The 57048-nt window shown below is 69.0% G+C and carries 52 protein-coding genes and 1 pseudogene (2 of these 53 running past the window's edge); 28 read left to right on the top strand and 25 right to left on the bottom strand.

Annotated features, from left to right (window positions below):
- The 7 genes from O6P37_RS00545 to O6P37_RS00515 all read left to right on the top strand — a co-directional run.
- On the top strand, positions 1-757 hold the 3' portion of the coding sequence (locus tag O6P37_RS00545; protein WP_269892252.1) for an acyl-CoA dehydrogenase family protein. The gene continues 299 nt to the left of window position 1, outside the view; the window shows 757 of its 1056 coding nt (coding positions 300-1056); the start codon falls outside the window, past its left edge; it ends in the stop codon at positions 755-757.
- A gap of 32 nt (positions 758-789) precedes the next feature.
- Positions 790-1992: an acyl-CoA dehydrogenase family protein gene (locus tag O6P37_RS00540; RefSeq protein ID WP_269892251.1), complete on the top strand. Its 1203-nt coding sequence runs from the start codon at positions 790-792 to the stop codon at positions 1990-1992.
- Positions 1993-1999: 7 nt separating this feature from the next.
- Complete coding sequence (locus tag O6P37_RS00535; protein ID WP_269892250.1) at positions 2000-3211, top strand: MCE family protein; 1212 nt, start codon at positions 2000-2002, stop codon at positions 3209-3211.
- Positions 3212-3258: 47 nt separating this feature from the next.
- The gene (locus O6P37_RS00530; protein ID WP_269892249.1) at positions 3259-4494 is read left to right on the top strand and encodes a cytochrome P450; all 1236 of its coding nucleotides are present in this window, start codon (positions 3259-3261) and stop codon (positions 4492-4494) included.
- A gap of 139 nt (positions 4495-4633) precedes the next feature.
- Positions 4634-5173: a hypothetical protein gene (locus O6P37_RS00525; protein WP_269892248.1), complete on the top strand. Its 540-nt coding sequence runs from the start codon at positions 4634-4636 to the stop codon at positions 5171-5173.
- A gap of 273 nt (positions 5174-5446) precedes the next feature.
- Complete coding sequence (locus O6P37_RS00520) at positions 5447-6988, top strand: aldehyde dehydrogenase family protein (protein ID WP_269892247.1); 1542 nt, start codon at positions 5447-5449, stop codon at positions 6986-6988.
- A gap of 529 nt (positions 6989-7517) precedes the next feature.
- The gene (locus tag O6P37_RS00515; protein WP_269892246.1) at positions 7518-8276 is read left to right on the top strand and encodes a dienelactone hydrolase family protein; all 759 of its coding nucleotides are present in this window, start codon (positions 7518-7520) and stop codon (positions 8274-8276) included.
- Between the two features lie 22 nt (positions 8277-8298).
- Here O6P37_RS00515 and O6P37_RS00510 read toward each other — a convergent pair whose 3' ends face one another.
- Positions 8299-8919 carry a TetR/AcrR family transcriptional regulator gene (locus O6P37_RS00510; protein WP_269892245.1) on the bottom strand — a complete coding sequence of 207 codons (621 nt, stop codon included), beginning with the start codon at positions 8917-8919 and terminating at the stop codon, positions 8299-8301.
- A 309-nt stretch (positions 8920-9228) separates the two neighbouring features.
- Here O6P37_RS00510 and O6P37_RS00505 point away from each other — a divergent pair, with 309 nt between their 5' ends.
- The 4 genes from O6P37_RS00505 (at position 9229) to O6P37_RS00490 (ending at position 13404) form a co-directional block, all read left to right on the top strand.
- Positions 9229-10269, top strand: a complete 1041-nt coding sequence (locus tag O6P37_RS00505) for a spirocyclase AveC family protein (RefSeq protein ID WP_269892244.1) — start codon at positions 9229-9231, stop codon at positions 10267-10269.
- Between the two features lie 20 nt (positions 10270-10289).
- Positions 10290-11978: a nitric oxide reductase activation protein NorD gene (locus O6P37_RS00500; protein WP_269892243.1), complete on the top strand. Its 1689-nt coding sequence runs from the start codon at positions 10290-10292 to the stop codon at positions 11976-11978.
- Between the two features lie 48 nt (positions 11979-12026).
- Complete coding sequence (locus O6P37_RS00495; RefSeq protein ID WP_269892242.1) at positions 12027-12857, top strand: CbbQ/NirQ/NorQ/GpvN family protein; 831 nt, start codon at positions 12027-12029, stop codon at positions 12855-12857.
- A 121-nt stretch (positions 12858-12978) separates the two neighbouring features.
- On the top strand, positions 12979-13404 hold the full coding sequence (locus tag O6P37_RS00490; RefSeq protein WP_269892241.1) for a YkvA family protein: 426 nt from the start codon (positions 12979-12981) through the stop codon (positions 13402-13404).
- Positions 13405-13425: 21 nt separating this feature from the next.
- Here the strand turns inward: O6P37_RS00490 and O6P37_RS00485 are convergent, their stop codons facing one another.
- The 5 genes from O6P37_RS00485 to O6P37_RS00465 all read right to left on the bottom strand — a co-directional run bounded on the left by O6P37_RS00485 (position 13426) and on the right by O6P37_RS00465 (position 17564).
- Positions 13426-14793, bottom strand: a complete 1368-nt coding sequence (locus O6P37_RS00485; RefSeq protein ID WP_269892240.1) for an FAD-binding oxidoreductase — start codon at positions 14791-14793, stop codon at positions 13426-13428.
- A gap of 20 nt (positions 14794-14813) precedes the next feature.
- Positions 14814-16487, bottom strand: coding sequence for an L-lactate permease (locus O6P37_RS00480; protein WP_269892239.1), 1674 nt, complete (start codon positions 16485-16487; stop codon positions 14814-14816).
- Between the two features lie 72 nt (positions 16488-16559).
- Positions 16560-16949 (bottom strand): nuclear transport factor 2 family protein, encoded by a 390-nt coding sequence (locus tag O6P37_RS00475; RefSeq protein WP_269892238.1) that lies wholly within the window; start codon positions 16947-16949, stop codon positions 16560-16562.
- Positions 16946-17425, bottom strand: a complete 480-nt coding sequence (locus tag O6P37_RS00470; protein ID WP_269892237.1) for a DUF3237 domain-containing protein — start codon at positions 17423-17425, stop codon at positions 16946-16948. The genes O6P37_RS00475 and O6P37_RS00470 overlap by 4 nt, the downstream gene beginning before the upstream one ends.
- A gap of 13 nt (positions 17426-17438) precedes the next feature.
- On the bottom strand, positions 17439-17564 hold the full coding sequence (locus tag O6P37_RS00465) for a hypothetical protein (protein WP_269892236.1): 126 nt from the start codon (positions 17562-17564) through the stop codon (positions 17439-17441).
- Between the two features lie 77 nt (positions 17565-17641).
- On the opposite strand from O6P37_RS00465, the gene O6P37_RS00460 reads away from it, so the two are divergent.
- Entirely contained in the window at positions 17642-18286 is a 645-nt protein-coding gene (locus O6P37_RS00460; protein WP_269892235.1) for a winged helix-turn-helix transcriptional regulator, read from the top strand.
- Here O6P37_RS00460 and O6P37_RS00455 read toward each other — a convergent pair.
- Positions 18283-19521 carry an MFS transporter gene (locus O6P37_RS00455; RefSeq protein ID WP_269892234.1) on the bottom strand — a complete coding sequence of 413 codons (1239 nt, stop codon included), beginning with the start codon at positions 19519-19521 and terminating at the stop codon, positions 18283-18285. The genes O6P37_RS00460 and O6P37_RS00455 overlap by 4 nt on opposite strands.
- 75 nt (positions 19522-19596) lie before the next feature.
- Between O6P37_RS00455 and O6P37_RS00450 the strand changes: the two genes are divergently transcribed.
- Entirely contained in the window at positions 19597-20430 is an 834-nt protein-coding gene (locus tag O6P37_RS00450; protein WP_269892233.1) for a uracil-DNA glycosylase, read from the top strand.
- Between the two features lie 48 nt (positions 20431-20478).
- Entirely contained in the window at positions 20479-21528 is a 1050-nt protein-coding gene (locus O6P37_RS00445; protein WP_269892232.1) for an LLM class flavin-dependent oxidoreductase, read from the top strand.
- On the opposite strand, the gene O6P37_RS00440 is transcribed toward O6P37_RS00445, so the two are convergent.
- The 3 genes from O6P37_RS00440 to O6P37_RS00430 are packed head-to-tail and all read right to left on the bottom strand — an operon-like array spanning position 21525 to position 22914.
- Entirely contained in the window at positions 21525-21974 is a 450-nt protein-coding gene (locus O6P37_RS00440; protein WP_408633104.1) for a nitroreductase family deazaflavin-dependent oxidoreductase, read from the bottom strand. The two genes, O6P37_RS00445 and O6P37_RS00440, sit on opposite strands and share 4 nt — an antisense overlap.
- An 11-nt stretch (positions 21975-21985) precedes the next feature.
- Positions 21986-22423: an HIT family protein gene (locus O6P37_RS00435; RefSeq protein WP_269892230.1), complete on the bottom strand. Its 438-nt coding sequence runs from the start codon at positions 22421-22423 to the stop codon at positions 21986-21988.
- Between the two features lie 23 nt (positions 22424-22446).
- Positions 22447-22914: a VOC family protein gene (locus O6P37_RS00430; protein WP_269892229.1), complete on the bottom strand. Its 468-nt coding sequence runs from the start codon at positions 22912-22914 to the stop codon at positions 22447-22449.
- 27 nt (positions 22915-22941) lie between these two features.
- Between O6P37_RS00430 and O6P37_RS00425 the strand changes: the two genes are divergently transcribed.
- A complete protein-coding gene (locus tag O6P37_RS00425) occupies positions 22942-23769 on the top strand; it encodes a DUF6597 domain-containing transcriptional factor (RefSeq protein ID WP_269892228.1) in 828 nt (275 codons plus the stop codon).
- Positions 23770-23773: 4 nt separating this feature from the next.
- On the opposite strand, the gene O6P37_RS00420 is transcribed toward O6P37_RS00425, so the two are convergent.
- Positions 23774-24265 carry a DNA-deoxyinosine glycosylase gene (locus O6P37_RS00420; protein ID WP_269892227.1) on the bottom strand — a complete coding sequence of 164 codons (492 nt, stop codon included), beginning with the start codon at positions 24263-24265 and terminating at the stop codon, positions 23774-23776.
- A gap of 44 nt (positions 24266-24309) precedes the next feature.
- Here O6P37_RS00420 and O6P37_RS00415 point away from each other — a divergent pair, with 44 nt between their 5' ends.
- Complete coding sequence (locus tag O6P37_RS00415; RefSeq protein WP_269892226.1) at positions 24310-25434, top strand: adenylate/guanylate cyclase domain-containing protein; 1125 nt, start codon at positions 24310-24312, stop codon at positions 25432-25434.
- 4 nt (positions 25435-25438) lie between these two features.
- Here O6P37_RS00415 and O6P37_RS00410 read toward each other — a convergent pair whose 3' ends face one another.
- The 4 genes from O6P37_RS00410 to O6P37_RS00395 are packed head-to-tail and all read right to left on the bottom strand — an operon-like array spanning position 25439 to position 30341.
- Positions 25439-27634, bottom strand: a complete 2196-nt coding sequence (locus tag O6P37_RS00410; protein WP_269892225.1) for a heavy metal translocating P-type ATPase — start codon at positions 27632-27634, stop codon at positions 25439-25441.
- Complete coding sequence (locus O6P37_RS00405) at positions 27631-27834, bottom strand: cation transporter (RefSeq protein WP_269892224.1); 204 nt, start codon at positions 27832-27834, stop codon at positions 27631-27633. Before O6P37_RS00405 ends, O6P37_RS00410 begins: the two co-directional genes overlap by 4 nt.
- 39 nt (positions 27835-27873) lie before the next feature.
- Complete coding sequence (locus O6P37_RS00400) at positions 27874-29454, bottom strand: class I adenylate-forming enzyme family protein (RefSeq protein ID WP_269892223.1); 1581 nt, start codon at positions 29452-29454, stop codon at positions 27874-27876.
- On the bottom strand, positions 29451-30341 hold the full coding sequence (locus O6P37_RS00395) for an AIM24 family protein (protein WP_264014402.1): 891 nt from the start codon (positions 30339-30341) through the stop codon (positions 29451-29453). The genes O6P37_RS00400 and O6P37_RS00395 overlap by 4 nt, the downstream gene beginning before the upstream one ends.
- Before the next feature lie 28 nt (positions 30342-30369).
- Here O6P37_RS00395 and O6P37_RS00390 point away from each other — a divergent pair, with 28 nt between their 5' ends.
- A complete protein-coding gene (locus O6P37_RS00390) occupies positions 30370-30585 on the top strand; it encodes a hypothetical protein (protein ID WP_269892222.1) in 216 nt (71 codons plus the stop codon).
- A gap of 78 nt (positions 30586-30663) precedes the next feature.
- Complete coding sequence (locus O6P37_RS00385) at positions 30664-31230, top strand: hypothetical protein (protein WP_264014400.1); 567 nt, start codon at positions 30664-30666, stop codon at positions 31228-31230.
- Here O6P37_RS00385 and O6P37_RS00380 read toward each other — a convergent pair.
- From O6P37_RS00380 to O6P37_RS00370, 3 genes are read right to left on the bottom strand one after another with little or no spacing between them, the layout of a single operon-like run.
- Positions 31227-33392 carry a molybdopterin-containing oxidoreductase family protein gene (locus tag O6P37_RS00380; RefSeq protein ID WP_269892221.1) on the bottom strand — a complete coding sequence of 722 codons (2166 nt, stop codon included), beginning with the start codon at positions 33390-33392 and terminating at the stop codon, positions 31227-31229. The genes O6P37_RS00385 and O6P37_RS00380 overlap by 4 nt on opposite strands.
- 58 nt (positions 33393-33450) lie before the next feature.
- A complete protein-coding gene (locus O6P37_RS00375) occupies positions 33451-35355 on the bottom strand; it encodes an ABC transporter ATP-binding protein (RefSeq protein ID WP_269892220.1) in 1905 nt (634 codons plus the stop codon).
- Positions 35352-37088 carry an ABC transporter ATP-binding protein gene (locus O6P37_RS00370; RefSeq protein ID WP_269893121.1) on the bottom strand — a complete coding sequence of 579 codons (1737 nt, stop codon included), beginning with the start codon at positions 37086-37088 and terminating at the stop codon, positions 35352-35354. The genes O6P37_RS00375 and O6P37_RS00370 overlap by 4 nt, the downstream gene beginning before the upstream one ends.
- A 78-nt stretch (positions 37089-37166) precedes the next feature.
- On the opposite strand from O6P37_RS00370, the gene O6P37_RS00365 reads away from it, so the two are divergent.
- Together O6P37_RS00365 and O6P37_RS00360 are read left to right on the top strand one after the other, a co-directional pair.
- Positions 37167-37751, top strand: coding sequence for a DUF3558 domain-containing protein (locus O6P37_RS00365; protein WP_269892219.1), 585 nt, complete (start codon positions 37167-37169; stop codon positions 37749-37751).
- On the top strand, positions 37748-38308 hold the full coding sequence (locus O6P37_RS00360; protein ID WP_269892218.1) for a DUF3558 domain-containing protein: 561 nt from the start codon (positions 37748-37750) through the stop codon (positions 38306-38308). The genes O6P37_RS00365 and O6P37_RS00360 overlap by 4 nt, the downstream gene beginning before the upstream one ends.
- A 3-nt stretch (positions 38309-38311) precedes the next feature.
- Here the strand turns inward: O6P37_RS00360 and O6P37_RS00355 are convergent, their stop codons facing one another.
- Positions 38312-38830, bottom strand: a complete 519-nt coding sequence (locus O6P37_RS00355; protein WP_269892217.1) for a SixA phosphatase family protein — start codon at positions 38828-38830, stop codon at positions 38312-38314.
- A gap of 124 nt (positions 38831-38954) precedes the next feature.
- Here O6P37_RS00355 and O6P37_RS00350 point away from each other — a divergent pair, with 124 nt between their 5' ends.
- From O6P37_RS00350 to O6P37_RS00340, 3 genes are all read left to right on the top strand, one after another.
- A complete protein-coding gene (locus tag O6P37_RS00350) occupies positions 38955-40103 on the top strand; it encodes a metallophosphoesterase family protein (protein ID WP_269892216.1) in 1149 nt (382 codons plus the stop codon).
- Positions 40100-42739, top strand: a complete 2640-nt coding sequence (locus O6P37_RS00345) for an AAA family ATPase (protein ID WP_269892215.1) — start codon at positions 40100-40102, stop codon at positions 42737-42739. The genes O6P37_RS00350 and O6P37_RS00345 overlap by 4 nt, the downstream gene beginning before the upstream one ends.
- 63 nt (positions 42740-42802) lie before the next feature.
- Positions 42803-44395: a GMC family oxidoreductase gene (locus tag O6P37_RS00340; protein WP_269892214.1), complete on the top strand. Its 1593-nt coding sequence runs from the start codon at positions 42803-42805 to the stop codon at positions 44393-44395.
- Positions 44396-44401: 6 nt separating this feature from the next.
- On the opposite strand, the pseudogene O6P37_RS00335 reads toward O6P37_RS00340, so the two are convergent.
- From O6P37_RS00335 to O6P37_RS00310, 6 genes and pseudogenes are all read right to left on the bottom strand, one after another.
- Positions 44402-45757 (bottom strand): annotated as a pseudogene (locus O6P37_RS00335) (LLM class flavin-dependent oxidoreductase).
- 85 nt (positions 45758-45842) lie between these two features.
- Entirely contained in the window at positions 45843-47066 is a 1224-nt protein-coding gene (locus O6P37_RS00330) for an acyl-CoA dehydrogenase family protein (RefSeq protein WP_269892213.1), read from the bottom strand.
- Between the two features lie 63 nt (positions 47067-47129).
- Positions 47130-48809 carry an ABC transporter family substrate-binding protein gene (locus tag O6P37_RS00325; protein ID WP_269892212.1) on the bottom strand — a complete coding sequence of 560 codons (1680 nt, stop codon included), beginning with the start codon at positions 48807-48809 and terminating at the stop codon, positions 47130-47132.
- Between the two features lie 30 nt (positions 48810-48839).
- Entirely contained in the window at positions 48840-50690 is a 1851-nt protein-coding gene (locus O6P37_RS00320; protein ID WP_269892211.1) for a dipeptide ABC transporter ATP-binding protein, read from the bottom strand.
- Entirely contained in the window at positions 50687-51622 is a 936-nt protein-coding gene (locus O6P37_RS00315; protein WP_269892210.1) for an ABC transporter permease, read from the bottom strand. Before O6P37_RS00315 ends, O6P37_RS00320 begins: the two co-directional genes overlap by 4 nt.
- On the bottom strand, positions 51619-52596 hold the full coding sequence (locus tag O6P37_RS00310; RefSeq protein WP_269892209.1) for an ABC transporter permease: 978 nt from the start codon (positions 52594-52596) through the stop codon (positions 51619-51621). The genes O6P37_RS00315 and O6P37_RS00310 overlap by 4 nt, the downstream gene beginning before the upstream one ends.
- Positions 52597-52814: 218 nt before the next feature.
- Between O6P37_RS00310 and O6P37_RS00305 the strand changes: the two genes are divergently transcribed.
- From O6P37_RS00305 to O6P37_RS00285, 5 genes are all read left to right on the top strand, one after another.
- The gene (locus O6P37_RS00305; protein WP_269892208.1) at positions 52815-53021 is read left to right on the top strand and encodes a hypothetical protein; all 207 of its coding nucleotides are present in this window, start codon (positions 52815-52817) and stop codon (positions 53019-53021) included.
- Between the two features lie 104 nt (positions 53022-53125).
- Positions 53126-53830 (top strand): response regulator transcription factor, encoded by a 705-nt coding sequence (locus O6P37_RS00300; protein ID WP_269893120.1) that lies wholly within the window; start codon positions 53126-53128, stop codon positions 53828-53830.
- Entirely contained in the window at positions 53808-55403 is a 1596-nt protein-coding gene (locus O6P37_RS00295) for a sensor histidine kinase (protein WP_269892207.1), read from the top strand. The genes O6P37_RS00300 and O6P37_RS00295 overlap by 23 nt, the downstream gene beginning before the upstream one ends.
- A 180-nt stretch (positions 55404-55583) precedes the next feature.
- A complete protein-coding gene (locus O6P37_RS00290; protein WP_269892206.1) occupies positions 55584-56861 on the top strand; it encodes a glycosyltransferase in 1278 nt (425 codons plus the stop codon).
- 25 nt (positions 56862-56886) lie between these two features.
- Positions 56887-57048: the beginning of an ArnT family glycosyltransferase gene (locus O6P37_RS00285; RefSeq protein ID WP_269892205.1), read on the top strand. The gene runs 1692 nt beyond the window's last position; the window shows 162 of its 1854 coding nt (coding positions 1-162); it begins with the start codon at positions 56887-56889; the stop codon falls past the right edge of the window.

Genomic DNA, 57048 nt, shown 5'->3' with positions numbered 1-57048 from the left:
CCGATTACTGGCACGGCTAGGGGCGCTGGAACCGAACTCCAGCTTGGTCGACGGGGCACAGATCGCCACGCTCGATCCCCACCTTGGAGTTCATCGCGGGCCCAGGCTCATCCCGAGCGGAGCAATCGCCGACCACGTAGTGCTGCGCGTGGACGAAGATGTCGTTCAATTGGCCTTTGACACCCATCCCAGGATGGTCGACAACATCGGCCGCCTACCGATGGCCTGGGTCGATCCGGAATCAGCCACCCACCGAGCCACCGTCGACCACGGCGCTCCGGCTATCGCGGAGTATCAACGTGCACTTGACGAATGGCGATTGCTGACAGCGGCGGCGTTGGTCGGGCTCGTCGAGCAAACCATGACTATCGCCGCCGAGTTCGCCAAGAGCCGCTACACCCTCGGGGTGCCGATCTCGACGTTGCAGGGCATTTCCCACCCGCTGGCCAACATGGCAATTGTCGTGCAGGGTGGCCGCAACCTCGCCCGTCGCGCCGCGTGGTTCATGGACAACGAACCCGATGAGCGGCCCGAATTGGCCTCGTCGGCGTTCTGGTTCATGGCCGAGGAAGCGGCCAAGGCAGCAACAATGGCCGTCCACGTCCAAGGCGGGCTCGGAGTATCGACCGAGGCGGCCGCCACCGCCTACCTGGTCCGCGCACGCGGGTGGCCGCTGGCCGGCGGAGATCCCGCTGCTACCGCGAAGCGTCTCGCCGACACCGTCGCAGCACGCGAGGGCGCGGTCGCCGCGCTCTAACCGAGGTCAACAACGAAAGGAACTGGACACACATGGACTTTTCGCGCGTCGACCTGGTCGACGAGGACCGAGCCTTCCTGGACAAGACCCGGAGCATGCTGAAGGACCTGGTCACCGAGGATGTGTTGCGCCGCGAGCGGGAGACCGGCGACGGCTTCGATGAAAAGGTGCACCTGGCCCTCGCGGAAGCGGGATACCTGGCTGCTGAATGGAATTCCGAAGACGAGGGTGGGTTTAGTGTCCTGCGTCGGCGGCTCTGGGAGTTGGAGAAGCGTCGGGCACATATGCCCTACATCACCTGGGGTACCACCAGGATGATCGCCCGCTCGGTCGATAAGTTCGGAAGCGCTGAACTCAAGAGCGAGGTGATGCCGGGCATCCTGACCGGCCACGTGCGGCTATGCCTGGGCTACACCGAACCCGAGGGCGGATCGGACATCGCGACCTGCAAGACCCGCGCGGTCCGCGAGGGCGATCAATGGGTGATCAATGGGTCCAAAATGTTCACCACCGGTGCACACAATTGTCAGTATGTCTTCCTGATCACCAATACCGATCCGGACGCGCCAAAACACAAGAGTCTGACCATGTTCCTCGTTCCGTTGAACACTCCGGGCATCGAGATCCAGGGAATCCGCACGGTCGATGGTGACCGCACCAACATCGTGTACTACAGCGACGTTCGCATCGACGACAAGTATCGTTTGGGTGCGGTCAACAGTGGCTGGACGGTGGTACGCGAACCGTTGGACGCTGAACACGGCAAGGTCGAGGCCGACAACAACGGACTCGCCGACATCGCTGTCATGTCTGCGCAGGCGATGTGGATGGCTGAGTCGGTCGACCGGATCGCGGCGATCACCACCGATGTCGAACCAGGCGGTACCCGCCTCATCGACGATGACTCGGTCAAGTATCGACTAGGTCGCAGCGTGGCTCGGTTGGAGGCTGCGCTCTCGACGCCCAACATCTACGGCCGCGTGGCCATTTCTCAGGCGATGCGCGACATTGCCCCCGACCTCATGGATCTGCTCGGTGCCCGATCCGCCCTACCCAAAGACGCAGACGGAAGCGCCGATGACGGCGGTGCCGAGTATCTGTATCGATTCGCGCCGCTTCTCGGAATTTACGGTGGAACCCTTGAGGTGTTCCGCAACATGATCGCCGAATACGCCCTCGGCTTGGGCCGACCGGCCTACGCCCGTCCCGCGGCCAAGCCGAACCCGTCGGGTTAGGGGGAACATGGCGCGAACAACCACCGGCGGCCGGACCTACTCTGCCCTGGCCGGACTGTGCACCATCGTGGTGTTCGGGGTCATCATCGCCCTGGCGATCGGCCTGTTCCGTGGCAGTTTCACCAGCACGGTGCCGGTGACGGTGATCGCCGACCGCGCAGGCCTGGTGATGAACCCCGAGGCCCGGGTGAAGATGCGCGGCGTCGAGGTCGGGCAGGTGTCGTCGATCGAGGAACGCGCCGACGGCAAGGCCGTGCTGCACCTGGCGATGAATCCCGACCAGCTGGAATGGATTCCGTCGAATGTCCTCGTCGACATCGCCTCCACCACGGTGTTCGGCGCCAAGTTCGTGGAGCTGGTGCCGCCGCCCGATCCGGAGCCGACGCGGCTGGCGGCCGGTCAGGTCATCGAGAACCGGCACGTCACCGTCGAGGTGAACACGGTGTTCCAGCAACTGGTGAACGTGCTGGACAAGGTCGACCCTGCGAAGCTCAACGAGACGCTGGGGGCGATCTCGTCGGCGTTCAACGGACGCGGCGAGCAGTTCGGCAAGACCCTCGTCGATTTCAACGCGCTGCTCGCCGAGCTCGAGCCGAGTCTGCCGAACCTGTCGCGCGACATGGAGGCCCTGGTGCCGACGTTGACCGCGTATGCCGATGCGACGCCGGATCTGCTGTCGACGATTCAGAGCACCACCTCGGTGAGCAACTCGATCGTCGACCAGCAGCAGAACCTCGACGCGTTCCTTATCAGCAGCATCGGTCTGGCCGACCTCGGAAACGAGGTGATCGGCGGCAACCAGCAGGCGCTGACCGACCTGGTGCACGAGCTGGTGCCGACAACGGAACTGCTCAACAAGTACCGCGAGTCGATCTGGTGCGGCATCGGCGGGCTGATCCCGTTCGCGAAGTCCCCGCCGCAGTATTCGGGCATCTTCGTCAGCGCCGGCATCACCCTCGGTGTGGAGCGCTACCGCTACCCCGGTGACCTGCCGAAGGTCGCGGCGTCCAGCGGCGGCGCCGACTTCTGCAAGGAACTCGGTCTGCCCGAGCAGCCGGCTGAGTTCCGGACGCCGTTCGTCGTCGGCGACGTCGGCGCCGACCCCAACAAGTACGGCAACGCGGGCATCCTGCTGAACTCCGAAGGACTCAAGAACTGGCTATACGGGCCACTCGACGGTCCGCCGCGCAACAGTTCACAGATCGGAATGCCGGGATGACGCCTGCGCCCGGCCTCGGCCAAACCGGCCCGAACGAAAGGACGTCAATGCTGACCCGCACCACCGATGACGCCGGCCGGGTGCTGGCCGATCCGTCGGCCTATCAAGACGAGAACCGACTGCACGCCGCGCTTGAGCAACTACGCACGCACGCCCCGGTGCATTGGGTGAATGCCCCCGACTATCAACCGTTTTGGGCGATCACACGGCACGCCGACATCATGACGGTGGAGCGCGCAAACGACGTGTTCACGAACAGCCCGCGTCCAGTCCTGGTCACCCGGGAAGGCGACGTGCAGCAGGCGGCGATCGGGGTGAAGACGCTCATCCACATGGACGACCCCGAGCACCGCAAAGTACGAGCGATCGGTACGGACTGGTTCCGCCCGAGGGCGATGCGCGCGCTAAAGGTTCGCGTTGACGAACTCGCGAAGATCCATGTCGACAAGATGGCCCGTGGAAGCGGCGCCGGCGACTTCGTTCAAGATGTCGCCGTCAACTACCCGCTCTTCGTGATCATGTCGCTTCTCGGCATACCCGAGGCGGACTTTCCGATGATGCTCAAGCTGACCCAAGAACTCTTCGGATCCGACGACGACGAACTGCAGCGCGGTCAGACACTGGAGGACTCGCTGCCTGCGCTGATGGAGATGTTCGAATACTTCACGACCCTCACTGCTTCACGACGGGCGAATCCGACCGAAGACCTCGCATCGGCGATCGCCAATGCACGCATCGATGGTGAGTTGCTGTCCGACATCGACGCCGTTTCCTACTACTTGATCATCGCCACCGCGGGCCACGACACCACCAGCGCCACGATATCGGGCGGACTGCGAGCACTGATCGACAATCCCGACCAGCTGCGGTTGCTGCGCGCTGACATGGCGTTGCTGCCATCAGCGGTCGAGGAGATGATCCGCTGGGTGACACCGGTCAAGTCGTTCATGCGAACAGCCGCGCGAGACTGCAAGATCGGTGAGGCGCAGATCGGCGCGGGTGATGCGCTGCTGTTGTCCTACGTCTCAGGCAATCGTGACGCCGACGTATTCGACAAGCCGTTCGAGTTTGATGTCGCTCGAGCCCCCAACAAACACATCGCATTCGGCCACGGAGTTCACTTCTGCCTCGGCGCGGCCCTGGCCCGCATGGAACTCACCAGTTTCTTCGCTGAACTGCTGCCGCGCATCAAGCACCTTGAGCTCGCTGGCCGACCTGAGTTGACCGCGACCACCTTCGTCGGAGGTCTCAAGCACCTGCCGATCCGGTATTCCCTGACATGAGCAGTTCGTCGGCAGATTCACCCGCAGGATCTGCACCCACACCACCAAGTGTGCGGTGCCAGAACCCCGAAGGCCCGGCCGCAGAATCGTTTTCACGATCAATGCTGATATCAGCTCTTGCCGGGGAGGCCAGCTGAGTATGGACATTTATTCGACAATGGAATCCTGCAGGTACACGCTCGACGTCCTGGCGATCGACGCTACCGAGGCCGTACGCGCCGCGGGCGGACTGATTTATGACCGGGTACGGGAAGGATGGGCAGTCCGGGTATTCACACTGGATGGTTCGGACGGCCGCCCCCTGCGCATTCTCGGCGCCCAGGGAAGCGAATACGAAGACATCACCGCACTGGCGCTGTCGCCGCGGCGCACCGCACTGGCTCTGTCCAGTGCTGTAGTGAGCCGCGACGACGAGATTTACATGAACACCCTCAAGCGGCTGCGTCGCGGTCGCGCCGAAGTCATTTTATGGGGCGACCCTCCATCGGAGATGAAGCATCACCTCATTGCCATCGAGCACCGACTCACCTCGGCAGCAGCGGCTTTCAAGGCCAGCGCTCGCGAAGCCTGCGCCGACGCCCTCATCGTCAGCGACCATACAGAACGGTTCCACGGGCTTGGTGCCATGTGTGTGCCCGGCAATCCAGACCTGACCCCGGTCCGTGCCGTCGCGGACTAACGCGAAGCGCACTCGATCGCGCCGTACGCCCAGCCTTGGAAGGATGAGTTCTCCGACGATGTCGACATCACCTGTACGCCAGCACACCGCGACGATTGCTCAACCGCGTCAACGTCCAGTGCAACACCGCCGTCTGGCGCAGCCGCACCATGCACCAGAGATGTGGCGAAAACCAGCTACTGAGCGACGGAGAGCGCCATCAATGCCGATCCATTGTGGGTTCGTTCAGCGCGGGGAGGCGCGATCATCGAGCGCGTCCGAGGTCATTCACCGATGAGCGGCATCCGCGACGGAGCGGACTATGCGGGCACCCAGGCTGCAGAACTCGCCGTGATTCTGCAGAGTCAACGCGAGGCATTTGTTGCCGAAGGTCCCCCCAGTGCGGCGTTGCGCCTCAATCGAATTGACCGGCTCGTTTCCCTGGTTCTCGAGAACGCCGACTCCTTCGCCGACGCACTGAGCGCCGACTTCGGCACCCGCCCGAAGGTGGGATCGTTGTTCACAGAGATTCTCGGGATGATATCGGTCATCGAACACACCAGAGCCCATGTAAAGCAATGGATGCGGCCGACTAGGCTAGTGCCGGCCGCGCGCCCGTTTGGTCTGCGGGTCGAGGTCCAGCCCACACCGCTGGGCGTCGTCGGGATCATCGGTCCGTGGAATTTTCCTCTCAATTTGGTCGTGCTGCCCGCCGCCGCGGCGATGGCCGCCGGCAACCGGGTCATGATCAAGATGTCGGAGGTCACGCCCAAGACTGCGGATCTGATGAAGACGCTGGCGCACAACTACTTCAACCCCGACGAACTCAGCGTAGTCACCGGCGGCGTCGATGTCGCGGCCGCGTTCTCGGCACTGCCGCTGGATCACTTGTTTTTCACCGGGTCGCCAGCGGTAGGCGCTCTGGTGCAGCAGGCGGCGGGACGTAACCTCGTGCCGGTGACGCTGGAACTTGGTGGTAAGAATCCGGTGGTCATCGCGCCGAGCGCTGATATTCGCACATCTGCATCCCGCATCGCCCGAGCCAAGATGATAAATGGGGGACAGGTCTGCGTATCCCCTGACTACGTTTTCGTCCCGCGGGCGGACGTCGAGGCATTTCTCGCCACCGCACGAGACACTTTGCGCGACTTGTTCCCAACAATCGTGACCAATGGTGACTATTGCTCGTCGGTGGATGAGCCCAACTTCGATCGTTTGGTAGGGCTGATCGGCGACGCCAAGGCCAAAGGTGCCACCGTGGAGAGCCTCGAACCGCTGGCAGAGGTGCTGCCGGATGTGGCCACACGCAAGATCGCCCCGACCATCGTGCGCGAGGTCAGCGAGGACATGCGAATCGCCACCGAGGAGATCTTCGGCCCTGTCCTGGTCGTGAGGGACTACACCGACCTCAGTGATGTTGTTCGCTATATCAACACCAGGCCTTCACCGCTGGTGGCCTACTGGTTTGGACCCGAGGACGACAACTTCCGCTACTTCGTGCGGTACACCCGCAGCGGCGCTGTGGCACGTAATGACTTTGCAGCGCAGATGATTCCCGCTTCCGCACCTTTCGGCGGGGTCGGCCACAGCGGTATGGGCGCCTATCACGGGAAGGCCGGGTTCGACACATTCAGCCATCAGCGCACGGTGGCCGGCACCGATCTACCGTTCAGCATCACCGGCAGCGCTGCGCCACCGTACAGTCCATTGATGCGCCTGGGCACGATGATGTCACTGCGAGTTGCGCGAAACCGGACCCGTCGACGCCTCAAACGTTCGGACTGCCCCGAGCGCAGCCTCGGCAACCGTTACACTCGAGAGGCGCACTTCAGTTGACAGTGGTGCCGCCGGACAGGCCCGTTGACATCATCTTCCGGGCCTCAACCGCCCTATGCATGTCGAGATGCAGCGACATCTGACAAGAAGCGCTCGCACTCACCCCAGCGTCGAGGAAAAGTACACCTCGCGCACGCCGGGTGGAGCAGACAGGCTCGCCGCGTCACCCATGCGACCGTGCGATCGGGCTGGCGACCCCTCCACCCCGAATCGCCGAAAGATCCCTGCGCCGCTGCGCTAGAGGTTTCCAATCCAAATGGCGAGTTTCTCAGGGGAGTGGCATCTTCTTCGCTCGAACAACGTGTGAACGGGGTTTGGTCGTCTGACGCAGCGGCACCTGCACGCCATACGTTTCTCCACGACACGCGATTTCAGTGCAGGGGCGTGAGTATCTCACCGCAACAGAGCCGAGGAAGCGCATCAGCATAGGTGTTCGAGCATTCGACGCATGGAATGCATGCGCCTACTGGCCGATCAGCTTCGGGCGAACACGGGCTGAGCTCGCACCGAGCTTCAGTACGCTGACCGAATGATCGTCACACGCGAAATCACCTATGAAGTCGACGGATTGACGATGATCGCCCACTTGGCGCGGCCGTCCGGCACGGGACCCTCGCCGGCTGTGCTCATCGGACATGACGGGATCGGTCTCGAGGACTATCAACGCGGCCGCGCCGACATTCTCGCCGAGCACGGTTACATCGCCCTCGCGATGGACTACCACGCCGGCCGGACGTATTTCGGCGATCCGCAGGCGATGCTGGCTCGCGTCATGCCATTGCTGGCCGACTCCACCCGCATGCATGCGATCGGCCGTGCTGCCCTCGACGTCCTACTCGATGTTCCCGGCGTCGACCACGACCAGCTTGCCGCGCTCGGCTACGGCGCCGGCGGCTCGATCATGCTGGAACTGGCCAGGGCCAAGGCTCCTTTCAAGGCACTGGCCGCGGTCCATCCAGGCGTGCCCGCTGCCCATACCGAGGATTGGACCGACGTGCGCGGCGCCTTCCTGCTGTGCACAGGTTCCGAAGATCCACTGTGCACCCCCGCTCAACTCATGGAGTTCGCCGGCGCACTTCAGAAGGCCGGAGCTGACTGGACCGTCAACATCTATGGCGGAGCCAAGCACGCTTTCTGGGCAGATCCCACTGAACTTGCCGGCTCATCGACGGGCGACAGTGCTGCCACTGTGCCCGGCGTGGGACACCACGCTCTGGCGTCGACACGAGCGTGGCAGGCGGTGCTCGACCTGCTCGATGAGGTATTCGCTGCGGGCCGGGTCGTATGACTCGAACAACGCGGCGTCGCGTTCACGGTCTTCGGTCAGTAGATCCCTCGGGTTGCAGGCTGCGAAGCGCGCTGGCCACGTACTTCGCCAGGAGAGCATCCCGGCCGGGTGTCGTGTCGCGGGTGGTGGTGAACAGCGCGTAGAGGCCGAGCAGGAAGAAGACGGAACTGGGAAAGGCGTCGACGTCGGCATGTACCTCGCCGCGATTACGGGCGCGAAGGATCTCGGCGGCGAGCAACACGATCACAGGGTGATCGGTCCACTCGTCGTCGTCTGGGCGGGTCGGTGAGAAGTAGAGGCCGATCACGTCTCGGAAGAGGCTGCCGTTCCAGCGAGATTCCAGGTCCATGACCAGCCGGACGATCTCGGTCAACATGGCGGGTAGGTCGTGCGGCTCGTCGAGGAATCGGCTCAGTTCTCGCGCCACGTGGGCCTCTTCGCGGCGGATCAGTTCCAGCAGCACGTGCTCTTTGGTGGGGAAGTGGAAGTAGAAGGTCGACCGGGCCACTCCCGCTGCGGCGACGACGGCGTTGATGTCGGCTGCCGCGGTTCCGTTGCGTTTGAACTCGACGACCGCAGCGTCGAGCACCCGTTCCCGTGTCTGACGGCGCTGGGCTTCGCGTCCGTTCGGGCTCTCTGGCACGCCTCCATTGTGCAGGACGGAGGCAGATGATTCTCATATGTCAGCGAAAGGGTAGATGTTCGCGGCCTTGAGGAACCGAAGAGCCTGTGGCGAGGGGTTTTAAAATAGGGCGCGCATCTTCGCGCGGTGTACCGACAACATTTCGTTGACATATGACAGTGAAACGGGATAGACATGGTCCGCCGCTCAGTCGCAGCGGGACTATTCCGACGTTGGGTGAGGCCGCCAGCCATGACAGATCAGCAGACGCATCGAACACCCGCCGACCCCGATGCGCGTGCGGGCACCACGATCAAGGTGCTGTGGTGGTTGTTCGCCATCGGGATGCTGGTCCTGATCGGCCTCAACGGCCAGGTCGGAGCCGGCGAAGCGCGGATCGCGAATCCGGACGTCAGCGATGAGGCGCGTGAATCGGTGGCCGGGCTGGCGAACTGGGCTGCACTGTGCAACATCTGGACAACCGTGATGATGGTGGTGGGCGTCGCCGCCTTCACCTACAGCTGGCGAAAGCACCCGAAGCACCCGTATCTGCTCATGGTGCTCGCGGGAACGGTTCTCGTGTGGCTCGATCCGTTCGCCAACTGGGTGTCGTACTCGGCCTTCAGCCCGGATCTGTGGCACTACCCGGTTGACTGGCCATGGGTGTCGCTGGCACCCCTGGTCGAGCCGTTCGTCTGCATTGCCTACGCCTCGGTGTTGATCATCCCCGCCTTCGTCGCAATTCCCCTCCTGCAGCGGCTCCAGAGAGGCCGTTCGGTCGACAGCTTTGTGTGGCGTCATCCGTTGATCACCCTCAGCGCCATCACCTTCGCGATCGGCTTCGCCCTGGACGCCGTCGTCGAGGTCTTCTGCGTCAGCAAGCGCGTGTACGCCTACACCCAGGTGCCCGAGTTCGGGTCCCTCTTCGCCGGCCAGTACAACCAGTTCCCCCTCCTGTGGGAAAGCGGCCTCGCGACGTCGATGATGATCGCGGCGTCGATCCTGATCTACCGGGACGACACCGGCCGCACGCACGCCGAGAAGCTCGCGCAACGGCTGCGCATGCTTCCCACCAAACCCGCACTCGCGTCGTTCATCATCATGATCAGCGCACTGAGCCTCTCCTACATCGCGGTGTACGGGGGCGGGTTCATGATCCTGCGGGCGGGAAAGCTCGCGACCTCCGTAGCGTGCCCGTGGCCGTTTCCCGAGACGAAGGTGTATGACCCGCAGGGCTTCTACGAGATGGCCGGGCATCCAGGTCCCTTCTACGAAGGCAAGTGGAACACCTGGATGTCGGGCCAGCCAGACGGACGGCCGGTGATCGAAGGGCCCGTTCCTGCCGGCCCGTGCGGCCCCGGGCGCGAGTGACACGCGCGCCCGGCAGTGCCATGGTCGACCTCGGCGAGGGGCGCGCGTCGATCGCCGGTGACCCGCGTGAGTTCGACCTGCTCGCCTCCGCGCTGTCGGGCAGGACTGTCCGGATCGTCGCTGGTCCTCCGGGCGAGCCGGCATGGACCGACGGCACCACCATCCACCCCGACGCGGCCGCCACCGCACGCGAGCAGATCATGTCGGTCGTCATCCAGGCGAGCTTGATCTCGGCCGGCAGCCTGACACCGCAAGTCCTACGCAGGTTGAAACGGCGGACCGGCGCCGCCAACCGCTACCTCGCTCTCGAGGGCCACCGCGCCCTGACCGTCAACCGCGCGCTGCTACCGCCTTGGATTCCAGTCGTGATCGACCCGTCGATGGCCGATCGCACCGACTCACCGGACGATTCGTTGCGCATCGCGCTGTCGCGCGAACCCGTTCGAGATCCTCCGCCGGTCTTCGGCGCCCTCCGGATCAAGCCCGTGCTGGCCGCAGAAGCCGCGCAGGCAACGGACCACCAAGGATACGCGCCGAGTCGCCAACACGGCGAACTCGAGGAACTGGACGACCACCGCTTCGACGATGACAATGCCGCTGCCGCCGTCGACATGTTCTCCGTCGGGGGCACCTCCGGCGTGCTGGGACGGCTGCTGAAACGCTTCCTGAAGTCCTCACGTCGGGGGGATGCGAGCGGCGCCCCCGGGAGTGACACTCCCACGCATCTGAGCCGCAGAAATGACCATCGCAGAGGCACTTCCGTTCTCTCCACCGCATCCAGCGCATCCTTGGACGCCGCCACGACGAGCGGCGGCCTGCGATACCCGGAGTGGGACACCAACCGCAAGTCCTATCGGCAGGACTGGTGCACGGTCAGGGAGATCGACCCGTCCCGAACGGAATCTCACGAGCCGCGCGTCCGTGACGATCCGCGACTTCGTCGGACCCTCGCCCGCCTCAATCTCGGCCTCGACCAGCACCGTCGTCAGCCCTCCGGCGACGACATCGACCTAGACGCGGTGATCGACTTGCAGATTCAGCGGCGCACCTCCTCAGGTGTCGACGAGAACGTCTACGTCGACAGTCTTCGGCGGCGCCGTGATCTGTCCGTTCTGGTGCTCCTCGACATCTCCGGGTCTGCCGCGGAGTCAGACGGCAGCGGTCGCACCGTGCACGAGCGTCAACGGGCCGCCGCGGCCGCGATCACCGCCGCACTTCACGACCTGGGTGACCGGGTGGCGCTGTACGCATACAACTCTCAGGGCCGGTCGGCGGTTCAGATGTTCCCACTGAAGCGATTCGACGATCACTTCGACTCAGGCGCGCTTCGGCGGCTCTACGCACTGGCCCCTGGCGCTTACTCGCGCCTCGGTGCCGCGATCCGGCATGGTGCTGCTGTTCTCGAGACGAGAGGTGGTACCTCACGCCGACTCCTCGTCGTGCTCTCCGATGGACTCGCCTATGACCACGGCTACGACAGGCACTATGGCGCAGCGGATGCGCGGCGCGCCCTCGGCGAAACCCGTGTTCGCGGTACGGGCGGGCTCTGCCTGACCTTCGGAGCGAACACCGATGCCGAATCTCTGCGTCGCGTCTTCGGCACGGCCGCGCATGCCACGGTTGCCGATGAATCGCAGCTCGCCCACGCCGTCGGAGCGCTGGTTCGCTCAGCCCTGCGATCGGCCGAGGTGCGACGGCGCACCTCCTAGTCGCGTTCTCCGATCGAGCCCCGACACCACCTGCCGAAGGGTAATCCCATGACCAGCTTCACAACTCACGACCGCCCAGACGCCGCCGCGACCAGCGTTTCGGCGAGACCGTTCTACGTCACCTCCGGGAGCGAGGAGCGGTTGTTCAAGGCGGCGTATGCGCAGGGCCTGTCAATGGTCTTGAAGGGACCTACCGGCTGCGGCAAGACCCGCTTCGTCGAGGCCATGGCGCACGACCTGAAGCGGCCCCTCATCACCGTGGCGTGCCACGACGACCTCACCACTGCGGACCTGGTCGGACGGTTCCTGCTCCGCGGCGGTGAAACCGAGTGGGTGGACGGCCCGCTCACCCGTGCCGTCCGCGAGGGCGCGATCTGCTACCTGGACGAGGTCGTCGAGGCCAGGCAGGACACGACCGTGGTGCTGCATCCCCTTGCCGACCATCGACGTCAACTTCCCATCGAGCGGCTCGGAGTGACGCTGGACGCAGCGCCGGGTTTCGGTTTGGTGGTGTCATACAACCCCGGATACCAGAGCGTGCTCAAAGACCTCAAGGACTCGACACGACAGCGGATGGTCGCAATCGATTTCGACTATCCCGATCCCGAGACCGAAATCGAGATCGTCGAGCGGGAAGCCTGCGTTCCCACAGCGACGGCTGCGACCTTGGTTCGCTTCGCGCAAGCGATACGACGATTGGAGACCGCGGGGCTTCGCGAGGTCGCGTCCACCCGCGTGCTGATCGCGGCCGGCAGGCTCATCGCGGCAGGAATCCAACCCGGCGAGGCTGCAGCCGCTGCGATCGCAGCACCGCTGAGCGACGACCCCGACGTGCAGGCAGGGCTGCTGAAGATGATCGAGATGTACGTCACCACCTGAAGCTTGTTCCACGGCCGCCGGCGCCGAGCGACGACGCAGCTACGGCAGCGATCGGGAAACCGCGCGCTGTAGGTTGACCCCAATCCCAGTACGGCGGAGGCGTTGAGGTGGTGAGGTAGCCATGACCGGCTCGTTGTGGTGGGACCTGGCGATCGGCCTCGCCGTCGCGCTGGTGCTGACCTGGCTCGCGCTCGTCATCGCCCTGGTGGTGGTGCGGCCCCGCGGCGGGCTGCTGCGCGAGGCCCTGCGCATCCTGCCCGACGCGCTGCGCCTCATCCGCCGCCTTGCCGCCGACGAGACACTGCCTCGCGGCGTACGCGTGCGGCTGGCGCTGTTGCTGATGTACCTGGCGCTGCCGTTCGACCTGATTCCTGACTTCATCCCGGTTCTCGGATATGCCGACGACGCGATCATCGTTGCCGCGGTGCTGCGCAGCGTCGTGCGCCGCGCCGGGATCGACGCCGTCCGGGCGCACTGGCCCGGCAGCGAGGACGGATTCGCGGCGCTCGTCCGCCTCGCCGGCCTCGGCCGCGCCAACGACGCCTGAGCAGTCCGCGAAATCCGAAAGCTAGAACGCCGCGCCGGGATTGAGGATGTTGGCCGGATCAAGCGCCGCCTTGATGCGCTGGTTGAGCGCCATCACTTCGGGCCCCACCTGACCGGCCAGCCACGGCCGCTTCAACCTGCCGACGCCGTGCTCGCCGGTGATCGTCCCGCCGAGGCTGATCGCCAGGTCCATGATGTCGCCGAATGCGGTCTGGGCCCGCTGCGCCATGTCGGCGTCGGCGGGGTCGAACACGATCAGCGGATGGGTGTTGCCGTCGCCGGCGTGCGCGATCACCGAGATCATCACGTCGTGTTGCGCGGCGAGCTTCTCGACCCCGGCGACCAGGTCGGCCAGCGCGGGCAACGGCACCCCGACGTCCTCCAGCAGCAGCGACCCCTTGGCCTCGACGGCCGGGATGGCGAAGCGCCGCGCCGCGACGAAGGCCTCACCCTCGTCCGGGTCGGCGGTCGAGAACACTTCCGTCGCACCGTGTTCGGTGAACACCCGGGCCATGTACTCGGCGTCCTCGGTGCCCGCCGCGCCGCGGTCGTCGGACGCCGCGACCATCATCGCCGCGGCGTTGCGGTCCAGGCCCATCTTGAGCTTGTCCTCGACGGCGTTGACCGCGACGGCGTCCATGAACTCGAGCATCGAGGGCCGGATCTTCCCGGTGATCTCGACAACCGCGTCCGCTGCGGCGGCCACGGAGTTGAACGAGGCGACCACCGTGCTCGCCACCTTCTGCGGCGGCAGGAGTTTCAGAGTGACCTCGGTGATCACGCCGAGCGTGCCCTCGCTGCCGACGAACAGCTTCGTCAGGCTGAGGCCGGCGACGTCCTTGAGCCGCGGACCGCCGAGACGCACCGCGGTGCCGTCGGCCAGCACCACCTGCAGGCCGAGCACGTAATCCGTGGTGACGCCGTACTTCACGCAGCACAGTCCGCCCGCGTTGGTCGCGATGTTCCCGCCGATGCTGCAGATCTCGTAGGACGACGGGTCGGGCGGGTACCAGAGGTCGTACTCGGCCACCGTCTTCTTCACCTCGGCGTTGAGCAGGCCGGGTTGCACCACCGCGGTGCGGGTGACGGGGTCGACGGTGATGTCGCGCATCTTCTCGGTCGACAGCACGATGCCGCCGTCGAGTGCGGTCGCCCCGCCCGACAACCCGGTGCCCATGCCGCGGGGCACCACCGGCACGCCGTGCGCACTGGCCCACCGCAACACCGCCTGCACCTCCTCGGTGCGGCGCGGCCGCACCACCGCCAGCGCCGTCCCAGCGCCGGGGTCGGCGGCGCGGTCGTGGCGGTAGGCGGCGACGACGTCGGGATCGGTGACGACGACGCCGTCGGGCAGCTCGTCGACCAGTTCGGCAATCCGCTGATCGGTCATGGGGGAGATGCTACGAGTTGTCATGACGGCACCATCCACGAAAGCACCGGCGAGGCCTGCAGCGCCGACAGCGCGCACAGCAGCAGCAGGAAGCCCAGGCTCCACAGGATGACCCGCCGGAAGATGTCACCTTCCTTGCCGTCGAGCCCGACGGCGGCCGCGGCGATCGCGAGGTTCTGCGGCGAGATCATCTTGCCCAGCACGCCACCGGAACTGTTCGATGCGGCCATCAGCACGTCGGACAGTCCGGCCTGGTTGGCGGCCGTCACCTGCAGGGCGCCGAACAGCGAGTTGGCCGACGTGTCCGATCCGGTGACCGCGACGCCGAGCCAACCGAGGATCGGCGACAGCAGCGCGAATGCCCCACCCGTGCCGGCCAACAAGGTGCCGAGGGTGATGGTCTGTCCGGACAGGTTCATCACGAACGCCAGGGCGAGCACCGTCATCACGGTCACGATCGCCCAGCGGAGTTGATGCAGCGTCACCCCGTAGGCCTTCACCGCCCGTGCCGCCGAGAGCTTTAGCGCCACCATGGTGAGCACGCCCGCGATGAGCATCTGGGTGCCCGGGGTGGTGAACAGATTGAGCGTGAACTTCGTCAGGGTGGACGGGTCGCCGTCGGCGTCGATCACGTTGAGGCCCGGCCAGGTGAAGGCGAAGGTCGCCGAATCGAGCAGGCTCTTCACCGCCGGGATCTGGCAGATCACGAAGACCCCGATGATGATCCCGTACGGCGCGTACGCCTTGACCACGTCGGCGCGGGAGTCGTCCACCTCGCGGTCGGCGTCGTCGCCGACACCGGCGCCGGGGGCGGGCGGCGGCTCACCCCGGCCGGCGGACCCGGCTGTCACCGGAGTCTCCGCGGGCTCGGTGTAGGCGTGCCGCGGCCGCCACACCCGTACCAGCGCGACCACCGCGGCCGCCGAGAGCAGCGCGGCCACCACGTCGGCCAGCGGCACCGAGAGGAAGTTCGACGTCGCGTACTGCGCGACGGCGAACACCAGGCCGCAGACCACTGCGGCCGGCCATGTCTCGCGCATGCCGCGACGGCCGTCGACGATCGCCACCAGGGCCAGCGGGACGAACAGCGCCAGGATCGGCGTCTGCCTGCCCACCATCGCGCCGAGCGTGTCGACGTCCAGTTCGGTGACCTTGCCCAGGGTGATGATCGGTGTGGCCATGGCGCCGAACGCGACGGGCGCGGTGTTCGCGACCAGCGCCAGCACGGCGGCCTTCAGTGGCCGGAAGCCGAGCGCCATCAGCATCACCGATGTCACCGCGACCGGGGTGCCGAAGCCGGCCAGGGCCTCGATCAGAGCGCCGAACGAGAACGCGATGATGATCGCCTGGATCCGCTGATCGTCGCTGACCGAACTGAACGACCGCCGCAGCACGTCGAAATGCCCCGTCTCGACGGTCATCTGATACACCCAGATCGCGTTGATGACGATCCACAGGATCGGGAAGAAGCCGAACGCCGCGCCCTCGCTACCGGCGAGCAGGGTCTGGCCGACCGGCATGCCGTAGACGAATACCGCGATCGCGATGCTGACGGCCAGCGAGATCAGCGACGCCTTCCACGCGGTCATCTTCAAGGCGCCGAGCAGGACGAACAACAGCAGCAGAGGGATCGCCGCCACGACGGCGCTCCATGCAAGGGAACCTGCGACTGGATCGAGAACCTGCTGGTACACGGCTCACCTCGGTGTGGTCTGGGTCACAACCTCGGCTGTCTACCCGCTGTGGCGGTCGGGGTAAACGCGGGCTCAGCCGGCAAGCGCTGCGGCGAACTGCACACCGTCGACGAAGGTGTCCTTGCGGGCGACCCGCCAGTCGTCGGTCACGGTGACGAGGTCGATGCAGTCCCAGCGGACCGGGCGACCGCCTGGCCCCGAGCACGTCAACGTCCAGTCCAGCACCCAGTGCCGGGGCCCGAACTCGGTGCGGTGCACGACGAAGCCGAAGTCGGGCAGCGCGGCGAACATGTCCGCGAACGCGTCCCGCACGGCGGTGCGTCCGTCGACGGCGGGCCTTCCGTGGTGCAGCCAGAACCGGGTCTGGTCGCTGTGCAGTGCCACGACGGCATCCGGATCGTGGGCGGCCCACGCGGCGACGTACCGGTCGTACAACTCGGCGAGTGACTGCGGCGCGCTCATCGGACCTCGAACACCCGGTAGTGCACCTCACTGAGCGAGGCCTGGTTGATCGCGACCGTGTGGACGGCGTTGATCCACCGGTAGCGTTCGTCGTCGGTGTCGAACAGCGGGGTCGAGTGCGCCACCATCTCGTCGTGCCGGATCAGTTCGCCCGCCGCGAATCTCGTTGCGGCCTCGGGCGGCATCTGCACCCGCCCGGTGCAGGTGAGGTGGATGAGCGCGCCGTCGTCGGTACGCATGGTGGCGCGCACGTCGAGGCGGGCGACGCGGTCGGTGCCGAAGAGAATCCAGTCGCCGCCACCGGGCAGGATGTCGCCGGCGATGCGCGGTCCTTCGCAGCGGCCGTGCCGGACCACATAGGTGAATCGTGTCCCGACCGGGGTGTCGAAGACCTGCACGGGGTCGAACCCGATCCGGATGTCCAGCAGGTGTTTCAGGGTGGGGGCGATGTCGATGTCAGTGAGAGCGGTTGTCATGTCGGGCCTTTCGTCACAGTGGTCGGATGGCGGCGGGGAACAGCGGTGCCAGATGCGGGTCGAGAAGGTCGATCCGCGGGTCGGCGAAGGCCACGGCCTCCGCGGCGACGGCCTCGGCGAGGGGGAGTGGGGAGCGCATTCCTGAAACGTAACTCACTCAACTTGGAAAAAACAAGTATCGACTTGGACAAGTCAAGCCGCAGCTAGGATGGCCGGGTGCCCAATCGCTCGTACGGCCAGCATTGCGCCGTGGCCAAGAGCCTCGACGTCGTCGGCGACCGGTGGACACTGCTGGTCGTGCGCGAACTCCTCGACCGCCCACAGCGTTACGGAGACCTGCTCAGCGGGCTGGCGCCGATCGCCACCGACATGCTGGCCGGGCGGCTGCGCGATCTGGAACGGCACGGGCTGGTGGTCAAGCGGGAACTGCCCAAGCCGGCGTCCGGCACCGTCTACGAACTCACCGACCACGGGCGGGCACTCGAAGACGTGATCGACGCGCTGGCGCGGTGGGGCCGCCCCCTGCTCGCCACGCGGGAACCGAGGGCGGTGGTGCGCCCGCAGTGGCTGGCCCGCGCGCTGCGCGCATACCTGCGGCCGGACCGCGGCGGTCCCGACCTCGTGGTGCGGCTCGCCACGCCGCAGGGCGGCACCACGATGCGTATCACCGCCGAGACGGTCCAGGAGGAATCCGACGACACCGTCGCCGACGTCATGCTGACCGGAGACATCGAGGTGCTGGGCGCCGCGCTGGACCCCGACCAGGTGCCCGGGCTGATGTCGGCGGGCCGCCTGCATGTCGGCGGAGAGCCCGCCGCGGTCCGCCGGTTCGCCAAACTACTTCTGCCGCAGCGGGTCTAACCGCGCTCGGCGACCGGCGCCCGGTCCAGCTCGCGCAGCGCGGGCAGGAACACCGCCGCGACGCCGAGCAGCAGCATCGGCACCGACAGCGCCAGGAAGGTGATGTGCAGGCCCGCCGAATCGGCCAGCGGCCCGGCCAGTATCAGCCCCAGCGGTCCCGCGGCATAGGCCAGCGACCCCATCATGCCGACCACCCGGCCGCGCAGGTGCTGCGGCGCCTTGGTCTGCATGACGTAGTTGTAGATCGGGGCCATCGGCCCGTAGACGAAACCGACGATCGCCGACAGCACCAGGATGATCGGCAACGGCGGCAGGAAGGCGATCACCGTCATCGCCACGCCGAGCGTCAGTAGCGCGGTCAGCATCACCGCGCGCCGGGACATGTGCCGGGACAGCACCGCATAGCCCAGCGCGCCGATCAGCCCGCCGATGCTCAACGCCATCAGCACCCAGCCCAGCTGCGCCGGCTCGTCGCGATCGGTGAAGTACTTGGGGAACAGCACGCTCTCCATCGGCATGTACAGGCCGGTGGCGGCGAGGTCGACGAACGCCAGCGCGCGCAGCACCGGTGTGTGCCAGACGAACTTGAGTCCCTCGACGATTCCCGCCCACACCCCCTCGGGCAGCTCGGCCCGGTCGGGGGTGCCCGCGCCTTCGAGCCGCAACACCGCGATGGCGGCGATCGACAACAGGAACGCCCCGGCCGTCACCCACATGGTGTTCACGCCGCCGAGTGTGGCGATCAGCAGTCCGCCGATGCCCGGGCCGACGATGTAGGCCAGATTGAACGCCGCCTCGTAGACACTGTTCGCGCGGTCCAGCGTCCAGCCCGCCCGGTGCGCGGCCTCGGGCAGCATCGTCTCGCGGGCGGTCATCCCTGCGGGGTCGAAGAACGCGCCGAGTGCGGCGAGGCCCGCCAGCACTCCGACGTTGATCACCTCGACGCCGAACACCCATGCGAGCACCGGCACGGCGGCGACCGAGATCGCCGACAGCGCATCGGAGATCATCGAGACCCGGCGCCGGCCGAGGTAGTCCACGGCCGCACCCGCGATCAGCGTGGCCACCAGCAGCGGCAGCGTCCCCGCCATCGCGACGATCGAGGCGTCGACCGCGGAACCGTTGCGCTGCAACACCAGCCAGGGGAAGGCGACCAGCGAGATGCCGTTGCCCGCACCGGCTGTCAGCGCCGCGAACAGGATGAGGTGCAGCGGTCCGCGCGAAGTGGTGATCATGGGGTATCGCGGCCGAATCTAGCAGCGCGGGCACCGCGGCGGCGACGGGTTTTCCGGCTCGGGCACAGTGGAGTCGTGCCGCTGCCCCATCCGCGTACCGGAGCGCTCTTCGACTCCCCGGTCCCACCCGGCTCGGGGTGGCCCGGTGACCCGGCGACCGCGCGCACCGCAATCGCGACATCCCCGGCGCAGGTGGTGTCGATGGCCGAGGCGACCGGCACGCTCGACGAACTCGACGCCGTCGTGTCGGTCTGCCGGGCCTGCCCGCGGCTGGTCGAGTGGCGCGAGGAGGTGGCCGTAACCAAGCGCAAGTCGTTCGCCGGCGAACCCTACTGGGGCCGGCCGATCACCGGCTGGGGTGCGGCGCGGCCGGCCATCATGGTCGTCGGCCTGGCTCCCGCGGCGCAGGGCGGCAACCGCACCGGCCGGGTGTTCACCGGGGACCGCTCCGGTGACTTCCTGTTCGCCTCGTTGCACCGCACCGGCCTGGCGAACCAGCCGACGTCGGTGGACGCCGCCGACGGGCTGACGCTCCTGCACACCCGGATGGCGGCCGCGGTGCGCTGTGCCCCGCCCGGCAACGCGCCGACCCCCGCGGAACGGTCGGCGTGCGCGCCGTGGCTGGACGCCGAGTGGCGGCTGGTGAGCGCCGACGTGCGCGTCGTCATCGCTCTCGGCGGGTTCGCATGGCGGGCGGCACTGCAGATGGTGCGCACCGGCGGCGGCACCGTCGCCACCCCGGCGCCGGCGTTCGGGCACGCCGTCACCGCCCGGCTGACGACCCCGCACGGTCCGCTCGCGCTCATCGGCTGCTACCACCCGAGCCAGCAGAACACGTTCACCGGCAGGCTGACTCCGGCCATGATGGACGACGTTTTCACCCTGGCGAAGCGGGAGGCGGGACTGTGATTCTCACGCCGAAGGACTATCCGAGTGTCGCGGCGCGTTGAATTTCGGGTGCAGCTCTCCGTACTCGACCTCGTACCGGTGCGCACCGACCAGACCACGTCGGACGCGCTCGCGGCCACCACCCACCTCGCCCAGACCGCCGACCAGCTCGGATACACCCGCTACTGGATCGCCGAGCACCACAACATGCCCGCCGTCGCGGCCACCAGCCCGCCGGTGGTGATCGCGCACCTCGCCGCCCTGACGCAGCGGGTCCGGCTCGGCTCGGGCGGGGTGATGCTGCCCAACCACGCGCCGCTGGCAGTGGCCGAGCAGTTCGCGCTGCTCGAGGCCGCCCACCCGGGCCGCATCGACCTGGGCATCGGGCGGGCACCCGGATCGGATCCGGTGACGTCGATGGCGCTGCGCGGCGCCGCCGGGCGGGACGACCGCGACATCGAGGCGTTCCCGCAGTACCTCGACGACGTGGTCGCACTGATGGGCGCCCGCGGGGTGCGGGTGCCGCTGCCGCGCGACCTGATGCGAGAGAACTACATCCTCAAGGCGACGCCGGCGGCGGCCACCGAGCCGCGGCTGTGGCTGCTGGGCTCGTCGATGTACTCGGCGCACCTGGCGGCCGCCAAGGGCCTGCCCTACGTGTTCGCCCACCACTTCTCCGGCCAGGGCACCAAGGAGGCGCTGGCGGCGTACCGCTCGGAGTTCCGGCCCAGCGACCTGGCGCCCGAACCGGTCACCTTTCTGACCGTCAACGCCTCGGTCGCCGAGACCCGCGACGAGGCGATGGCGCTGATGCTGCCGAACCTGCACATGATGGCGCGGTTGCGCACCGGGCAACCGCTGGGTCCGCTGGAGCTGGTCGAGGACGCCGAGCAGATCCGGTTCGGCCCCCGCGAGCAGGCGGTGGTCGACCACGGATTGGCCCGCGCGGTCGTCGGGTCACCCACCGAGGCCGCCGACCAGGTCCGCGCGCTCGCCGAGGAGTTCGGCGTCGACGAGGTGATGGTCAACCCGGTGGCATCGGCCCGCCGCGGCACCGACCCGGCGACGGCGCAGGGCCGGGACACGACGCTCGAACTGCTGGCGAAGGAACTCTTCTAGCCGCGCGGCGTCAGCACGATCACCGGGATCGGCCGTGACGTCCGCTTCTGGTAGCCGATGTAGCGGTCCTTGTTGCCCTTCATGTTGTTGACGATCGGCCACAGCCGGGCGAATTCGGGATCGTCGGGGAAGACGGCGCGGGCGGTTGCCGGAATCCGCTTGGGTCCGACGTTGATCTCGACGTCGGGGTTCGCCTTGAGGTTGTGGTACCAGCCCGGCGCCCGTGGTTCGCCGCCCATGGACGCGACCACCAGGTAGTCGCCGCCGTCGCGCGCGTAGGAGAGGGTGTTCGCCCGCTTCTGCCCGGTTTTCGCGCCGATGGTGTGCAACAGCAGGTTCGACGGGCCACCCGGGATGGTGTGCCCGACGCGGCCATTGGTGGCCTTGTAGAGCTTGTCGTGCAGCAGCAGTAGCCGGTATCCGATGTTCTTTTCCCACCACGGCATGCCCATGGGGGTCAATCCTGCCCCGCCGAGTCGAGTTGTTCCAGCGCTTCGCGCAGAAGGCGGCCGCTCTCCTCGCGGTCCGGGTCCCGGCGCAGCAGCATGCCCTTGGCGAACGACAGCTTGTCGCCGTCGCGGCGGGGCAGCACGTGCAGGTGGATGTGGAACACGCTCTGGAAGGCCGCCTTGCCGTCGTTGATCGCGATGTTGTTGCCGTCGGCGTGCAGTCCGGAGGCGCGCGCCGCCCTGGCGATCCGCTGACCGATGGTGGCCATGTCGGCGACGGTCTGCGGCGGCGTGTCGGTCAGGTCGACGAGGTGGCGCTTGGGGAACACCAGGGTGTGACCGCGGGTGAAGGGGCGGATGTCGAGGATCGCCAGGTAGTCGTCGTCCTCGTAGATGCGGATGGCCGGGGCCTCGTCGGCCACGATGGCACAGAACACACACGACATCCCGCCACGCTAGCGGGGGAGGATCAGACGTTCTCCTTGGCCCACTCGGCCAGCCGCCGGTCGCGCTCCTCGGGCGAGACGTCCTCGACGCGGGTCATCACCGCCCACCGCTGACCGAACGGATCGAGGATGGAGGCGAAACGGTCGCCGGTCACAAAGGTCTGGATCGGTTCGCGGATCGTCGCCCCTGCGGCCTCGGCGCGCGCGACGACCGCGTCGGCGTCGGGGCAGTACAGCACCAGCGAATGGGTGACCGACTCCGAACGCGGCGGCGCCTCGAGCTTGTACGCGGGGTTCGGGTCGCCCAGCTGCAGCCGGCCGTTGCCGAAGTCCAGTTCGGCATGCGGAACGGTGCCGCCGGGGCCGTCCATCTTCTCGACAATCGCCGCGCCGAACACCTCGACGTAGAAGTCGATCGCCTTCGCGGCGCCGTCGATCACCAGGAACGGGGTCAGGCTCGTGTAGCCCTGCGGGATGGGTTGGACGCTCATGGCGTCGAGTTTCGTAGGTTGGTGGGCATGGGCGCTTGGAAAAACACGCCAGCGACCCCGATGCGCGGGCTGGTCGGGCGGGCGGCGTCCGCGTCGGCGTTCGACCTGCACCGGTGGGCGCCGACGGACGGCGCCGCCCGGTTCGTCGAGCACTTCTGGTCGGTCACCTGGGATCTGCGTGGCCGGGCGCCCTTCGACAGCACGGTGATCACCTTTCCGTCGATGCACCTCACCCGCGAGTGGGGCACCGACGGCACCCGGCACGGGCAGCCGCTGCCTGCGACACTGTTGCACGGCGTGGTGGACCGGGTGTTCCAGGTGACGATCGCCGAGTCGGGTGCGGTGGTCGGGGCGCGGTTCCGCCCGGGTGGCTTCGTAGCCCGGTTCGGCGGCGACGCCGCGGCACTCACCGGCCGCGTTCAGCCCGTGCGCCAATTGGCAGGTACGACAGTCGATCTCGTCGACGACGTGGCCGAGTCGGGCCAGCGGCTCGACCAGCTGATCGCCGCCCAACCCGGTCCTGTGAATCCGACGTTCCTCGCGCTGTGCGACCTGGTGGACAGGATCCGCGACGACGGCTCGCTGCATCGTGTCGAGCAGGTGATGGCGGTGTCGCCGTGGAGCGCCAGGACCACGCAGCGGGTGTTCCGCCGGTACGTCGGGGTCCCGGTGAAGTGGGTGCTGTGCCGGTACCGGTTGCAGCAGGCCGCGCTGGAGATCGAGAGCCGGCGTGGCGTCGACTTCGCCGATCTCGCCGTCCGGCTCGGGTGGTACGACCAGGCGCACTTCATCAACGACTTCCGTTCGATGCTCGGCTGCACCCCGGGCGAGTACGCATCTCGGCACGGCGGATGACGGGTCAGCCGACCGCCCGCCGCCACGCTGCCAGCTTGTCGGCGTAGCGCATCGTCTGAGCCGGACTGGTCGACGGTGCCCGCACGTAGGCCAGCTCGGGCGGCACCGGCACCAGCCGGTGGAAGTTCTGTTCGGCCGCAGCGCCGTTGAACACCACCCGCGAAATCGACGGGTGCCCGGCGAAGAACGCAGGGAAGTCGTTGGCCACCATGCTCGTCCGCTCGACGGCGGAGTCCAGGCTGCCTGCCCGGCGGCAGGATCGCAGCACGTCCCAGACGGCGACGCCATGGCTCAGCAGTGCGGCCACCCGATCGTCGTATCCGGCGTCGGCGTCGAAACCGAAGAGATCCGCGGCGATGCGCCAGAACGCGTTGCGCGGATTCGCGTAGTACTGCTGCGCGCCGAGCGACAGCACACTCGGCATGTTGCCGAGCACCAGCAGCCGCGGGCGCGCACCGACCAGCGGCGGGAAGCCGTGGGACACCGGTGTGGTCATGCGTGCTGTATAGCAAAGCCGGACCGGCGGTATACCTTGGCCGGGTGGCCGACGAGGTGGACATCGAAGCCTCGGGGCTGCTCGAGGGCCTTGAGGGCAGGGCCCGCGCCGAACGCGCGGAGCTGATCGAGTGGCTGCTCGGACGCGGCATCACGGTGGCCGAGATCGCCGACGCCTCCGCGCCGACGGTGCTGGCGTCGCGCCGGTTCATCGGCGACGACGGCACCTACGTCTCGGCGCGCGAGACCAGCGAGAAGTTCGGGATCGACCTCCACCTGCTGCAACAGGTGCAGCGCGCGATGAGTCTGCCGCGGGTCGACGATCCCGACGCCGCCGTGCACATGCGCGCCGACGCCGAAGCCGCCGCGCACGCCCAGCGGTTCATCGACCTCGGGCTGACTCCCGAGCAGATCGTGGTCACCGTGCGGCAGCTCTCCGAGGGGTTGTCGCGGGCCGCCGAGGTGATGCGGGCGGTCGCGCTGGCCGCGGTGCTCAAACCCGGTGCCACGGAACTGGACATCGCGAAGGGATCCGAGGCGCTGACCCGCGAGATCGCACCGCTGCTCGGGCCGATGATCCAGGACATGCTGATGCTGCAGCTGCGGCACACGATGGAGACCGAGGGGGTCAGCGCCAGCGAACGGGCCGAGGGACGCCCGCTGCCGGGTGCCCGGGTGGTCACCGTCGCGTTCGCCGACCTCGTCGGCTTCACCCGGTTGGGCGAGGCGGTTCCGCCCGAGGACCTCGAGCGGCTGGCGAACCGGCTGGCCGACCTCGCCCGCGACGTCGCGGTGCCACCGGTGCGGTTCATCAAGACGATCGGTGACGAGGTGATGCTCGTGAGCACGTCGGCCGCGGCGCTGCTGGAGGCGGTGCTGGATCTGGTCGACGCCACCGAATCCGACGACGATCTGCCGTCCCTGCGGGTCGGCCTGGCGACCGGCCCTGCGGTCAGCCGCGCGGGGGACTGGTTCGGCAGTTCGGTGAATCTGGCGAGCCGGGTGACCAGCACCGCCCGCCCCGGCGCGGTGCTGGCCGCGGAGTCGACCCGCGACGCGATCGGCGACGACGCGCAGTTCGCCTGGTCCTTCGCCGGCGCCCGGCACCTCAAGGGCATCAAGGACGAGGTCAAGCTGTTCCGGGCCCGCCGCGCCGCCGGCGACGCCTGACGGCTCAGCGCAGCGGCGTGAATCCCCGCAGCCGCAGGCTGTTGCTCACCACGAACACCGAGCTGAACGCCATCGCCGCGCCGGCGATCAGCGGGTTGAGCAGGCCGAGCGCCGCCAGCGGCAACGCCGCCACGTTGTACGCGAACGCCCAGAACAGGTTGCCCCTGATGGTGCGTAAGGTGCTGCGCGCCAGCCGGATCGCATCGGGCGCCGCACGCAGGTCGCCGGTGACGAGCGTCAGGTCCGATGCCTCGATCGCGACGTCGGTGCCCGTGCCCATCGCCAGCCCGAGATCGGCCTGAGCCAGGGCCGCGGCGTCGTTGACGCCGTCGCCGACCATGGCCACCGTCCTGCCCTCGGCCTGCAGCCGCTTGACGACGTCCACCTTGTCGGCGGGCAGCACGTCAGCGATCACCTCGTCGACGCCGATCTGGGCGGCCACCGCTTCGGCGGCGCGGCTGTTGTCACCGGTCAGCAGCACCGGCGTCAGGCCCAGCTCTTTGAGTTGCGAGATAGCCTGCGCCGCAGTGTCCTTGACGCTGTCGGAGACGACGACCACCCCGGCGACGCGGCCGTCGACCGCGGCCCACACCGGTGTGCGGCCCTCTGCCTCCGCGGCGGCCGCGGCGTCGAGGAGTTCGGGCGGCGCGTCGGCGGCCAACCAGCCCAACCGCCCGACGGCCACCGTCCGGCCCTCGACGACGCCGGTGACGCCGCTGCCGCCGTGGTTCTCGAACTCCGTCACCGCCGGAAGCGGACCCGCCTCCGCGGCCGTCGCGGCCACCGCCCGGGCGATCGGGTGCTCCGACGCGTCCTCCACCGCGCCGACGAGCCGCATCAGGTCGGCGGTCGTCTCGCCGTCGGCGGGGTGCACGGCGGCCACCGCCATCCGGCCGGTCGTCACCGTGCCGGTCTTGTCCAGCACCACCGTGTCGACCCGCCGCGTCGATTCGAGGATTTGCGGGCCCTTGATCAGGATGCCCAGCTGGGCGCCGCGACCCGTGCCGACCAGCAGCGCGGTCGGCGTCGCCAGCCCCAGCGCACACGGGCACGCGATGATCAGCACCGCCACCGCGGCGGTGAACGCCGCTCCCGCGGCGGCGCCGGCGAGCAGCCAGCCGGCCAGCGTGAGCGCCGCGACGGCCAGGACCACCGGGACGAACACCGCCGACACCCGGTCGGCGAGCCGCTGCACGTCGGCCTTGCCGCTCTGCGCCTCGGCCACCAGTCGCGCCATCTGTGCCAGTTGAGTGTCGGCGCCGACGCGGGTGGCGCGCACCTGCAGGCGGCCGCCGGCGTTGACCGTCGCCCCGACCACCGCGTCGCCGGGCGCCACCTCCACCGGCACCGACTCCCCGGTCAGCATCGAGGCGTCGACGGCCGAGGTGCCCGACACGATCACGCCGTCGGTGGCGATCTTCTCGCCGGGGCGCACCACGAACTCGTCGCCGACCGTCAGAAGGTCGACCGGCAGCCGTATCTCCCGCCCGTCGCGCAGCACGGCGACATCTTTGGCGCCCATGTCGAGCAGCGCCCGCAACGCCGCGCCGGACTGCTTCTTCGCGCGCGCCTCCACGTAGCGGCCGGCCAGGAGGAACGTCGTCACCGCCGCTGCGACCTCGAGGTAGAGGTGCGGTTCGAAGGCGCCGGACGGCAGCAGGTCGAATGACATCCGCATGCCCGGCGTGCCGGCGTGGGTGAACAGCAGCGCCCACACCGACCACCCATAGGCGGCGGACACCCCGACCGAGATCAGGGTGTCCATCGTCGCCGCGCGGTGCCGCAGATTCACCCACGCCGCGCGGTGGAACGGCCACGCGCCCCACGTCGCCACCGGCGTGGCGAGCCCGAGCGCCAGCCACTGCCAGTAGTCGAACTGCCACGCGGGCACCATCGACAGCAGCACCACCGGAACGGTCAGCAGGGCGGAGACGAGCAGGCGCCGCCGCCATCCGGTCGCCTCGTCGTCCGACGCCGAGCCGTCGATGGCGGTGCGGGGCAGGCTCGCGGTGTAGCCGGTGGCCTCGACGGCGGCGACGAGGTCGTCGGCGCTGACCGTGTCCGGATACTCGACGGTGGCCTGCTCGGTGGCGAAGTTCACGGTGGCGGACACGCCGTCGATCCGGTTGAGCCGCTTCTCGACCCGCGCGGCGCACGACGCGCAGGTCATTCCGCCGACGGCGAGGGTGACGGCAGTCATGCCGCGCGGTCCACGTCGTAGCCGGTGTCCTCGATGGCGGCCACCACCGACGCCTCGTCGGCGGAACCTTCCACCGTGACCAGCCCGTGTTCGAGGTCGACCGCGACGTCGGTGACGCCCGGCAGCGGCGCCACCGCCGAGGTGATCGCCGCCACGCAGTGGCCACAGCTCATCCCGCGGACGTTCAGCGTCATACTCATGCTGCCGAGTATATACCCATGGGGGGTATGGGTAGCGGGCTACGTCCCGGTCAGGAATTCCTGCAGGAGCGCCTTCTTGTCGATCTTCTCGCCGGCGAGCGTCGGCAGCGGTTCGGTGCGGATGCGCCACCGTGTCGGGACCGCGAAGTAGGAGACCACCCCGTCGAGGTGGCGACGCATCTCTTCCTCGGTGGGTGGTGGCACCTCGGTCCGGCACACCAGCACCGCGGCCAGCTCCTCGCCGAGTTCGTGGTGGGGCACCCCGAGGGCGGCGACCTCGATCACGTCGGGGTGCGTCGCCAGGGCCGCTTCGACGTGCGGGCAGGCGATGTTCTCACCGCCGCGGATGACGACGTCCTTGCTGCGGCCGTCGATGAACAGATAGCCGTCGGCGGTGAGGTGGCCGAGATCGCCGGTGTGCAGCCAGCCGTCGGCGTCCACGTCGGCCGCGGCGTCGACTCGGCCGCCGCGCAGGTATCCGCGCATCACCGTGGGGGAGCGGGTCAGCACCTCGCCGGTGCCGTCGGCGTCCGGCTCGGCGATCTTCAGCTCGACCACCGGGTAGGGCCGCCCGACGGTGCCGGGACGGTCGAGCAGGTCGCGGCCGTCGGCGACGGTGAGGAAGCCGCCCGCCTCGGTCATGCCCCAGGTGTTGCTCAGCCCCCGCGACCTTAGATTCGGCAGCTTCTCGCGAATCCGGTCGAGCAGATCGGTGGTCACCGGCGCGCCGCCGAGCGGCCACGACCGCAGGCTCGACAGGTCGTGGTGCCCGAAGTCGGGATGCTCGAGCACCCTGACCGCCATGGTCGGCACCGCGCCCCAGATCTGCACGCGCTCCCGCTCGATGAGTTCCATCACCTGTTTCGGGTCGAAGCGGCCTTCGGTGAGGACGATCCGGCCGCCGGTCAGGAAATGGGTGAGCAGGCTGGACATTCCGCCGATGTGGAACATCGGCGTGCACGCCAGGCTGACGGCCTGCGGTGAGTCGGCGTCCAGCAGGTGTGGGAAACGATTCGTGCGGCCGAGGATGTTGTGCTGGTTCACGATCACCGAACGGCGGGAGAGCTCAACCGCTTTGGGCAGCCCCGAGCTCCCCGAGGTGAACAGCACCGCGGCGGCCTCGTCCTCGTGGGTTTCGGGCAGGGGTGCGGATTCAGCGGACGGGGTGGCATCGAACGCCGCGCTGAGATCCTGCAGTGCGCTGCCGGGCACGTCCGTCGTCAGCGGTGTGTCCGAGAAGACGTGCCGCGGCCGCACCAGCCCGACGGCGTGGTGGATCTCCTCGTCGCTCCACCAGCGGTTGGCCAGCACCGGGACAGCGCCCGTCAGCCACAGCGACCACAGCGCCAGCACCCACTCCGGGCTGTTGTACCCGAACACCATCACCCGGTCGCCGGGCTCGATCCCGTTGCGATGCAGCATCTGCCGGCATACGGACGCGGCGGTGCGGAACTGCCCGAAGGTGATCCGCCGGTCGCCCTGCACCAAGAAGGTGCGGTCGGTCCAGCGCGTCGTGGCGTCGACGAGTTCGCCGAACGTCGACGGTGACCGGCGATACGTCAGTCCGTCATGGCCGCCGTAGCGGCCGGCCACCACGTCGCTGTCCCACGGCGCGGTCATGCCTGGGTCGGGATCTGGACCCCCTCCGACGGCTGCACGATCACGAAGCCCTGGCCGTGGAACGACACCTGCACCGCCTCGCCCGAGCCGCGGCCGATCAGCGCCGCCGCCTTGAAGCTGGTCTTCAACTGCGTCTGCAGATTGGCCGACCAGGCCACCACGGCATTGGTGTCGGCGAAGGTCGGCGCCTCGGCGGCGTTGAGCACCACCGGGGGACCGTCGGTGGTGAGCGCCACCCAGCCGGTGCCGCGCAGCGTGGTGTTGAACAGGCCGCCGGTGGCGATGCTGCCGCCGCGGACCCGCTCGATGTTCCAGTCCAGACTGGACGAGAAGGCGAGCACGTTCTTACCGCTGATCGACAGCCCGGAGTTGTTCAGGTTCAACAGATGTACGTCGTAGGCCCGTTCGGCGAGGAACACATCGCCCTGGCCCTGGCAGCGCATCAACGGCAGTCCCTCGCCGGTCAGCGCCTTCTTGATGAACTTCGACGCCCCGCCGCCCTCGAACGCGAAGTCGACGTTGCCCTGGTAGGCGACCATCGAACCCTGCCGGGCCATGAACGGCTCGCCGAGGCGCACCCGCAGCAGCTTGGTGTTCTGGTTGCCGATCGGTTTGGCTTCCTTCTCGCTGAAGCGGCCGTCGACCAGATCGCCGGTGATGCCCGCGAAGCCGTCACCGGCGGCCTGCTGCTGGGCGCCGCCGTACTGCGGGCCGCCCTGGGCGGTGGCCTGAGGCTGCTGGCCCTGGTCGGGTGGCGCGCCGGCGCCGCCGCCGAGTGGCGCCCGGCCCACCTGGCCCTGGTGGGAGACCTGATCGGTCCAGTTCTGTCCGTCGAACCAGCGGTACTGGTAGCGGCCTTCGGGGTCCGGTAGCCATTGCGCAGTCACCGTGACGACATTAGGGCATCCTTGTGCCATGGCGGGCAAGGAAATAGACCGGGACCGGGCCAAGGGCGCGATGGCGGTTTTCAAGCAGCACCCGGGCATGGTGCTGTTCGTGGTGTCCCCGGCGGTCGTCGCACTCGGTCTGGTGTGGTGGCTGGCGGGCGCCGGCTGGGCCGCGCTGCTGCTCGTGGCAATGGTGCTCGCGGGTGGCGCGGCGGTGTACTCGCTGGTGTCCAAGCGCAGGTAGAAGCAGGTTCGAGAGGGGCGGCGTTCGCCCGGGGTGAAACGCGGCCGCATGCCCTTGTAACGGTGTAAGCATGTAATCATGAGACACCAACACACCCACGGCCGACGGGGACGATCCGGCGGCTGGCAGCAGTCCCAACAACCCGATGCCGGCGACGCCTCCGACTGGATCGCCGGACGCATGCCCGAAGGCTGGTTCGCCGGCGACCCCACCGTGGTCGTCGACCGCGAGGAGATCACCGTCATCGGGCGGCTGCCCGAACCCGACGGTGGTGAGAGTGACGCCCACGCCTCGGGCAGGGCGGCCAGGTTCCGTGAGGAGACCCGGCAGGACCGGATGCGGATCGCCGACGAGGCGGAGGCCCGATACGGCCGCAAGGTCTCCTGGGGTGTCGAGGTGGGCGATCCGGCCGACCCCGAACGAATCCTGTTCACCCACATCGCCGTTCCGGTGATGACCCGGCTGCGGCAGTCCGAACGCCAGGTGCTCGACACGCTCGTCGACGCCGGTGTGGCGCGCTCGCGGTCCGACGCGCTGGCCTGGTCGGTGCGGCTGGTCGGTGAACACACCGACGAGTGGCTGGCGAAGCTGCGCGCGGCGATGTCGGCCGTCGACGATGTGCGCGCCGAGGGCCCCGGGGTCTAGATCCGCTCCACCCCGACGTAGCACGAACTCAGCGTCGAGGTCTGTGACAGCGGGTCCACTGTCGAGCCGTCGACCAGCAGATTGCGGTTGACGCCGAACGACTCGGGCTTCCCGCCGCCGCGCGGATCGAAGATCCGTGAACCCCAGCCGTGGTCGATGATCACCATGCCGCGTCGGGGCCGGTCGGACAGCGTCGCCGCCAGTTCAACGGCGCCGACCGGGGAGTACACCCGTACCCGGTCGCCTTCGCCGATGCCGAGCGTCGCGGCGTCCTCGGCGTTGATCATCACGTCGTTGCCCTTGCCGGAGCGGTGCAGTCCCGGCAACTCGTTGAGCCAGGAGTTCATCGAGTGCCGATTGCGCCGGTTCCCCAGCTGGAAGGGATACTCCTGTGGCGCGACGCGGATCGGCTCCGCCAGTAGTTCCCGGGCGCGGGCGGTGAACTGGGGCGGCGCCGCGTGCACCATGTTGTCGTCGGTGCGCAGCGCGCCCTTGAAATGACCGAACTCGCGCGGCCCCAAAACCAATCCGTGCGGGTTGGCCATCAGATCGCGCCAGGTGAGCCTGCGGCCGTTGAACTTTCGCGACATCCGGACGATGAGACGGTCGAGCCAGTGCGGGCCGAACGCCACCGCGGGGCGACGGGTCAGCGCCGCTGCGCGGCGCGTCGCTCTGATGAACCGGTTGAGGCCTTTGGCGCCGAACAACGGCCGGTCCATCGCCAAAGCGAGGTCGACGAAGATCTCCCATTCCTGCCGGGTGTCCGGCGGCGCTTCGACGACCTTGCGTCCGTACTGGACGAATGGTTCGTCGTGCATGTTGCTGGTGAACGCCAGCAGGTCGTCGCGTTCGAGCCAGTGCACGGCCGGAAGCAGCCAGTGGGCGTGCCGGTGGCTCTCGCGTTGTACGAGGTCGATCACGACGAGCAGGTCGAGTTGTGCCAGCGCCTTGTCGAGCTTGCTTCCGTCGGGACCCGACACCACCGGGTTGCCGCAGTTGATCAGCATCGCCTTGATCTGACCGGGGCCGGGGGTGGTGATCTCGTCGGGCAGTTCGGCGAGCCCGTGCGCTCCCGCCACCATCTCCCGTCCCGCCACCCGACTCGTATGGGGTTCCGTCTTGGCCAATTCGGCCAGTTTCAACGCGTCGAAGTAGCCCGGCTCGAACCGCCGTCCGCCCGGTCGGTCCATCCGGCCGGTGATGACGTTGAGCACCTGACCCAGCCATTCGCCCACGGTGCCCGCCGCGTGCAGTGATATCCCGGTGCGGGTGACCACCATCGCGCCCCGGGCTGCGGCGAAGTCCCGTGCCGTGCTGACGATCCGGGACCGTTCGATGCCGCAGCGGATGGCCAGGTCATCGAGGTCGGCGTCGGCCACCAGGCGGCGCAGTTCGTCCACACCGGTGGCGAGATCGGCGCAGTCGCGACGGTGCTCGAGTCCCTCGTCGAGGATCACCTTGACCAGCGCGAGCAGCAGCGCCCAGTCCTGGCCGGGCTGCACGGCCAGGTGCACATCGGCCTTCTCCGCCGTCTCGGTACGCACCGGGTCGACGACGACGATGGTCGCACCCCGCTGCTGGCGGGCCAACGCCCGGCGCCAGCCGCCCGGCACCGTCTCGAGCCAATTCCAGGCGCTCACAGCTGGATTCGTCCCGATCAGCAGGAAGTAGTCGCAGTTGTCGACGTCGGACACGGGCACCATCAGCGCCGATCCGTACATCGCTTCGGCGACCACGTGCAGGGCGTTCTGGTCCACCGAGCCGACGGCGTAGCGGCTGCGGGTGCCGATCGCGTCCATCCAGGCGTTCATGAACATCACGTTCGACGACGAGTGTCCCGACGGGTTGCCGTAGTACGCGCCGATGGCGTCCGGTCCGTCCTGGTCGATCAGTGCGTTCATCCGCGCGGCGATGTCGCGGATCGCCACGTCCCAGCTCTCCTCGACGTAGGAGTCGCCCACCCGGCGCATCGGCCGCACGATGCGGCGGGGGTGCTCGACCAGTTGATTGGCGGTGCGGCCCTTGGCACAGAAGTCGTGCCAGCTGTGGGGATTCTGCTTGTCGGCGGAGATCTTCTGGATGCGATTGCCCTCGACCGTCACCTCCAACCCGCAGGACGCCATGCAGTACCTGCAGAAGGTGTGGACGGTGTTCGTGTTCATTACGGCGAGCCTACGGTTTGTAACGCGGCTGGGGCACCGTTAAGCGAAACGCCTAGTCTCAGGCCCTGCTCATCGCCCAGTACTCGCCATGGCGGGCCAGCAGTTCGGCGTGTGTGCCGCGTTCGACGATCCGGCCGGCCTCCATCACCAGGATCAGGTCGGCGTCGCGGATCGTCGACAGCCGGTGGGCGATGATGAAACTGGTGCGGTCGCGCCGGAGTTCGGCCATCGCGTGCTGGATCTGCTGCTCGGTGCGGGTGTCCACCGCGCTGGTCGCCTCGTCGAGGATCAGCAGCTGCGGGCGGGCCAGCACGGCGCGCGCGATGGTGATGAGCTGCTTCTCGCCTGCACTGATCGAGCCGCCGTCGTCGCTGACCCTGGTCTGGTACCCGTCGGGCAGGCTGTGCACGAACCGGTCGACGAACGCCGCCTTCGCCGCGGCGATCACCTCGTCCTCGCCCGCGCCCGGCCTGCCGTAGGCGATGTTGTCGTAGATGGTGCCGCCGAACAGCCAGGTGTCCTGCAGCACCATCCCCACCCGCGACCGCAGCGAGTGCCTGCTGACGGTGGAGATGTCGACGCCGTCGACGAGGATGCGGCCGGAGTCCACCTCGTAGAACCGCATCAGCAGGTTGACCAGTGTGGTCTTGCCCGCGCCGGTGGGGCCGACGATCGCGACCGTGCTGCCCGGTTCGGCGACCAGCGACAGGTCCTCGATCACCGGGGCGCCGGGGCGGTAGCCGAAGGTGACGTGCTCGAACTCGACGCGGCCGGGCCGGTCGGCCGGACCGGGCAGATCGACCGCGGCGTCGGGGGACTGCTCGTCGGCATCGAGCAGCTCGAACACCCGCTCCGCGCTGGCCACGCCGGACTGCAGCGTGTTGTACATCCCGGCGACCTGGGTCAGCGGCTGGTTGAACTGGCGGACGTACTGGATGAATGCCTGGATGCTGCCGAGGGTGATCTGGCCGGTCGCCACCTGAAGGCCGCCGACCACCGCGACCGCGACGTAGCTGATGTTGCCGATGAACACCGTCGCCGGGGACACCAGTCCGGAGAAGAACTGCGCGCCGAATCCACTGTGGTAGGCGTCGGCGTTGAGCTCGTCGAACCGGTCCTGCGCGGCGGCGCGGTGGCCGAAGGTCTTCACGACGGTGAAGCCGCTGTAGGTCTCCTCGATGTGGGCGTTGAGCCTGCCGATGTTGCGCCACTGCGCGACAAACATCCGCTGTGAGCGCCGGGTGATCCAGCGGATCGTCAGCAGCGACAGCGGCACGGTGATCACCGTGAGCAGGGTCAGCAGCGGCGAGATGGTCAGCATCATCACCAGCACCGCGACCACGGTCAGCACCGAGGTGAGCAGTTGGCTGATGGTCATCGACAGCGACGTCGAGATGTTGTCGATGTCGTTGGTGACCCGGCTCAGCACCTCACCGCGCTGGCGGGCGTCGAAGTAGGACAGCGGCAGCCGGTGCACCTTGTCCTCGACATCGGAGCGCAGCGCCACCATGGTGCGCTGCACTGTGACGTTGAGCAGCCGGGCCTGCATCCAGACCAGCAGCGCGGCAATCAGATACAGCCCGAGGGCGAGGAGCAGGGTGCGTGCGACGGCGGCGAAGTCGACACCCTCCCCCGGCACCACGTCCATCCCGGACAGCAGGTCGGCGAACGTGGTGTCACCGCGCGCCCTGGCAGCAGCGACGGCCTGCTCCTTGGTCAGCCCGGCAGGCAGCTGCCTGCCGATGACCCCGTTGAACAACAGGTCGGTGGCGTGGCCGAGGATCCGCGGGCCGATCACCCCGATCGCGATGCCGCCGACACCGAGTCCGATCACCAGCGCGGCCAGCCCGCGCTGCGGCGTGAGCCGTTTGACCAGGCGCACCGCCGACCCGCGGAAGTCGCGGGTGCGTTCGGCGGGCGCGGCCATGGCGCCGCGGAACGGGCGGCCGAGTGGTCCGGTCATGGCGGGCCCCCGACGCCGATCGACTGGGAGTCGGCGAACTCCGCGTAGGTGGGGCAGTCCGCGAGCAGCGATTCGTGGGTGCCGACGCCGATCACCCGGCCGTCCTCGACGACGATCACCTGGTCGGCCTCGGCGACCGTCGAGATGCGCTGCGACACGATCAGCACCGTCGCGCCTGCCGACACCTCGCGCAGCGCTGTCCGGACCCGGGCGTCGGTGTGCACGTCGAGTGCCGAGAACGCGTCGTCGAACAGGTACACCGCGGGCCGGCGGATGACGGCGCGGGCGATCGCCAGCCGTTGCCGCTGGCCGCCGGAGAAGTTGACACCGGCCTGGGCGACGCGCAACCCGAGCCCGTCGGGATGGGCCCGGACGAAGTCGTCGGCGGCCGCCACCTCGAGCGCCGCCCACATCTCGGCGTCGGTGGCGTCGGACTTGCCGTACCGCAGATTGTCGGCGACCGTGCCGGAGAACAGGTATCCGCGCTGGGGCACCAGCCCGATCGCCGACCACAGCCGTTCGACGTCCCAGTCCCGCACGTCGACGCCGTCGACGCTGACCGATCCGGCCGTGGCGTCGTAGAGCCGGCAGATCAGTGCGATCAGTGTGGTCTTGCCCGAGCCGGTGGAGCCGACGACGGCGGTGGTGCTGCCCGGCCGCACGGTGAGCGAGACATCCTGCAGCACCGGCCGGTCCGCGCCGGGGTAGGTGAACGTGGCTGCGTCGAAACGGATCTCACCGGCGACGGTGTCGGGTCCGGCCGGGTCGTCGGGGCTGGCGATGCCGGGCGTGGTCGACAGCACCTCGGTGATCCGCTCCGCGCAGGCCGACGCCCGCGGGAACATGATCAGCAGGAACGTCGCCATCAGCACGGCCATCAGGATCTGCATGAAGTAGGACAGGAAGGCGATCAGCGAGCCGACCTGCATCTGTCCGGCGTCGATGCGCAGGCCGCCGAACCAGATGAGCGCCACGCTGGAGACATTGATGACCAACGTGGTCACCGGCAGCATCAGCGCCTGCCAGCGGCCCGCCGCCAGCGCGGTCTCCGACAGCGCCCCGCTGGCCTCGGCGAAGCGTTCGCGTTCGAACGGCTCGCTGGCGAACGCGCGGATCACCCGGATGCCGGACAGCTGGTCGCGCATCACCCGGTTGATGTTGTCGATCAGCCGCTGCATGCTGCGGAAGATCGGCATCAGCCGCGAGACGATCCAGTAGTTCGCCACCGCCAGCACCGGCACGCTGACCAGCAGCAGCCAGGACAGGCCGGCGTCCTGGTGCACGGCCATGAAGATGCCGCCGACCGACATGATCGGCGCGGTGATCAGCATGGTCGCCGTCACCTGGACCAGCACCTGGATCTGCTGGACGTCATTGGTGGTCCGGGTGAGCAGCGACGGCGCGCCGAACCGGGCGGTCTCCTCGGCGGAGAACCCGATGACGTGGCGGAAGATCGCCCCGCGCAGGTCGTGACCGAAGCCCATCCCGGCCCGCGAGCCGAAGTACACCGCGCCGACGGCGCACGCCACCTGCAGTGCACAGACCGCCAGCATGATCATGCCGAGGTCGACGATGGTCGCGGTGTCGCCCTTCGCCACACCGTCGTCGATGATCGCCGCGTTGATGGTGGGCAGGTACAGCGAGGCCAAAGTGCTGACCACCTGCAGCGCCGCGACCACGCCGAGCAACCCCCGGTACGGCCGCACGAACCGTCGCAGCAGCGCCCAGAGCATTTCGATACTGTCGCACATGCTGTGAAAGCTGCAGGTCAACCGGCATGTCGGTGGTTGAGGCGGAACGCTGCCGCTACAGTGCATGGCGTGACTCCCAGCACGAGCGCGACGGGACGCGCCCGCCCTGCCAGGGCGCTGGCCGTACTGGCTGCGACGACGATTCCGCTGTTCGCGGCATGCAGCGACCCGGAGCCGTCCTCGCCCGAGCAGTCCGGGCCCACCCAGACGCAGGAAGACGTCTCGCACGGGCCGTTCTTCCCGGAGTGCGGCGGGGTGAGCGATCAGGTGATCAGCCAGCTCACCGAGCGGCCGACCCTGGTCAACACCGCCAAGACGTCGGTGGGCTGCCAGTGGCTGGTCGGCGGGAGCATCCTCGGGCCGCACTTCTCGTTCACCTGGTTCCGGGGCAGCCCCATCGGGCGTGAGCGCAAGACCGAGGAGCTGTCGCGCGACACGGTCGAGGACGTGAACATCGAGGGCCACGACGGCTTCATCGCCAGCAGCCAGGACCTGATCGAAGGCGGTGTCAACCTCTGCGAGATCGGCATCCAGTTCGACGACGACTTCATCGAGTGGTCGATCAGCTACGACCGGAAGCCGTTCCCCGATCCGTGCCAGGTGGCCCGCGAGCTCACCCGTCAGTCGATCGTGAATTCGAAATGAGGCGGTTCCCGCACGGCAGGCGCGTGCTCGCGGGCACCGGTGCCCTGCTGGCCACGCTGACGATCGTCACCGGCTGCAGCCGCAACGTCGACGGGACCGCCGCCAAGGAGGGCACCGGCGGCGGACCGAGCAACAACAACTCCGAGCGGCAGTACCCCAACCTGCTCAAGGAGTGCGACGTGCTCACCGAGGACATCCTCGCCGAGACCGTCGGCGCCGACCCGCTGGACATCCAGAGCACCTTCGTCGGCGCGGTGTGCCGCTGGCAGGCGGCCAATCCCGCGGGCCTGGTCGACATCACCCGGTTCTGGTTCGAGCAGGGCAACCTCGACAACGAGCGGCGCACGGCGCAGGAACTGCAGTACGACATCGAGGAGCGCTCGGTGGCCGGGGTGCCGTCGATCGTGATGAAGCCCAACGACCCGAACGGCGCGTGCGGCGTCGCCAGCGACGCCGGTGGCGCGGTGGGCTGGTGGGTCAACCCGCAGTCCCCGGGTATCGACGCGTGCGGGATGGCGATCAAGCTGATGGAGTTGACGCTCGCCACCAGCTCGTAGCCGCTACCGGGCCTTGTGGAAGGTGACCAATGCGGCGCCCCGCAGCGCCAGTTGATCCCAGGTGCAGGCGGTGCGCAGCACGGCGATCGCCGAGGTCGGGAACTTCTCCGAGATGTGCTGTGCGGCAATGCTGTTGCTACCCTCGGCGCTGGCGAGTCCGAGTGCCACCGCCGACATCGCGGGTTCGTGGCCGATCACCAGAAGGGTCTCCACGTCCACGTCGAAGCGTGACCTGACGCCGTTGATCTCGTCGATGACGGTGCCGGGTGTGGCGTCGTACAGGCGGTCGGAGAACTGCACGGGCGCGGTGACGAGCGTGCGCTGCAACGTCTCGCGGGTCCGGGTGGCCGTCGAGCACATCACCGCGTCGACGGCGGGGGCGTGGGCGCGTAACCAGTCACCGGCCAGCCCGGCCTCCCGGTGTCCCCGGGGCGCCAGCGGCCTGCCGTGGTCGGCGACGCCCGGCGGGTAGTCCGACTTGGCGTGCCGAAGCAGCAGAAGTGTCCGGTAGCGGGTGCTCACCCGCCCCACGGTAGGCCACCGGGCAACGTGCCGGTCGAGGTCCGCCGACTTGTCGGAGCGCGGTCATACACTCGCCATGCCTTCGAAAACGGGGACCCATCACGAGCCGGAAGGACGGGCCGACATGCGATTCGTGCACAGCGCCGACTGGCAGCTCGGGATGACCCGGCACTTCCTCAACGGCGAGGCGCAGCCCCGTTATTCGGCCGCGCGCCGCGACGTGGTGGCCGCCATCGGCCCGCTCGCCGCCGATGCGGGCGCGGAGTTCGTGGTCGTCGCCGGTGACGTGTTCGAGGACAACCAGCTGGCCCCTCAGGTGGTCAGCCAGTCGCTGGAGGCGATGCGCGCCATCGGGATTCCGGTGTACCTGCTGCCGGGCAACCACGATCCGCTGGACGCGTCGTCGGTGTACACCAGTGCGCTGTTCCTCGCCGAATGCCCGGACAATGTCCTGGTTCTCGACCGGGCCGGGGTGCACGAGGTGCGGCCGGGGCTCGAGATCGTCGCCGCGCCGTGGCGGTCGAAGCGGCCCACCACTGATCTGATCGGCGACGTGCTCGACGGTCTGCCCGCCGACGGCGTCACCCGCATCGTCGTCGGCCACGGTGCGGTCGACATCCTCGACCCCGGGCACGACAAGCCGTCGCTGATCCGGCTCGCCGCCGTCGAGGCCGCCCTCGCCCGCGGCGCCGTCCACTATGTGGCGTTGGGCGACAAGCACTCCCGCACCGACGTCGGCGCCACCGGCCGGGTCTGGTACTCCGGCTCGCCGGAGGTCACCAACTACGACGACGTCGAACCCGATCCCGGCCACGTGCTCGTCGTCGAGGTCGACGAGGCCGATCCCGCGCGGCCGGTGCGGATCGATGCCCGCCGGGTCGGCCGGTGGCGGTTCGTGTCGCTGAACCGGTCGGTTGACGACAACCGCGACATCGCCGACCTCGACATCAACCTCGACCTGATGCCGGACAAGGAGCGCACCGTGGTGCGGCTCGGCCTCACCGGGTCGCTGACCGTCACCGACAAGGCCGCGCTCGACTCGTGCCTCGACCGGTACAGCCGGCGATTCGCGGCGCTGACCGAGTGGGAACGCAACACTGACATCGCCGTGATGCCCGCCGACGGGGAGTTCGCCGACCTCGGCATCGGTGGTTTCGCCGCCGCCGCCGTCGACGACCTGGTGGCCACCGCGCGGTCCGACGGCGACGATGCCGAGGACGCCCGCGCCGCGCTCGCCCTGCTCTTGCGCCTGACCGATCGGGGAGTGGCGTGAAGCTGCATCGGCTGGTGCTGACGAACTACCGCGGAATCTCCCACCGCGAGATCGATTTCCCCGACCACGGGGTGGTGGTAGTCAGCGGTGCGAACGAGGTCGGCAAGTCGTCGATGATCGAGGCGCTCGACCTGCTGCTGGAGGCCAAGGACCGCTCCGCGAAGAAGGAGGTCAAGCAGGTCAAGCCGACGCACGCCGACGTCGGCGCCGAGATCACCGCCGAGATCTCCGCCGGCGCCTACCGGTTCGTGTACCGCAAGCGGTTCCACAAGCGGGCCGAGACGCAACTGACCGTTCTGGCGCCGCGCCGCGAACAGCTCTCCGGCGACGAGGCGCACGACCGGGTCCGGTCGATGCTGGCCGAGACCGTCGACCTCGAGCTGTGGCAGGCGCAGCGGGTGCTGCAGTCGGCGTCCACGGCGGCGGTCGACCTGTCCGGGTCGGATGCGCTGGCCCGCGCGCTTGACGTCGCCGCCGGTGAGGCCGCCACGCTGTCGGGCGCCGAACCTCTCCTGGTCGACCGCATCGACGAGGAGTACGCCCGCTACTTCACCGTCACCGGTCGGCCCACCGGGGAATGGGCCGCCGCCACCAAACACCTGAACGCGGCGGACGCGGAGGTGGCCCGGTGCGCGGCGCGGGTCGCCGAGGTCGACGATGCGGTCACCCGGCACGGAGCGCTCACCGCCGACGTCGCCGAGGTCGCCGCACAGCGGGCGCAGGCACACGCACGCCTCACCGCGTCGCGCGCGACGGCCGAGGCGGTGGCGACCCTGCGCAGGCAGCTCGCCGAGGCCGATGTCATCGCCGACGCGGCGACCAAGTCCCACACGGCTTCCGTTGCGGCGCTTGCTGAACGGCGCCGGCTGCGGGCCGATGTCGAGGAGCGCGGGACGGCTGTGGTCGCGCTGCAGACCGCCGTCGCCGAGTCCGTCGAAGAGGAGTCCACCGCCCGCGAGGTGCACGAGGCGGCCGAGGTCGCCGCCGAGAAGGCCCGCGAGGCGGTGGCGACCACCCAGGCCCGCGTCGAGTCTGCCCGCTCGGTCGTCGACAGGCTGACCCAGCGCGACGAGTCCGACCGGCTGGCTGCCCGGGTGGCCAAGATCGACGCCACACGGCGCGAACTCGACCGGACCGCTTCGGAGTTGGCCGGCATCACGGTCACCGATGCGTCGATGCGGACGGTCGAGCAGGCCGTGCTTAACGTCGAACGGGCCGCCGGCCAGGCCGAGTTGGCCTCGGCGCGAATCGAACTCGTCGCGGCGGCCGACGTGTCGGTGTCCGTGGCGGGCGAGCCGGTCACGCTCGGGGCCGGCGAGACATGGGCGGTGAACACCACCGCCGACACCGCGGTCGAGCTGCCGGGCGTACTCACGGTGCGCGTGGTGCCAGGCACGCCGGCCGCGCAGACCCAGGCCGGCCTCGAGGCGGCCCAGCAGGCGCTGGCCGGGGCGCTGACGGCCGCGGGCGCCGAGGACGTGGACACCGCGCGCGCCCTCGATCTGCGGCGCCGTGAGTTGGTGGCGGCGCGTGACCGGCTGACCGCGACGCTGGAGGCGGTGCTCGGCGACGACACCGTCGAGCACCTGCGGGCGCGGCTGAAGGAGCTGCTGGCGACGCAGCCGGCGGAGGACGGGCTGTTCGACGTCACCGGCGACAGCGCCGCCGACCCGGTGGGCGCACGCGCCGAGCTGGCCGCGGCCGTCGCCGCCCACCAGCAGGCCGTGGTGGACTGCGAGACGCACCGCAAGGTCGCCATCGTGGCGTCGAAGCGGTTGGGGGACAGGTCCACTCAGGCGTGCGTGCTGCGGGAGAAGCTGGCCGCCGCTCAGGGCGAACACGCGACGGCGACCACGCGTCTGGAGGCGCACCGGGCGCAGGCGGCCGACGACACCCTGGCCGTGGCGGCCGAGGCGGACGGCGATGCGGCCAGGGCTGCCGCCGCGCGGGCCGCCGAGGTCAGGGCCGAACTGGAGCGCAGCGCCCCCGATGCCGTCGCGGCCGCGTTGGCCGACGCCACCCGCGGCGCCGATGCGCTCGGCCGCCGGCACGACGCGCTGGCCGAGGAACTGCGTGAGGTCAGCACGCAGCTGAAGGTGTACGGCACCGAGGGCCGCCGGGGCAGCCTCGACGCGGCGGAAGCCGAACGTCAGCACGCCGAGCGGGAGTACCTGCGGTTGCACCGGCGGGCCCGGGCGGCGCAACTGCTGCGGACGGTGATGGCGCGCCACCGCGACGCCACCCGCTCGCGCTATGTCGACCCGTTCCGCGATCAGGTGGAACGTCTCGGCCGCATCGTGTTCGGGGACAGCTTCGAGGTCGAGGTGGACAGCGACCTGCGCATCTGCAGTCGCACGCTCGCCGGCCGCACGGTGCCCTACGAGTCGCTGTCCGGCGGCGCCCGCGAACAGCTGGGCATCGTGGCGAGGCTGGCCGGCGCGGTGCTGGTCGCCAAGGAGGACGGCGTCCCGCTGCTCATCGACGATGCGCTCGGCTTCACCGACCGCGACCGGCTGGTCAAGATGGGCGCGGTGTTCGACGTGGTGGGCGGCGACGGCCAGGTCATCGTGCTGACCTGCGACCCGCAGCGCTACGCCGCCATCGGCGGCGCCCACCACATCGAGCTGGTCAGCTAGCACTTCTTGGCGTGTCGGAGCATTATGCGTCTGCTCGCGCAGGGGAAATCTAGACTTCGCCCGATGGAAGCCGACTATGTCGTCATCGGAACCGGCTCGGCCGGTGCCGTCGTGGCCAACCGCCTGAGCGCTGATCCCGGTGTCGAGGTGGTGGTGCTGGAGGCCGGCCCGCCCGACAAGGACAAGTTCGTCCACATCCCGGCGGCGTTCTCGAAGCTGTTCCGCAGCGAGATGGACTGGGACTACTCCACCGAGCCACAACCGGAGCTGGGCGGCCGCCGCATCTACTGGCCGCGCGGCAAGGTGCTGGGCGGGTCGTCGTCGATGAACGCGATGATGTGGGTCCGCGGATTCGCCGCCGACTACGACGAGTGGGGTGAGCTCGCCGGCTCGCAGTGGGACTACGCGCACGTCGTCGAGTATTTCCGCCGCATCGAGAACACCAGCGACGCAGCGCAAAAGGTCGAAGGCGGCTGCAGCGGCGAAGGCGGGCCGCTGCACGTCTGCCGCCAGCGCAGCCCGCGCAGTTCCACCGCGGCCTACCTCACCGCGGTGCAGGAGTGCGGCCACTCGCTGACGAAGCCGAACGCGCCGCAACCCGAGGGCTTCTGCGAGACGCTGGTCACCCAGCGCCGCGGCGCCCGGTGGAGCACCGCCGACGGTTACCTGAAACCGGCGGCCTCCCGCAAGAACCTCACCGTGGTCACCGGCGCACACGCCACCCGCGTGGTGGTGGACGGCGGCCGGGCCGTCGGCGTCGAGTACCAGTCGGGCTCCGGCCGCAACGAGGTCCGTGCGCGTCGCGAGGTCGTGCTGTGCGCGGGCGCGATCAACAGTCCGCAGCTGCTGATGCTGTCCGGCATCGGTGACCGCGACCAGCTGTCCGAGCACGGCATCGACGTCGTGCAGCACGCGCCCGAGGTGGGTCGCAATCTCATCGACCACCTGTGCACGCCGATGGGCTTCGAGGTCCGCCACGACAGCCTCTTCACGGCGGAGAAGCCGCTGGAACTCGTCCGCTACCTGGTGCGCCGGCGCGGCATGCTGACGTCGAACGTCGGCGAGGCGTACGGCTTCGTGCGGAGCCGCCCCGACCTCGAACTGCCCGACCTCGAGCTGTTGTTCGCCCCGGCACCGTTCTTCGACGAGGGCCTGGGCGACGCCTACGAGGGGCATGCGGTCGTGATGGGACCGATCCTCGTGCGCCCGGAGAGCCGCGGAACCGTCACCCTCGCCTCGGCCGACCCGTTCGCCAAGCCGGTCATCGATCCGCGGTACCTGTCCGACCCGGAGGGCCGCGACCGCGCCGCGATGATGGCCGGCCTGCGGATGACCGCCGACATCGCCGAGGCGCCCGCCATGCGCGACGTGCTCGGCAGGGTGGCGCGGCCACTCGACGCCGAGGACACCCGCGAAGAGACGCTCGAGGAGGCGCTGCGCTTGACCTCCCAGACGCTGTACCACCCGGTCAGCACCTGCCGGATGGGTACCGACGAGAGCAGCGTCGTCGACCCCGACCTGCGGGTGCGAGGTGTCGAGGGACTACGGGTCGCCGACGCCTCGGTGATGCCCGCGATCATCCGCGGGCACACGCACGCGCCGTCGGTGGTGATCGGCGAGAAGGCCGCCGACCTGGTGCTGGCCACGCACGCCTAGCCGCCGTCAGCTGACCGACTTCAGCCGCTGCGCCGCGGTGAACGTCGCGGGATCGAGACCCAGGTGGTCGCGCAGCGTGGTGCCCGTGTATTCGGTGCGGAAGAGACCGCGCCGCTGCAACTCCGGCACCACCGCGTCGACGAAGTCGTTGAACGTGCCCGGTGTCTGCGCCGCCGACACCATGAAGCCGTCGGCCTCCCCGGCGTGGAAGGACTCCTCGATCTGGTCGGCGACCTGCTCCGCGGTGCCCACGAACTGGGGGAGCAGCACGCCCTGGGCGTACCACCTGCCGATGTCGCGCAGCGTCAGGTTGTCGCGGTCGGCCACCCGCCGGGCGGTGTCGAACAGCCCCTGGGTGCCGGACACCTGCACGTCCTCCACCGGCGCGTCGAGGTCGTACACCGAGAAGTCGTGGTCGGTGTGCACCGAGAGCGTGATCAAGCCGGACACCGGGTCGGCCAGCTCGTTGTGGAACGCCTACTTCTCGCGGGCGATCGACTCGGTCTCGCCGATGAACGGGATGAAGGCCGGGAAGATCAGCACCTGGTCCGGGTTCCGGCCGTAATCCGATGCGCGCGACTTGATGTCGTCGTAGTAGGCGCGCCTGCCCTCCGGTGTCGGGTCGATCTCGAAGATCGCCTCGGCCCACCGGGCGGCGAAGTCCCTTCCGGTGTTCGACGAGCCCGCCTGGATGAGCACCGGCCTGCCCTGCGGGGAGTGCGGCACGTTGAGCGGCCCGCGGGTGCGGAAGAACTCGCCGTCGTGGTCGACGTGCCGGATCCGCGACGGGTCGGCGAACACACCGGTGGCCTTGTCGAGCACCAGCGCGTCGGGCTCCCAGCTCGCCCACAGCTCCAGGGCCGTGCGGACGAATTCGTCGGCACGCTCGTAGCGGAACTCGTGGCCGAGGTGCTCGTCGCGGCCGAAGTTCTGCGCCTCGCCCTGGGTCAGCGACGTGACGATGTTCCACGCCACCCGGCCGCCGGTGATGTGGTCGAGGCTGGCGAAGATACGCGCCAGCTCGTAGGGATGGAAGTACGTGACCGACTTCGTGATCGCGACACCGAGCTTCGTGGTGACCGCGGCGATGCTGGCCGCCACGATCGACGGGTCGAGCGTCGCGGTGGCCTGCGTGCCCCGCCGTAGCGGCTCGGCGATCCCGTCGCCGTAGCGCACCGGCGCGGCCAGCAGGTCGGCGAAGAACACGAAGTCGAACTTGCCGCGCTCCAGGATGCGGCCCAGGCGGTGGTAGTACTCCGGCGTGGTGAACCGGGTGTCGCTGGCCGGATGTCGCCACGCGGCGTGCGAGTGGGTGACCTGCGACGCGATCTGGAAGCCGCCGAGGTGCAGTTGACGAGTCACGAGTGCTCCTTTCTTCAGCGATTTCGGCGCGCTCACCGTCGCTCACCGAACGAAAGCGCGCCGAAATCACATGAGGGCGAGGTGGTCAGAAGTAGGCGTTGGCCGGAATCGGCGTGCCGTGCAACAGGTTCTGGCCGATCACCCGCGCCTTGTACGCCACCGGGTTGTGCAGGGTGATGGTGCGGATGTTGCGCCAGTGCCTGTCCAGGTTGCGCTGCCGGCTCGCGGCGCTGGCCCCGCCGAGTTCGAGCAGCCGGGTCGCGGACTCGGGGGCGACCTGATCCAGGTGCACCTTCACCTTCGCGGCCCGCAGCTGCGCCTCGGTCGCCAACCGGGAGTCGGGCACGCCGCCGACCTCCGACGCGTCGGCCGCACCGATCGTCGTCGCGGCGTCGAGCACGGCGGCCCGCGCGACGAATGCCGTGCTGGCCAGTTCGCCGAGCTGACGCTGCAGCAGCGGATCGTCGGACGGCCGTTCGGCGAGCCCGTGATTGAAGTTGCGGTAGCGCGACTCCAGCAGCGCCACACCGTCGTCCACGACGTTGGCCAGCACGCCGGCGACGACGGCGTGGATGTAGAGCTGCAACGCCGCGTACTGCACCGTCGGCGTCGGCTCGGCGTCATACGGCGTGTCGCTGAGCACCTCGTCGGCGGACACCGCCACCGCGGTGAAGGAGGTGGTGCCCGTGCCGGTGCGGCGCTGACCGAAACCGTCCCAGTCGTCGACCAGCGTCACCCCGTCGCGGTCGGTGGGCACCACGACGGTGGCCACCGAATTATGGTCGGTGGTGGTCGCCACGGTCAGGTGATCGGAGAACAGAGTGCCTGTGCTGTAGTACTTCTCGCCGTCGAGCCGGAACCCCTCGCCGTCCGGCGTGAGGCGGGTGTTGAACACGAGGCTGCCCACCGCGAGCGACCCCTTTTCGCTGAACGCGTTGCCGAACACCTTGCCCGCGGCGACCTCGTCGAGCCATCGCCGCGACACCGCGTCGGCCGGATCGGCGCGCAGCGCGCGCAGCCGCTCCTCGACGAACCAGAAGTGGGTCCGGAAGATGTGGGCGACGATCGGATCGGCGCGAGCCACGTCAATGATTACCGAGAACAGTTCCGGCACAGTGAGTCCCGCACCACCGAGCTCGACGGGCAGACGCAATGCACCGAATCCGGCGCGCTTGAGCGCGGCGACCTGGTCGAACGGGTTCTGGTCCTCGAGGTCGCGGTCCTTCGCGCCCGCGGCGATCTGTGCCAGGAGTATCGCGAACTCCGGCGAGTCGGGCAGCAGCGGGTTGAGGCGCTCAACGGTGGTCATGGCGCAGTTCTACCGACGGCGCCCGGCGGGGGCACTGCTTTGGATCAGGCGGAACCGAACGGGCTACGGCATGAACCCGATCGCGGTGTAGTTGAGGTCGCCGATCCCGGCCGGGCCGTAGTTCGCCAGGTTGCTGCGCACCGCGAGGTTGCCCGCCGACTGGAACAGCGGCAGGCTGTGCCCCGCCTCGAAGATCATCTTGTCGAGCTCGTTGGCGTTGACACGGGCCGTGGCGGGATCCAGCTCGGACAGCGTCTTCTCGATCTGTGCGTCGATCTCGGGGCTGCTGATCTTGCCGACGTTGCCTTCACCGGTGGACGCGTAGATCTGGGTCAGGCTCGACAGCGGGAAGGCGTCGCCGCCGTAGGCGAACTGCACGAGGTCGAAGTTGCCGGGCGTGACGAACTCGGTGAACAGGCGACCGCCGGCGGCGGGCACCAGCTCCAGGTTGACGCCGATCTGCGCCAGGTTGTTCTGCGCCACCTGGGCGATCTGCCGGGTGCTCAACGCGTCGTAGAAGACGTCGCGGATGCGCAGTTGTCTGCCGTCCTTCTCGCGGAACTGCCCGTTCAGCCGCCAGCCCAGCGCGTCGAGCTCGGCCCTGGCCTTGTCGGGATCGAAGGCGACCGCGGCACTGTTGTCCTGGTAGCCCTCCTGGCCGGCGAGGTAGATGTGGTTGTTCAGGGGACGCGGCTCGTTCACGAGGCCGTTCTGCGACACCGTCGCGATGGCCTGCCGGTCGATGCCCCTGGCGACGGCGAGCCGCAGCCTCGGGTCGGACAGGATCGAGCCCGGTGCGCCGTTGACCGTGAAGTGGTACCAGCTCGCCGCGGGGGCGCGCCGGATGGTGATGCCCGCCGTGCTGCGGGCGGTGTTCAGTTCGTCGCGGGTGGCCAGGCCCATCACGTCCAGCGCGTTGTTCTGCAGGGCGGGAACCCGGGCCGCGTCGTCGAGCACCGTGAACGTGATGGAGTCCAGCCGGGGTTTCGTGCCCCACCAATTCGGGTTGCGGGTCAACACGATTCGCTGCGCGGCTTTGTCCACCGTGGAGACGATGAACGGGCCGGCCGACGGGCCCGGCCCGTTGAGCTGACCGCGGTTGAACGCCTCGGGGTCGGCGGTCGTGCTCTTGGGGTAGAGCATGGTGTTGCCGGCGAAGAATCCCTTCCAATCGGCGTAGTGCGCCTTGAAGGTGACCACGGCCTGCCGGTCGTCGACACCCTTGGTCACCGACTCGACGCGCTCGGTGCCGTTCGGGGACGCGACGAGGAATCGGTCGTCCTTGCCGCCGGTCGCGTTGATCTGGGAAGCGATGTCCTCCCAGGTGACCGGCGTGCCGTCGGACCATGTCGCTTTGGGGTTGATCGTGTAGGTGACCTGTTGCGGTTCGGTGCTGGTGAGCTCGACGTTGGTGAAGTAGTCGGTGTTGACGGTGGTCTGCCCGTCGGGGGCGATGATGAACGCCCGCGGCATGGTGGGGCGCAGTAGTCCGCCGAGTTCGCCGAGGTTGCCGTCGATGTGCAGCGTGTTGAAGTTCGGCGGGAAGCCGGTGAGCGCGAGTCGCAGGTTGCCGCCGTCGCGCAGGGTCGCCGGGTCCTGGGGGTTGATGTCGCTGGTAGTGCCGAGTTCGGCGTTGCCGCCCGGCGACGGCGCCCCGTCGTCGCGGCTCGAGCAACCGGCGAGGGTGAGGACCAGTACGGCCGCGGCGGCGAGGGCTCGTCGGGCGCCGAACGTGTGCGTCATCGCACCGATGCTAGCGGCGCGTCACGCCGATCAGCGGTTGCCGTGCAGTTCCGCGGGCGGCCGGGGCACCGCGGCCAGCAACGCGCGGGTGTACTCGTGCTGGGGGTCGCCGAGCACCGAGTCGGCGTCGCCCTGTTCGACGATGGCGCCGCGGTGCATCACGGCCACCCGGTGGGCCAGATGCTTCACCACCGACAGGTCGTGCGAGACGAACAGGTAGGACAAGCCGAACCGCTCCTGCAGGTCGAGCAGCAGGTTGATGATGCCGGCCTGGATCGACACGTCGAGGGCCGACACCGGCTCGTCGAGCGCGAGGATCTTCGGCTGCAGTGCCAGTGCGCGGGCGATGCCGATCCGCTGCTTCTGGCCGCCGGAGAACTCCGCGGGGAAGCGGGCGGCGTCCGAGCGGTGCATGCCGACGGTGGTCAACAGGTCGGCCACCCGGTCCTCGATGTCCGCCTTACCGAAACCGTTGGCCGACAAGGGTTCGGCGAGCACCTCGTACACCGGCAGCCTCGGGTCGAGGGAGGCGACGGGGTCCTGGAACACCACCTGCAGCTCGCGCCGCAGCGAGCGCCGTGTCGCCTTGCCCGCCGCGGCCACGTCGTGACCCAGCACCTCGATAGAACCGCCCTGCGGCGCGGTGAGTTCGAGGATCTCGTGCAGCGTCGTGGACTTGCCGGACCCGGACTCGCCCACGATGCCGAGGGTGCGCCCGGCGGGCAGGTCGAAGCTGATGCCGTCGACGGCGCGCACTTCGCCCACCTTGCGGCGCAGCACGACACCCTTGGTGAGCGAGTAGGTGCGGGTCAGGTCCCGCACACGCAGGGCAACGTCGTCCTCGGTCTCCACGTCGGCGACGCGGGTGGGTTGGGTGCTCACCCCGTACAACTGGGCGGCGCTGCGGCCGGCGACGTGCTCGGTGCGGATGCAGGCGGCGGTGTGGCCCGCCGCGACGGGCAGCAGGTCGGGTTCGGCGGCGCTGCAGTCGTCTATGGCCAGCGGGCAGCGCGGGGTGAACGGGCAGCCCGGGGGCAGCGCCGTCAGCGCGGGCGGCGCACCGGGGATCGGCACCAGCCGGGTGCCCTGGGGCGCGTCGAGGCGCGGAACCGAGCCGAGCAGCCCTGCGGTGTACGGCATTCGGCGGTCTGAGTAGAGGGTTTCGACGCCGGCCACCTCGACGGCCCGCCCGGCGTACATGACCAGCGCCCGGTCCGCGAAGTCGGCCACCACCCCGAGGTCGTGGGTGATGACGATGACGCCGGCGCCGGTGACGTCGCGGGCGGTGCGCAGCACGTCGAGGATCTGCGCCTGCACGGTGACATCGAGGGCGGTGGTCGGTTCGTCGCAGATCAGCAGGTCGGGGTCGTTGGCGATGGCGATGGCGATCACGACCCGCTGCCGTTCACCGCCGGACAGCTCGTGCGGGAAGGACCGGGCGCGCCGGTCGGGCTGACGGATGCCGACGAGGTCGAGCAGCTCGACCGCCCTCCGCCTTGCTGCCGCCCGGCCGAGGTCGCGCTGATGGATGCGCAGTGACTCGGCGATCTGGTCGCCGACGGTGTAGACCGGCGTCAGCGCCGACATCGGGTCCTGGAAGACGGTGCCGATGCGGGCGCCCCGGACGGCCGACATGGCCCGGTCGTCGCGGTCGAGGAGTTCCTCGCCGAGCAGCCGCACCGACCCGGTGACCTCGGCGTACTCGGGCAGCAGGCCGACGACGGCCATCGCCGCCGCCGACTTGCCGGAGCCCGATTCGCCGACGACGGCCAGCACCTCGCCGGGCTCCACGCGGTAGGTCAGCCCGCGCACGGCGTGCACCGACGCCTCCTCGGTGGGGAAGGACACGTGCAGGTCGGTGACCTCCAGCAGCGGGCTCACCGGGCACCGCCCCTGGTCCGCCGCACGCGTCGCAGCGCCCGGCTGCCCGGGTCCAGTGCGTCGCGCAGGCCGTCACCGGTGGCGTTGGCGCACAACACGATCAACACCAGCACGGCCGCCGGGAACAGGAACACCCACGGGAACGTGATCGCGGACTTGGTGCCGTCGGCGATCAGCGTGCCCAGCGACACGTCGGGCGGCTGCACACCGAAGCCGAGGAAGCTCAGACCGGTCTCGGCCAGGATCGCGACGCCGACGTTGAGCGCGGTGTCGATGATCAGGATGGACGCCACGTTCGGCAGGACGTGACGGATGATGATCCGCGGCGTCCGCACACCCATGTAGCGGGCGGCGACGACGAACTCGCGCATCCGCAGGCTCATCGTCAGGCTGCGCACGATGCGTGAGCTGATCATCCAGCTGAACCCGGAGAACAGCACGATCAACCAGAACACCCGCGCGTCGGGATCGAGCCGCGGCGTGACGATCATGATGATCACGAAGCTCGGAACCACGAGGAGCAGGTCGACGATCCACATCAGCACCGAATCGCGGAAACCGCCGAAGTACCCGGCGACCGAGCCGACCGTCGCGGCGATCATGGTGGAGATGAACGCCACGCACACCCCGATCAGCATCGACTTCTGCATCCCGCGCAGCGTCAGCGCCAGCAGGTCCTGGCCGAGCGCGTTCGTGCCGAACCAGTGCTCGGGGCTGGGCGGTTGCTGCAGCGCGTAGTAGTCCAGCTCGGTGTAGTCGTAGGGCAGCAGCGGCGGCAGCGCGTAGCAGGCGACGAACAGTGCCGCGAGCACCACCAGCGAGAGGACCGCGAGCCGGTTGCGCAGGAACCGCCGGGTCACCAGCGTGCGGCGGGACGCGAAGGAGCCGGCGTCGACGCCGGACTGGGTGGACGAGAAGCCGGATTCGGTCATGCCACCCGCACCCTCGGATCGAGCGCGGCGTAGATGACGTCGGAGAGCAGTCCGGCCAGCAGCACCACTGCGCCGGTGAACACCGACACCGCGGCGATGATGTTGGTGTCCTGGGTCGCGATGCCCTGCACCGCCCATTCGCCCATACCGTGCCAGCCGAAGATCTTCTCGATGAACACCGCGCCGGTCACCACGCCGCTCATCCCGTACGCGAAGAGGGTGGCCATCGGGATCAGGGCGGTGCGCAGACCGTGCTTGAACAGCGCCTGCCTGCGGGTGAGGCCCTTGGCCCGTGCGGTGCGGATGAAATCCTGGCCGAGCACGTCGAGCATGGCGTTGCGCTGATAGCGGCTGTAGCTGGCGGCGAAGCCGAGTGCGAGGGTGAACGTCGGCAGGACCAGATGCTGCACCCGGTCGACGAGCTGGTTCCACCCGCCGCCGACCGCGTCGGCGGACGTCTCGCCGGTGTACTCGAACAGCTGCACACCGAGTACCGAGTTCACCCGCAGCGCGCCCAGGATCAGCACGTTGGCGACCACGAAAGTCGGCGCGCTGAGCAGCAGCAGCGACGCCACGGTGATCACCCGGTCGGACATTCGGTACTGGCGCACCGCGCTCCACGCGCCGAGCACCACGCCGATGAGCGCACCGAGCACCGACCCGACGATCAGCAGCCGCAGGCTCACCCCGACGCGGCGCCACAGCTCCTCGGCGACGGGCTGGCCGGTGACCGTGGTGCCGAAATCGCCCGTCACCGCGCCGGTCACCCAGTCGGCGTAGCGGACCGGTATCGGCTTGTCCAGGTTCAGTTCGGCGGCCTTGGCGTCGATCACGGACTGCGGCGGGCGCGGGCTGCGTTCCAGCAGACTGTCCAGCGGCTGGAACGTCAGCGAAGTCAGCGTGAACGTCAGCAACGACGCCAGGGCCAGCAGGATCAGGTAGTTGAGCAGCCGGCGCGCCAGGAAGCGCGTCATCGGCGCATGCCCTCCACGGCCTTCGGCTGCATGGGCACAGGGTAGAAGAGACCGGCCGGTCAGGTCGTGATGGCCGTGCTCCGGGCGCGTCCACGGGAGGTTCACAGGCAGCGACGGGGCGGCGTTTCGGCTCCGGCGCGATCGGTTAACCCCGCTCTCGGAGGGTCACCGGACCTCCTTGCGAATTGTCCGACAGACCGAACGGAGTGAACCCAGCGATGCCGTCGAATCGGATCAAACTCGCGTCCGCTGCCGTGGGCACCAGTGCGGTGCTCGCCATGGGTGGTCTGACCGTCGCCTTCAGCACGACGAGCGCCGCCCAGCCGGCCCCGGTGGACGCCGGGTCGACGACGACCACACAGCCCGCCGAGGAGGCCCCCGCCGTGACGCCGTCCAGCGCGCCGCCCGCGGTCGGCAAGAACTAGCGCACGGTTTCACAGCCCGCGCATAGAAAGCACACAGCCTTCGCCTACGGGGACCTCTGATAATGGTGTCCGTGGTCAACAAGCACGACACCGAACGCGTCGTGATGCGCCGGGCCGACGGCGAGCCGATCCGCGTTCTGGTGGTCGACGACGAACCGGTCCTCGCCGAGCTGGTGACGATGGCGCTGCGCTACGAGGGTTGGGACATCGCCACCGCCGGGGACGGCGCGACCGCGATCAGACTGGCCCGGGACAACCCGCCCGACGTCGTGGTGCTCGACTTGATGCTGCCCGACATGAGCGGGCTCGACGTGTTGCAGCGGCTGCGCGAACAGATCCCGGGGCTGCCCCTGCTGCTGCTCACCGCCAAGGACTCCGTCGAGGACCGCATCGCCGGGCTGACCGCGGGCGGGGACGACTACGTCACCAAACCGTTCAGCCTCGAGGAGGTGGTCCTCCGGCTGCGGGCGCTGCTCCGGCGTACGGGCGTGGCCAGCGAGTCCGGCGGCGCGCAGATCGTCGTCGGCGACCTGGTGCTCGACGAGGACAGCCACGAGGTGACGCGCGGCGGCGATGTCATCACGCTCACCGCGACGGAGTTCGAGCTGCTGCGCTTCATGATGCGCAACGCCCGGCGGGTGCTGTCCAAGGCACAGATCCTCGACCGGGTGTGGAGCTACGACTTCGGCGGCCGGTCCAACATCGTCGAGCTTTACGTGTCCTACCTGCGCAAGAAGATCGACAGCGGCCGTGAGCCGATGATCCACACGCTGCGCGGCGCAGGTTATGTCCTCAAGCCCGCTCGCTGACCCGGGCGTCGACGGCCGCACCCGCATCTGGTCGCCCCGCACCTGGTCGCTGCGGGTCCGGCTGCTGGTCACCCAGGTGGTGCTGCTGGCGCTGGTCTGCGCCGTCGTCGGGCTCGGCACCGTCTTCATGTTGCAGCGCTTCCTGTCCAACCAGCTCGACGCCCAGGTGGTCGAGGCCGGCCGGCGGTCGGTCGGCCTGTTCGGGCCGCCGCCGCCGGGGTTCCTGCCACCGCCCGGCATGCGGCCACCGCCGGACATGCGGCCGCCGCCGGGATTCCCGCCGCCGCCGTTCCCGCGGCGCATCATGATCCGCGACGACTCCGGCCCCGGCCCGGCCTTCCTGAACGCACCCGGGCAGGCCGCCGGGACGGTCGGCGCCGTGATCGGCCGCAACCGGCTCGACGCCGGGGTGATCACCGCCGACGGCACCCCGGCACCGATCAGTGCCGCCGCGGCCGCGCAGCTAGCCGACGTGTCGGCGAATCAGACGCCGACCACCGTCGAGCTCGACGGGCTCGGCAGCTACCGCGTCATCGCGAGCCACGCCCACGGTCCCCGAGAGGTCATCGTCGCCGGATTGCCGACATCGGCGGTCGACGACACCCTGCTGTCGGTGCTGCTGATCTTCGGCGTCGTCGGCGCGGTGGCGCTCGGGGCGGGCGCGGCGGTGGGCATCGTCGTCATCCGCCGCCAGCTCGCACCACTGTCGAGGGTGTCAATGGCCGCCCGAGAGGTGGCCGACCTGGAACTCGACCGCGGCGAGGTGCGGCTGCCCACCCCGATCGTCGAGGTCGACCCCGCCGGCGCACACACCGAGGTGGGCCAGCTCGGCACCTCGCTGAACCGGATGCTCGAGCGGATCTTCGATGCGCTGTCGGCGCGGCACGCCAGCGAGACCCGGGTGCGGCAGTTCGTCGCCGACGCCAGCCACGAACTGCGTACCCCGCTGGCCGCGATCCGCGGCTACACCGAACTGGCACAACGTAAGTCCGCGGAACTGCCCGACGACGTCGCGCACGCGATGAACCGGGTCGAGTCCGAGACACAGCGGATGACCCGCCTCGTCGAGGACATGCTGCTGCTGGCGCGCCTCGACGACGGCCGCCCGCTGGAGCGTGAGCCGGTGGACCTGTCGCGCTTGACCGTCGACGCCGTCAGCGACGCCCACGTCGCAGGCCCCGACCACCGGTGGTCGCTCGACCTGCCCGACGAGCCGGTGCTGGTCACCGGCGACGAAGCACGCCTGCAGCAGGTGCTGGTGAACCTGTTGGCGAACGCCCGAACCCACACGCCCCCAGGCACATCGGTGACCGCTTCGCTGGCCGTCGAGGCGGGCGACGCGGTGCTCACCGTGCTCGACGATGGTCCCGGCATCCCGCAGTGGCTGCAGCCCGAGGTGTTCGAGCGGTTCGCGCGCGGCGACTCGTCCCGCTCGCGCCGCGGCGGCAGCACCGGCCTGGGTCTGGCGATCGTCGCCGCCGTGGTCCGCGCGCACGGCGGCACCATCGAACTCGACAGCGAACCGGGCCGCACCCGGTTCGTGGTCCGGCTGCCCGGCTCCGCACAGACCTAGTCCGGGTCGCCATCGCGTGGTGACTCCCGATGCCTCCCGCGAGCAGACGCAGATTCGCACGAATGAGCCGTCATGCGTGCGATTTTGTGTCTGCTCGCGAGCCTGGCGCGCGCCCCGACTCATAGCAGTCACACAGGTCGTGCCCACATCGAACACACCCGGCGAACCGACGATGGAATCATGACAGACACCGCCCTCGAAACCCGCCCCGCGGCGGCCGCAGCCGAGGCCGGGCGCCGCCGCTTCGCCTGCAGACCCAACGCCGCGCTGGCCGCCCGTGCCGCAGGCGTGCCGGTGCTCGACGTGGTCGTGCCGGTGTTCAACGAGGAAGAGGCGCTGGCGGATTCGATCCGCCGCCTGCACCGCCACCTGTCGGAGGACTTCCCGTTCCCGGCCCGCATCACCATCGCCGACAACGCGAGCACCGACGCGACGCCGCGCATCGCTGCCGACCTCGCCGCTGAACTCGCCGATGTCCGTGTCGTGCGGCTGGAGGAGAAGGGCCGCGGCCGGGCGCTGCACGCGGTGTGGTCGGCATCGGATGCCCAGGTGCTCGCCTACATGGACGTCGACCTGTCCACGGATCTGGCGGCGCTGGCTCCGCTGACGGCGTCGCTCATCTCCGGCCATTCCGATCTCGCGATCGGGACCCGGCTCAACCGCGGCGCCCGGGTGGTACGCGGCGCCAAGCGCGAGATCATCTCGCGCTGTTACAACTTCCTGCTCAGGTCGACGCTGTCGGCGCGATTCTCCGATGCGCAGTGCGGCTTCAAGGCGATACGCGCCGACGTCGCGCACGAGCTGCTGCCCTACGTGACAGACACGGGGTGGTTCTTCGACACCGAACTGCTGGTGCTGGCCGAGCGCAGCGGCCTGCGCATCCACGAGGTGCCGGTCGACTGGATCGACGACGAGGACAGCCGGGTGGACATCGTGGCGACCGCCGCGGCCGACCTCAGGGGTATCGGCCGGCTGCTGCGCGGCTTCGCCAGCGGGTCGATCCCGGTGCATCTGCTCGCCGCACAGCTGGGTTCGTCGAGGATGTGCGCGCCGCGGACGTCACTGCTGCGGCAGGTGGTCAGGTTCGGCGCGGTCGGCGTAGTGTCCACCGTCGCCTATCTGGCGCTGTTCGTGCTGACCCGCGGGGTGTTCGGCGCGCAGGCCGCCAATCTGTTGGCGCTGCTGGTCACGGCGGTCGGCAACACCGCGGCCAACCGGCGGTTCACCTTCGCGGTGGCCGGGCGCGGCTCGATGGTCCGCCACCAGGTCCAAGGTCTGCTGGTCTTCGCCGTCGCACTGGGCGTGACGAGTGGATCGCTGGCCTTGCTGCACGGGGTCGATCCCCAGCCGCATCGCGCGCTCGAGCTCGCGGTGCTGGTCGCGGCCAACCTGGTCGCCACCGTGCTGCGCTTCCTGCTGCTGCGCGGCTGGGTCTTCCGTACCCGCCGGACCCGCTGACTCCGAACACGATCGAGGACTTCTGATGACACTCACCGCACCGCAGCCGGTCGCCGGCCCCGTGCCCGCCACCGCCCTCGCTCCGCGATGGCCACGTCTGGCCCTGCCTACGTTGCTGGCCGCCACGGCCGTGCTGTACCTGTGGGGCCTTGGCCGTTCCGGCTGGGCCAACGACTACTACGCGGCC

The sequence above is a fragment of the Mycobacterium hippophais genome (assembly GCF_027529605.1).
Taxonomy (GTDB): Bacteria; Actinomycetota; Actinomycetes; order Mycobacteriales; family Mycobacteriaceae; genus Mycobacterium; species Mycobacterium arseniciresistens.
The sequence above is the reverse complement of the archived record's forward strand: the minus strand, read 5'-3'. Positions and strand labels throughout refer to the sequence as shown.

Bases quoted from the DNA above. Each gene is read 5' to 3' on its own strand.
- O6P37_RS00300 (WP_269893120.1), top strand. From the start codon at position 53,126: ATGCGCCGGGCCGACGGCGAGCCGATCCGCGTTCTGGTGGTCGACGAC.
- O6P37_RS00385 (WP_264014400.1), top strand. From the start codon at position 30,664: ATGAGACACCAACACACCCACGGCCGACGGGGACGATCCGGCGGCTGG.
- O6P37_RS00520 (WP_269892247.1), top strand. From the start codon at position 5,447: ATGAGCGGCATCCGCGACGGAGCGGACTATGCGGGCACCCAGGCTGCA.
- O6P37_RS00465 (WP_269892236.1), bottom strand. From the start codon at position 17,564: ATGCGCTCCCCACTCCCCCTCGCCGAGGCCGTCGCCGCGGAGGCCGTG.
- O6P37_RS00410 (WP_269892225.1), bottom strand. From the start codon at position 27,634: ATGACTGCCGTCACCCTCGCCGTCGGCGGAATGACCTGCGCGTCGTGC.
- O6P37_RS00500 (WP_269892243.1), top strand. From the start codon at position 10,290: ATGGTCGACCTCGGCGAGGGGCGCGCGTCGATCGCCGGTGACCCGCGT.
- O6P37_RS00470 (WP_269892237.1), bottom strand. From the start codon at position 17,425: ATGACAACCGCTCTCACTGACATCGACATCGCCCCCACCCTGAAACAC.
- O6P37_RS00305 (WP_269892208.1), top strand. From the start codon at position 52,815: ATGCCGTCGAATCGGATCAAACTCGCGTCCGCTGCCGTGGGCACCAGT.
- O6P37_RS00430 (WP_269892229.1), bottom strand. From the start codon at position 22,914: ATGAGCGTCCAACCCATCCCGCAGGGCTACACGAGCCTGACCCCGTTC.
- O6P37_RS00380 (WP_269892221.1), bottom strand. From the start codon at position 33,392: ATGAACACGAACACCGTCCACACCTTCTGCAGGTACTGCATGGCGTCC.
- O6P37_RS00490 (WP_269892241.1), top strand. From the start codon at position 12,979: ATGACCGGCTCGTTGTGGTGGGACCTGGCGATCGGCCTCGCCGTCGCG.
- O6P37_RS00495 (WP_269892242.1), top strand. From the start codon at position 12,027: ATGACCAGCTTCACAACTCACGACCGCCCAGACGCCGCCGCGACCAGC.
- O6P37_RS00455 (WP_269892234.1), bottom strand. From the start codon at position 19,521: ATGATCACCACTTCGCGCGGACCGCTGCACCTCATCCTGTTCGCGGCG.
- O6P37_RS00475 (WP_269892238.1), bottom strand. From the start codon at position 16,949: ATGAGCGCGCCGCAGTCACTCGCCGAGTTGTACGACCGGTACGTCGCC.
- O6P37_RS00540 (WP_269892251.1), top strand. From the start codon at position 790: ATGGACTTTTCGCGCGTCGACCTGGTCGACGAGGACCGAGCCTTCCTG.
- O6P37_RS00405 (WP_269892224.1), bottom strand. From the start codon at position 27,834: ATGAGTATGACGCTGAACGTCCGCGGGATGAGCTGTGGCCACTGCGTG.
- O6P37_RS00420 (WP_269892227.1), bottom strand. From the start codon at position 24,265: ATGACCACACCGGTGTCCCACGGCTTCCCGCCGCTGGTCGGTGCGCGC.
- O6P37_RS00535 (WP_269892250.1), top strand. From the start codon at position 2,000: ATGGCGCGAACAACCACCGGCGGCCGGACCTACTCTGCCCTGGCCGGA.
- O6P37_RS00390 (WP_269892222.1), top strand. From the start codon at position 30,370: ATGGCGGGCAAGGAAATAGACCGGGACCGGGCCAAGGGCGCGATGGCG.
- O6P37_RS00350 (WP_269892216.1), top strand. From the start codon at position 38,955: ATGCGATTCGTGCACAGCGCCGACTGGCAGCTCGGGATGACCCGGCAC.
- O6P37_RS00310 (WP_269892209.1), bottom strand. From the start codon at position 52,596: ATGACGCGCTTCCTGGCGCGCCGGCTGCTCAACTACCTGATCCTGCTG.
- O6P37_RS00440 (WP_408633104.1), bottom strand. From the start codon at position 21,974: ATGCCGTGGTGGGAAAAGAACATCGGATACCGGCTACTGCTGCTGCAC.
- O6P37_RS00315 (WP_269892210.1), bottom strand. From the start codon at position 51,622: ATGACCGAATCCGGCTTCTCGTCCACCCAGTCCGGCGTCGACGCCGGC.
- O6P37_RS00370 (WP_269893121.1), bottom strand. From the start codon at position 37,088: ATGCTCTGGGCGCTGCTGCGACGGTTCGTGCGGCCGTACCGGGGGTTG.
- O6P37_RS00435 (WP_269892230.1), bottom strand. From the start codon at position 22,423: ATGTCGTGTGTGTTCTGTGCCATCGTGGCCGACGAGGCCCCGGCCATC.
- O6P37_RS00325 (WP_269892212.1), bottom strand. From the start codon at position 48,809: ATGACGCACACGTTCGGCGCCCGACGAGCCCTCGCCGCCGCGGCCGTA.
- O6P37_RS00400 (WP_269892223.1), bottom strand. From the start codon at position 29,454: ATGACCGCGCCGTGGGACAGCGACGTGGTGGCCGGCCGCTACGGCGGC.
- O6P37_RS00295 (WP_269892207.1), top strand. From the start codon at position 53,808: ATGTCCTCAAGCCCGCTCGCTGACCCGGGCGTCGACGGCCGCACCCGC.
- O6P37_RS00515 (WP_269892246.1), top strand. From the start codon at position 7,518: ATGATCGTCACACGCGAAATCACCTATGAAGTCGACGGATTGACGATG.
- O6P37_RS00375 (WP_269892220.1), bottom strand. From the start codon at position 35,355: ATGACCGGACCACTCGGCCGCCCGTTCCGCGGCGCCATGGCCGCGCCC.
- O6P37_RS00340 (WP_269892214.1), top strand. From the start codon at position 42,803: ATGGAAGCCGACTATGTCGTCATCGGAACCGGCTCGGCCGGTGCCGTC.
- O6P37_RS00485 (WP_269892240.1), bottom strand. From the start codon at position 14,793: ATGACCGATCAGCGGATTGCCGAACTGGTCGACGAGCTGCCCGACGGC.
- O6P37_RS00290 (WP_269892206.1), top strand. From the start codon at position 55,584: ATGACAGACACCGCCCTCGAAACCCGCCCCGCGGCGGCCGCAGCCGAG.
- O6P37_RS00360 (WP_269892218.1), top strand. From the start codon at position 37,748: ATGAGGCGGTTCCCGCACGGCAGGCGCGTGCTCGCGGGCACCGGTGCC.
- O6P37_RS00330 (WP_269892213.1), bottom strand. From the start codon at position 47,066: ATGACCACCGTTGAGCGCCTCAACCCGCTGCTGCCCGACTCGCCGGAG.
- O6P37_RS00530 (WP_269892249.1), top strand. From the start codon at position 3,259: ATGCTGACCCGCACCACCGATGACGCCGGCCGGGTGCTGGCCGATCCG.
- O6P37_RS00425 (WP_269892228.1), top strand. From the start codon at position 22,942: ATGGGCGCTTGGAAAAACACGCCAGCGACCCCGATGCGCGGGCTGGTC.
- O6P37_RS00525 (WP_269892248.1), top strand. From the start codon at position 4,634: ATGGACATTTATTCGACAATGGAATCCTGCAGGTACACGCTCGACGTC.